Source organism: Rhizobium sp. SVR5-9E, from assembly GCF_056755095.1.
The window spans coordinates 1-56,926 of sequence record NZ_JBNDHS010000018.1 but is presented as its reverse complement, the minus strand read 5'-3'; the positions used below and the strand labels follow the sequence as shown (position 1 = coordinate 56,926).

Below are 56,926 nucleotides of genomic sequence, written 5' to 3'. Positions count from 1 at the left end.
CCACTTCGCCCCGGCTGTCATTGTCCTTCCAGTCGAGCATCATACTGACCGGGCCTGCGGATGTTGCCACGGCTTGAAGTTGCGGCAAGCCGCCGATCATCGAGCGCAGCTTACGAAAAAGCAGCCAGCAGCCAAAGGCAATGACCATCACAAAGCTTGCGATCTCCATTGCGTGCGTCGCCTCTGTCAGCGTTATCCCGCTACCGCGCAATACCAGCCAGGCGCCGCCGACGAGCGCCACCGCCATCACGCCTTGAACGAAGGCAGAGATGAAGGAAATCACCACGCCGCGCTTCAGTTCGAGCTCGTTGGCGATCATGTAGGAGGAGATGACCGCCTTGCCGTGTCCGGGACCGGCCGCATGGAAGACACCGTAGGCAAAGGAAAGTCCGATGAGCGACGTCAACTGCCATGGGTCTTCGCGCATTGCTTTCAGCGCGCCTGTCAGCGCACGGTAAAAAGCTTGCTGCTCGTAATTCACATAGAGGAATAGCGGCGCCAGCGGCCCGCCTGTTGGCTGGAAACTCGGCTCTGCGGTTCCAATGCCGAGCGGCGACTGCGCATGCGCCACACTCGTCATGGCAAGAAGCACGAGCGCGGCCGCGGAAAGGGCCAGCGAGGCGTTCGGTTTCAGCATGAGACCTCCAGCCTGGTGGCAAAGAGCTTGGACATGTTCGTGCCGGTCGGGTCGTTGAAGAAAGCGTCCGTCAGCGACTGCTTGTTCTCCGCAATCACCTGGTCCGCGTCAGGCCGCAGCACGTCATGCTTGCAGCTCTTGAACCCGTCGCCGACGAGCGCCAGTTCGTTGTCCGTTGGAAAGTCTATCGAGGTATAGAGCGTCGGGTCGTAGACACCGAAGGTCAGCTTGCCCTTCAGAGGCATCTTCTCCGCGGGCTTCACCGCGAAGAACATCAGAAGCTGGCCTTCCTTGTAGTCGACGTGGATGATGTCCGGCTTCTGCACGGTCACGTTTTTGCCGTCGATCGTCAGGTTCATATAGTAGTCGTAGTCGGCCAGTGAATCCCGGACCGTCTTGCCGACCTCCGCGAGTTCGTTGGGTTCCAGCTTTAGATCGGTGTTCTTGTCAAAATCCATGACGACGGAGGAGGAGAAGATCTCGTCGAAGCGCCAGACGTTCCGCAGCTCCTGAACACTGCCGTCGGGTGCCGCAACGACTTCGAGCCGAGCTTCGACGAATATATGCGGATGTGCCATAGCCGCGGCCGGCGCAAGCGAGATCAGAGCGGCTACCGGGAGTATCGATTTTTTCATCTTGTCGGGTTACCGCTCTGCCCAAATCGGATGGTGTCTTCTTGCCGGAGAATGGGACGGAATTGGGACCTGGTCTCAAGGCGGCAAAGTGCCTCAGGCGATCCTCAAGGGTGCTTCTTGAACCAGGCCTGGAGGTAGTCCACGAAGATGCGGACTTTTGCCGGCAGGTAGCGCCGATGCGGGTAGACGGCGTAAATCCCGCGATCCGTGGGCAAGTAGTCATTGAACAGCGTCACGAGGCGGCCGTCCTCGATAGGCTTGCGAGCGATGAAGTCCGGAATGACCGCAATGCCGATACCGGTGAGTGCCGCGCGCAATGTCGCATGCGGACTGTTCACTTCGATCGGTCCCGAAACAGCCACCGCAAACGAGGTGCTGTCCGGGTTGTAGAAACGGACGCTCGCCTGCGTGCGCGAGTTGGTGTCGACGATGAAGGGAACGTTGGAAATGTCCGTCGGGTGCTCGATATTCGGATAGCGCTCGAGGAACTCAGGCGTCGCGCAGACATGCACGCGGAAATCCGAGATCTTGCGCGCGATCATTCCTGAATCTTCCAGCTTCGTGACGCGAATTGCCAGGTCGAAGCTCTCTTCGATCAGGTCGACGAACCGGTCGTCGGCAGCGATTTCCAGCTGCAGATCGGGGTTCTCCTTGGCAAAGTCGATCAGCGACTGCCCGACATCCGCATCAACGAAGGTGCGCGGTACGGAAATCCTTAGCCGGCCTTTGAGCAGCGCGTTGTTCTCGCGGACCAGATCGGCGAGATTGTCGATCTCCTTCAGAATGTCCGAGGCGGTGCGGTAATAGGTGTGACCGGCCTCGGTCATGGAGAACTGGCGGGTCGTGCGGTTGAGCAGCAGGGCGCCGAGCTCATCCTCCAGCTCCCGCACATATTTGGAGAGCAGCGCCTTGGAGCGGCCGGTGCGCCTTGCGGCCGCGGAAAAGCCTTCTGCTTCAACAACATCGATGAAGGCACGTATGCGGGTCAAGGTGTCCATGGCGATCCTCTATATCTGTTGAAGAACGTTGAACAAATTGTCCTTTCGCGTTCAATTATTTTTTTGAGTTGGAGCATAAAATTTCTCTTGATTATGACGGCGAATATTCCTATTTCCGGGTCAGCCCAAAGTCGCACGTGCCCATGGGTGTCCGCCGAACCCTCGAATTGGTGAGGAAATCGGTAAGGTACCTGGAATTAACCCCTCCAGTCGCTATTCCGGCCAACCGGAGAATGCGAGGACGCCTGAAGCAACGACGGTGCGGGCCTTTTTGTTCTCTCCCTGCTTTCCATCAGCGGGGGTTACTGAAGAGGCACACCTTCATTGCCGGAAGTGCGGTTGGGAATCTCCCTCCAATCCATGGCAGACAAAGCCGGATCCATGTCGCTTATGCGGCGTTGATTCATCATTTGCGCTATCAAGCGCTTGCTAAGGTTCCGGGGTCTCCACCGGCTGGTTCCTATGCGAGCGATTGATCGCCCTTTGTCCTCCGGTGTTTTGCCGGAGCTCTGGAATTGGAAAAGGGATTGATATGACCACTCAGCGCATCCGCGACTTTCTCGCAACCCGACGTCCCGACGGTCCCTGCCTGGTGGTCGACCTCGACGTCGTGCGCGACAACTTCTCCGCTTTCCGTCATGCGATGCCGGACAGCGCGATCTACTATGCCGTCAAGGCAAACCCGGCTCCTGAGGTCCTGAAGCTGCTCGCCGACATGGGCTCCAACTTCGATTGCGCGTCCGTCGCTGAAATCGAAATGGCGCTCAACGCCGGTGCGACCGCTGCCCGCATTTCCTACGGCAACACGATCAAGAAGGAACGCGACGTTGCCCGCGCACATGCGCTCGGTGTCAGCCTTTTTGCTGTCGATAGCCATGAGGAAGTCGAGAAGATCTCGCGCGCCGCTCCCGGCGCCCGCGTCTTCTGTCGCGTTCTGACGGACGGCGAAGGTGCTGAATGGCCGCTGTCGCGCAAGTTCGGCTGCGTGCCGCAGATGGCTGTCGACGTTCTTGTCTATGCTCATCAGCTGGGCCTCGAGTCCTACGGCGTCTCGTTCCACGTCGGTTCGCAGATGACCAAGGTCGATGCCTGGGATTCGGCCCTCGCCGATGCCAAGCGCGTCTTCGTCCAGCTCGCCAAGCAGGGTATCCACCTGCAGATGGTCAATATGGGCGGCGGCTTCCCGACCAAGTACCTGCGTGACGTTCCGTCGGCAGAAGCCTACGGTCGCGCGATCAACCAGAGCCTTCGTGATCACTTCGGCAACCAGATCCCGAAGACGATCATCGAGCCGGGCCGCGGCATGGTCGGCAATGCCGGCGTCATCAAGACTGAAGTGGTGCTGATCTCGAAGAAGTCGGACAACGACGCTGCTCGCTGGGTGTTTCTCGACATCGGCAAGTTCGGCGGTCTCGCCGAAACCATGGACGAAGCCATCCGCTACCCGATCCGCACCGAGCGTGACGGCGACGAGATGGAGCCCTGCGTCATTGCTGGCCCGACCTGCGATTCGGCCGACGTGCTGTATGAGAAGAATCTTTATCCGCTGCCGATCTCCCTTTCGATCGGTGACGAGATCCTGATCGAAGGCACCGGCGCCTATACGACGACCTATTCGGCCGTCGCGTTCAACGGCTTCGAGCCGCTGAGGGCCTACGTCATCTGATATCGCCAGCCCCGTAGCCAGCCGGGGCGGCACCTTCACAATAGTCTGTCGATACCGTCTGAAACGGTTTTGAGTGCGGGAGGCCAAGATGGCCGCTGTTCTTGATTCTGTCCGCGCATTCTTTGCGCCTCATGTCTTCACCATCGACTCCGAGAAGCCGTCGGATGTCGTCGCCCGTGAAAACCTGCTCGATCGTGCCATGGGGCCGCATCGCCGCAAGAAGTCGTCGGAGAAGATACGCCGCGGGCGCATTCCGGCAGAAGGACTGGCACTTGTGGCACGTGATCGCGACGGTCATGTCATCGGTACCGTGCGCCTCTGGAACATCGAAGCGGGCGTCAACACCGAAGGCACGCCGATCAACGCGCTGCTGCTTGGGCCGCTGGCCGTCGATTCCAGCTTCGAAGGCAAAGGTGTTGGCTCGGCGCTGATGCGTGCGGCGCTTCTCGAAGCCAAGAACCGTGGACATGGTGCGATCCTGCTCGTCGGCGATGCGCCCTATTACGAGCGCTTCGGCTTCTTCGGAGACAAGGCTCGCCATCTCGTCATGCCCGGTCCCTTCGAGCGCGCGCGTTTCCTTGCGCTTGAGCTGACGGACGGCTGGCTTGAGGGTGCAGCGGGCATGATCGTTCCCTCGGGGCGGAAGCTGCACAGGATGCCGGCACGGAAGGCTGCCTGACGAACCGAATCCTCTCCTGAAAGGAGGGGCTTTTCTGTTTTCAGCTGCCGAGCCGGCCGGTCTCGATCAGCCAGCCGACTGCGTCCTGCACCGCGTCGAGCGAGCTGTAGCGCGGCCGGAAATCCAGGAGATTACGGGTCTTCTCCATGCTGCAGTTCGGGCTGCGGGCAATATGTTCCAAGGTCGCCGTCGCATCCTCCAGCGTCTGATCCTTCTTCCATTCGTCATAGGGCTTGAAAGCCAGATTGGGTTCATGGCCGAACCAGCGGTACATGGCCTCGGCATAGCCGCGCAGCGTCAGCGCCTGGTCCGAAACGGCGTGGAAGCTTTCACCGGTTGAAGCGCGCCAGTTGCCGATCGCTGCCATGAAGAGGGCGGCGATGTCGTCGGCATGGACATGGTGCACCGTTTCCAGCCCAAAATTGGGAAGCGTGAGCTGACCGCCGCGAGCGATGGTCTCAAAGGCTGCGAGGTTGAAATGCCCCGCCGGGTTGAGCGGTGCCCATCCGCGACCGACAATGTGGCCGGGATGGATCAGCGTAACGGGCAGGCCGCGCAGCTTTGCCTCCCGCAGGAAATAGTCTTCGATCGCCTTTTTCTGAATGCCGTATTCGCCGAAGGGGGTCTTCGGCGCGTCCTCCCGGGTCGGCACGGCAAGAGAATGGCCGTGGGTCCAGATCGTGCCGGTATGCAAGAGATGGCCGACATGGCCGTTCAAGGCTTCCCCAAGCTGCTGCGCACTCTCGAGCGTGAAGCAGATCTTGTCGATGACGATATCGGCCTTCGATGCGCGGATTGCCTGCCCGAAGCTGCCGTCCTTTTCCATGGCAGCACGATCCATCTGCTTCTTCTCGACGCTCTTCCACGCGGCATGCCGCGTATAGGGCTCGGCGTTTCCGCGGCTGATCGCGACCACGTCGTGCCCCGCCTCTACAAGCCGTGGGACCAGATAGGTACCGACGTGACCCGTTGCTCCGATAACGACGACGCGTGCCATAGGTTCTTCCTCCATTCATCCGGCCCGGACTATGTCGTGCCGTAGGTGACACCTGCAAGGGGGCCGATAAAGTTTCACGTCTGCGTGAGAGGGTTCGTCCCACCCGTGATCTATCGACTGGGCGGCACTAGGTGATGGGCATGCTCAGGACTTTTGTTGTCTTCGCCGTTATCTTTTTCCTGCCGCTCGCCGCTATTGCGCAGGAGGAGCGTCTGGGCGAACTGCTCGACAATCTCCAGACGCGGCAGGCGTTGACACCGCTGAAGGCGGTCATCGTTGCAAAGGACGGGCGGGTTGTCGCCGAACGCGGTTATCGTGGCCATACGGCGTCCGAATCGACCAATATCAAGTCCGCGTCGAAGGCGATAATTTCGGCGCTTGTCGGCATTGCCATCAGCAAAGGCCTGCTTGAGGGGCCGGATCAGAAGATCGCGCCGATCCTTAAGGCGGACCTGCCGCAGTCACCGGATCCGCGGCTGAACGAAATCACCATCGGCAACCTGCTCTCCATGCAGGCGGGCCTTGGCCGCATGTCGGGACCGAACTACGGACGCTGGGTTTCAAGCCGGAACTGGGTGCGCTTCGCACTCTCTCAGCCTTTCGATGACGAGCCTGGCGGGCGGATGCTTTATTCGACGGCTTCGACGCATCTCCTGTCTGCAATCCTCACAAAGGTGAGCGGCAAGCCAACGCTTGCCCTGGCAAGGGAATGGCTTGGACCGGTGACGGATTTCCGCATCGGAGCCTGGGAGCGCGATCCGCAGGGCATCTATCTTGGCGGAAACCAGATGGCCATGAGCGCCCGCTCGCTGCTTGCCTTTGGCGAGCTCTACCGCAACGGCGGCAAGACAGCGGAGGGAAGGCAAGTCGTTCCGGCCGATTGGGTGGCAGCATCCTGGCAGCCCCGCACGAATTCTCGCTTCTCCGGCGATGCCTATGGCTATGGTTGGTTCGAGCGGAGCCTTGGCGGCGAGAACGTGCATTTCGCCTGGGGCTACGGCGGCCAGATGCTCTACATCGTGCCTTCGCTCAAACTGACTGTGGTGATGACCTCGCAGGAGAGCGGACCATCGGCGCGAAACGGCTATCGGGATGCACTGCACGGCGTGCTGGCGGAGATCATAAGTGCGATGCGGGCTGCCTGAGCCCGGCGGCAAATTCATCGGCTGCTAAAGTTTTACCGAAGCTTCCAATAAAACTGCAAATCGGAGGCGGTAGAGTGCGCGACAGAATCGGGAGTGAGCTGTGCTTCTGGACCTGCGCACGATCTATTTCATTATCGCCGTGAGCTGCCTTGTTCTGGGCGTTCTCCAGTTTGCCGCCTATGCGACTGGCCGCTTCGAACGCTGGCCGCTCTGGTGGGGCGGGAGTAACCTGCTTGTCGGCATCGGCTCCCTCCTCGTGGCGTTGCGTGAGTTTGCTCCACCCTATGTCTCCATCGACGGTGGAAATGTGATAACCATTGCTGGCTACATGCTGATGTTCTTCGCTGTGCGCATCTTCGCAGGACGGCCCATCGCATGGCGATCCTGCTGGCTGGTCATTCCTGCGGCCTGCCTGCCGGTCGTGTTCTTCATGAGCAAGCCGGAAGCGGTCTCCGCGCGGCTCCTTTATGTCTCAATCATCTGCGGCCTCTGCGATCTTGCCGTCGCGCGGGAGGCACTCGGCATGGCAAGGCGCGAGAGGCTTTATTCGGCTGGTCTTCTTGTCGGGTTATATGCATCCACGACGATGATCTTTGCTGTGCGAAGTTTTCTCGCGGCGACAGGCAGGATCGGCGGGCCGGATCCCTTCGGCAGCAGTCCGATCCATAGCTGGATGGCCGTATCGGCCGTGGTCTTCGTCATGCTCCGCAACATGGTGATGGTGCTGATCGCCGCCGAGCGCAGCGGCAACAAGCTGATTGCGCTCGCCCGGCGGGATCCCCTGACCGGCACGCTGAACCGGAGCGGGCTTGCCGGCTATTTTTCCAGCCTCAAGGCCCAGAGTGTTTCGCTGCTCGTCATCGACATCGATCACTTCAAGACGCTCAACGATACCCATGGACACGCCGTCGGCGACGACATTCTGCGGATTTTCGCCGCCGCCGCGCAGGGTCTGCTCCGCAAGGAGGATGTTCTCGCGCGCCAGGGCGGCGACGAGTTCGTGGCGGTGCTGCGCGGCCAGCCGCTCGATGCGGCGGTCGCGGTCGCCGAGCGCATCCGCGACGCGCTGACGGAAGCCGTCGCCGTGCGTCCCGATCTTGCAGCCTCGCCGACGCTCAGCATCGGCGTCGCCGAAGGAAAGGCGGGACTGGAAAGCCTCGATGCCATCCTGCAGAGGGCCGACGAAGCGCTCTATCGCGGCAAGCGGCAGGGCCGCGACCGCGTGGAAGCCTACCGGCCGGAGCACCAAGCGGCATGAAGCACGCCGCCTGCCTTTAATTCCCAGCCTTCCGTGCCTCCATATCGTAGCCGTCGGTCAGTGTTTTCAAGAATGCGACGACATCGGCGATTTCCGCATCATCGAGGGCCGGCTGCTGACCCGGCTTGCGGTCGAGTGGCGCGTCGATCACGTCGACATTGGTGCGATACTGCTCCGGCAGATCGTCATATTTCAGCACGCTTCCGTCGGCAGCCTTTGGATAGATAGTCTCCGGATTGGTGTCGCGCTTGACGTAGAAGCGGACCACATCGTCCAGTGTGTGGAAGACGCCGTTGTGGAAAAAGACATGACGCGCGGCGGCGTTGCGGAGAGTCGGGGTCTTGAAGAGGCCGCAATTGGCCGCTTGCGCGGAATAATCGTCGTGGCGCAGCGGCCCGCAGATGCCGAGATCGAAATAATGCGGATCGGCATTAGCCGGAATGGCTCCATTTCGCGGCGCGCCGAGCGCTTCGAATTCATAGTCCGTGAAATCGGGGAAGCGGCCGTCGGCCGTCACCTTGTCGAGATGGCATGACGCGCAGTTGCCCTTCTTCGGATCGTCGAAAAGCTTGAGCCCGCGCATCTCGGCCGCCGAAAGCGTGGCTCTGCCGCGCAGGTAGGCGTCGTACTTGCTCGAATAGGAATGGAAGGATGGCTCCTCGATCTGATAGCGCGCGAGTGCGAAGCCGGCTTCGGCGACCGCCATGTCCTGATCGGCGAGAATTCCGGCCCCGAAAAGCGCAGACAGTTCGTCGCCGTAGCGTTTCTTGATCTTGCGGTAGAGGGCAGCCTTGTCCGCATTGGCCATCTCGAAGGGCGACATCAGCGGGCCTGTAGCCTGCTCTTGGAGCGAGTCGGCTCTGCCATCCCAGAACATGCCACCCTGTGGCACCAGGTCCGGGGCGGTCGAATCCGCCTTGATGCCAGCCTGCGCAGTCATGGGTCCGACAGGTGCGGTGGGCGCATTGGCAAGCGATACGCCAGATGCCTCGGTCATCGGCGCCGCCTCCGCCGCTTCGTCGGCAGCGCTCTCTGCCCCGACGGCGAAAAGGGGTGTCGCCGCCTTGTAGGTCAGGCTAGGCACCGCGCGAAGTCCCGGCTGGTCGAGATGAGGGCCGCCGAGCTGCACCACGCGATCGTTTGCCGGCGCGTAGTGATTGTTCGGGTCGTGGCAGCTGGTGCAGGACATCTGTCCGCCTGCCGATAGCGCCGGATCGTAGAACATTTTCTGACCGAGCCGCGCAACCGCACTTAGCGGTGTCGCGCCGGCTTGCGCGGCCGGCTCCAGCTTTTGGCTCGCCATGCCGATGGCTGCACTCGCGAACGAAATGCCCGCGAGCGCCACCAGGGAAACGGCCTGTCTATAGGATATGCCGGACAATGCCGTTTTCCTCTTCTCTGTTTAGGCAGCCGGCTCGCCGGTCTTCGTGTCGAGGATCAGCTTGGCGGCGTTCCCGTTAGACCAATCGAACATATTGTCGAGCGATCCGGCAATGGCATCGAAGGAGCCGCCGCCAATGCGCTGGCCGCCCATCCAGTTATCTTCGATGAAGCGCAGAACGGAGGTCTGATCCGTCAGCGTGTGGTCGACATAGTTGGCCTTGGCGTAGGGCGAGATAACGAGCAGCGGCTGGCGCGTGCCGTAGCCGCAGCGGCCCTGCGCCGGCTTGCCGTCGACGCCCGGCAGCGGCGTGCCTGTGCCGCAGGTGCCGTCGTTCAGGACGTCATAGCCCTTCACCGGAATATTCGACGGATTGACCACGGCATGGGCGTGATCGTACCAGCCGTCGGAATCGTCATAGAGGATGATGATCGCCGTGTCTTTCCAGTCCGGAGAATTCTGGACCGCGTTGATGGCGGTCGTGACGAATTCCTGCTCGTCGAGCGGATCGGAATAGCCGGCATGGCCGTCCTGGTACGCCGGAGCCTTCAGGAAGCTGACGGCGGGCAGGTTGCCGTTCTTCAGCGCGGCGTAGAAATCGGTCATGTCGTACTGGTGGTTGGCGCCGCCGTCATTGCCGGTGCCGATCGCCCCGACGGAGGAAGGCCGTTTATGCTGCGGGTTGGCCGTCGAGGCATAGTACTGGAACGGCTGATGGTGAGGGATGTAGTCGGCACTGCTCGTCTTCGTCACGTCCGAGGTCGTGGCGCGTTTGCAGCCGGTCGTGCCGTCGCTGTTAGTCGCGGTCAGGTCGAAGCCGCCCTCGAAGAAGCCCCAGGTGATGCTGCGGGCATTCAGGAGGTCGCCGATGTTCTTGCCGTACATCAGGGCCGTCTGGCCGGCCGAGCAGCCGTCGCCCGTCGGATCGAAGTCGCTGATTGCCGTCCAGCCGCCGTTACCGTCCGGCACGATCCTACCCTTGGAATAGGTACCGTCCTTTTCAAGCGTGTAGCCCGGCGGGAGGATGACCCCGTTGGTCTGGCCGGAGATGAGGTTCAAGGCGCCCGGCGTCGAGGGGCCGAAGTTGGTCGAGAAGGAATTGTCATTCATGGCGTAGCGCTGAGCGTAATTCCACAGCGCTGTGACGGTGTTGCCGTCATAATAGCCCATGACCTGGCCCTTGGTGCCGAAGGAGCCGGCGCCGCCCTTTGTTCCGCGGCCGGTATTGGCAGGGAAGAGGTCCATGGCAAAATTGTCATAGGCTGCCTGTTCGGCGGTGTAGCCGTGATTTTGCGATTGCGTCGCGGCCTGGGTCCGATCGAGACGGAAGGGACCTGCAGCATCGGCGCCATTCGCGCTGTTGGTCTTGTTCGGATTGATGTCGAGCAGGTTGGCGGCGGCCAGCGTGTTGATGTCCGTCGGGGTATCGGCGGCGGCGGTGAACTTCGGCTCGCCCTCAACATTCGCAGCCTTCGGATAGGTCGCGAAATAGTGGTCGAACGATACGTTCTCCTGGAAAATGACGACCAGATGCTTGATGGGGGTCGCGGTATTCGGCGTCGCCGTGTCGGCGATCGCGGTGGAACAGAGCGAAACGAGAGCTATTGCGCTGCCGGCGGCCAGCGCGACCCGACGCGAGTATCGAACCATTATCGTATCCTCTTGCAGTGAAAGCGAAAGCCCGCGCGCGCAGTGGGGGTCCCGGAGGGCGCGGGCAGACAGTGGCTATCAATGCCATGTGTCGGCTGCGTAAAGCCTCGCGCTGTTCGCGGAGCAGCGTGCAAGTGATTTGAAATGGCTAACGGGTTGAAATAATTTTAATAATCATCGGTCCCGCACCCTTCGCAGGTGGCAGCGTGCTACACTATGCCACGCGGGATCGGTCAAGATGTCGCATAGAGGCCCCCGCGGAAAATCGTCCGCGGCCGGGCAAGCCGTCGCGGAGAGGACTCCGCGCCGGGTTGGTGTTTGTTACCGGGAAATCAGGCCGATATATCGACAACGCCGCAATCGCCGGCTTCGGAGGCGAAGGCGAGCAGCTTGCCGTTCTTGCTCCAGCTCATCGAGGTGATCGCGCCCTTGCCGGGGCGGCGGATCAACGCTTCCTTGCTGTCGGCAAGGCGGACGGCAAGGATCATGCCGTCGATGAAGCCGATTGCCAGGATATCTTCGGCCGGGTGGAACTTGACCGAAGTCGCCATGATGTTGGCGCGCGTGCCGAGTTCCAGTGGTGCCTTGCCCATCGGACCATCCTTGCCCTGGAACGGCCAGACGATCGCCGCCGGCGCTCCCGATGATGCAAGCCACTTGCCCTTGGGAGACCAGGAGAGCGACTTCACCTTGGCCGGATAGCCGGTCATGCGCATGTGGCGCGGCTCGTTGTTGGATTTGACCTCGAGCTTCCAGCCGTGCAGTGCATTTTCCTGCATCGTCGTCACCAGGAAGTTGCCCTCCGGCGAGAAGGTGACGCCGGTGTGAGCACCTTTCCATTCGAGGTCGACCGGCTTGGCGCTCGTCGCGACCCAGTGCAGCGAAACGCCATTATAGCGGGCTGCGGCAATGCGCAGGCCCTTCGGTGCGAAAGCGAGGCCCTCGACGGTGCGTTCTTCGGAGAATTCCTTCGTTTCGCCGTTGGAAAGACGGACGAATGTGCTCTTGCCATAGGAATAGGCGATGGCGCCCTGAGGACCTGCAGCGACCTGCGAAATCCACTTGCGCGGCGCGCTGGCAATTTCGCTGACGCTTGCATCGGCACCGATACGCAGCACCTTGCCGTCTTCGCCGCCGGAAATCAGGCTTTCGCTGTAGGGGTCGCGGATGCAGGTGAGCATGCCGCCCTGATGGGCTTCGGAAACCTTCTCGCCGCCATCCAGCCGGTGAAACGTGCCGTTGGCATTCGCGAAGAACGGAACATCACCTAAAAATTCGACGGCCAGGATGTGGCCGTCGAGATCAAGCGGTGCAACTGTCGGCATCAGGCGGCAGCCTCGCACGCCTTGAAGGATGCTTCGAGCTTTTCGCGGTCGAGTTCGCGGCCGATGAAGACGAGCCGCGTCTCGTGCTTCTCGCCGTCCTTCCACGGACGCTGATGGTCACCCTCGATGATCATGTGCACGCCCTGGACGACATAGCGCTCCGGATCGTCCTTGAAGGCGATGATGCCCTTGAGGCGCAGGATATTCGGGCCTTGCGTCTGGGTGATTTTCTGGATCCAGGGGAAGAAGCGCTCGGCATTCATCTCGCCGCCGCGCAGCGACACGGACTGAACCGTCACGTCATGGATGGCCGACATGGCGCCGTGATGATGGTGTTGGTCGTGATCATGACCATGATGGTGGTGATCATGGTCGTGATCGTGCGCATGGTGGTGATGGTCGTGATCGCAATCCGGACCGCACGCGTGGTCGTCGTGATCGTGTTCCAGGAAGTTCGGATCGTTTTCCAGCGCGCGTTCCAGATTGAAGGCACCTTGGTCGAGTACGCGGGCGAGATCGACGCCGGAGCGGCTCGTCTTGTAGACGCGGGCGCTCGGGTTGATGGCGCGCACGATGTCCTCGATCTGCGCCAGTTCCTCGGGCGTCACGAGGTCGGTCTTGTTGATGATGACGACGTCGGCAAAGGCGATCTGGTCTTCGGCCTCGCGGCTGTCCTTCAGGCGGAGCGGCAGGTGCTTGGCATCGACCAGGGCGACGACGGCATCGAGTTCCGTCTTGGCGCGCACGTCGTCATCCATGAAGAAGGTCTGGGCGACCGGCACCGGGTCGGCAAGGCCCGTGGTTTCGACGATGATGCCGTCGAAACGGCCCGGACGGCGCATGAGGCCTTCGACGACGCGGATCAGGTCGCCGCGCACCGTGCAGCAGACGCAGCCGTTGTTCATTTCATAGATTTCTTCGTCGGATTCGACGATGAGGTCATTGTCGATGCCGATCTCGCCGAATTCGTTGACGATGACCGCATATTTCTTGCCGTGGTTCTCCGACAGGATGCGGTTGAGCAACGTCGTCTTGCCGGCGCCGAGGTAGCCGGTGAGAACGGTAACGGGGATTGGCTTCTGCTGAGTCGGAATTGCGTCGGTCATGGGAACCTCGAAGAATGGGCTGGCCGCCGAAGGGGCTCGAAAATGGTCGGTCACATATAAGGAGTTGGAGGCGGCAGTTCAAAGGGTTTTATAATGTTATAAGATCACATTGCGGTTGACTGCTCTATCGGAGTTCGGACGCATCGAACGCATCCACGTCCTGCAGCAGTTCCACCAGCTCTTTTACAGAGTGCGCGATCAGCGCTTCACCCTTTTCGGCCGTGGCCGCGGCTGCGTTCCCTGCCGCGCCCCTATCGTTGAGATCGGACATTTTCCAGCCGAAGGCGTGCGGCCCGTATGCTCGCAGATGCGTGAAGCGCGCTGCGAATTCCGCCTGCCGCGAAGGAAAGTTCTCCGCCTTCGACATGGCGACCTGACGCGGATGCAGCGCCAACATCACCGAGGTTTCGATGTCGCCGCCATGGATGTCGATTGCCTTATCCTCAGCGGAAATCACCGCTTCCGGTACGCCGAAGCGGGTCCAGCTGGTTGCAACGGCAAGCATGTTGAATTTCACCCGGGCCTCGGTTGCGACGATCGTCATCAGCGGCGAATTTCCGCCGTGGGCGTTCAGCAACACCAGTTTCCGGAAGCCAAGGCCGTGCAGCATTCCGGCAATTCCGAGCCAGCGGTGGATCGCTTCGCTGTAAGTCAGCGTCTTTGTGCCATCGACCTCCATGTGCTCGATAGAATAGCCGATCGGCTCCGCCGGCAGGAAGGTCACAGGCAAAGCGGAAGGAAGGGCGTCCTTCAACCGCTCGACTATCCCTTCGGCGATCAGTGTGTCAGTTTCGAACGGCAGGTGCGGCCCATGCTGCTCATGCGCGCCAAGCGGCAATACGGCGATCCAATTCCGGCGGTCTTCAGCCGGAGTTGAAGGATCGTTGTCGGCGAAGTTCCGGGCAGGTGCTGTCATACAGTTTCGATGCCCCTTGTTTATGACGTGAACCTGCGCAATGTCATAACGCAGCGTTGTCACGTCTTAAAGATCCAAGGGATGGCGATGGGGAAGAAGAACAAGGACGGCAAGAAGCAGAAATCCAAGAAAAAGGATCATACCGAATATACGGTCACCGATCTTTCGCCGGCTTTGACGCAGGCCGCGCGGTCCATGCGCACGGTGCTCTCTCGCAATCTCTTCCAGAGCGGGCTCTATGCCGGCCAGGATGGGGTCATTCTCTCGCTTGCCGAAGCCGACGGCATGACGGCAGGCGGGCTTGCGCAGAAACTCGGCGTCAAAGCACCGACCATGACCCGCACGATCGGCCGCATGGAAGCCCAGGGCTTCCTGGAACGCAAGCCGGACGCCGACGACGCGCGGCTGACGAAGGTCTTTCTCACTGAGCAGGGCCGTGGCAGCGTGAAAGCAATCGAGCAGGCAGCATCTGCCTGCGACCACCTGGCCACGCTCGACTTTTCCGACAAGGAAATCCGCAACCTCGTGCGCCTGCTGAAGGCAATCGATAATAACCTTCAGGCCGAGGCTGCACATTTCGAAGAGCCTGAGGAAATTTGACAATCAAATGAATTTCGGTTTGCCTCTCCGCGTTTAATCTTTTAATTAAATATTTTAAGGGGCGTTTTCGCACGCCCTACATCTCGCGCGGCGCAAGGCGGAGGATGCGTGGCTCAAAAGATCAAACTTTCAACGATTGCTGAAACGCTTGGTATTTCAACGGCAACTGTATCGCTTGCCTTACGCGATAGTCCGTTGGTGGCTGGCAATACAAGGGAAAAGATCAAGGAACAGGCGCGCACGCTGGGTTACATCTATAACCGTCGTGCTGCCAGTCTGCGAACATCTCGCTCGGGTATCGTCGGCGTCGTCGTGCACGACATCATGAACCCGTTCTACGGCGAAATCCTGAAGGCGATCGAAAGCGAGCTCGATCGCAGCCGCCATACCTTCATTCTGTCCAACCACTACGACTCAGTGGAGAAGCAACGCACCTTCATCGAGACGCTGCTGCAGCTCGGCGGTGACGGCGTCATCATGTCGCCGGCGATCGGGACACCGCTCGAAGATATGCAGCTTGCCGAAGACAACGGCATGCCCGCGATCCTCGTCGCCCGCTCGATGGAAGGGTCCGCCCTGCCGACCTATCGCGGTGACGACAGCTATGGCATTTCGCTCGCGACTAATCACCTGATCGGCCTCGGCCACCGGACGATTGCCATGATCGGCGGGACGGATCAGACCTCGACTGGCCGTGACCGTTACCAGGGTTACGTCAACGCATTGCGCAAGGCGGAGATCGAAGTCGATCCTAACCTGCGCATTCCCGGTCCGCGCTCGATGCAGGGCGGATTCGAGGCGGCGGTCCACTTTCTGTCGCTGCCGCAGAAGCCGACTGCCGCCGTCTGCTGGAACGACCTTGTTGCCATCGGTCTCATGAACGGTATTGCCCGCGCCGGTCTTGTGCCGGGTAAGGACATATCGGTCACAGGCTATGACGACCTTGAGGAAGCCTCCCTTTCGACGCCGGCGCTGACGACGGTGTGGAACGGGCAGGCGGAAGTCGGCCGGCTTGCCGCCCGAGCCCTTCTCGATCGCTTAGCCGGAAGCCACGAACCGGATGGCATTCATCTCATCAAGCCGGAAATGCGCATCCGCCAGTCGACCAGCCCTTACAGAGCCCGCCAGTAAGACAGAGGAAAAGCTATGCCCCGCATTGCCATTCTCGTTCCCGGGAAGATACACGAGCGTGTGCTTTCGGCCTTGAGGGACCGTTTCGAGGTCATCGCCGTCGAAGGCGAGGAGACGCTCAAGCTCGATGCGGAAACCGCAAGCCGTGTTCGCGGGGCAGCCGTCAGCGGGGCGTTCCCTGGTAAATGGATGGATCAACTGCCCAAGCTCGAAGTGATCGCAAGCTTCGGGGTCGGTTATGACGCGGTGGACGTCAAGCACGCCGCGGAAAAAGGCATCATCGTCACCAACACGCCGGATGTGCTGAACGACGAGGTCGCCGATACCGCGGTCGGTCTGCTGCTCAACACGATCCGCGAGCTGCCGCGGGCGGAAAACTGGCTGCGCGAGGGCCACTGGAAGCCGGGTGCTGCCTACCCGCTGTCCCGCTTTTCCTTGAAAGGCCGGCATGTCGGTCTCTACGGCCTCGGTCGCATCGGCCAGGAGATCGCCAAGCGGCTTGAGCCCTTCAAGGTGAAGATCAGCTATCACACGCGCAACAGAAATCCGGACATCGCTTACGATTACCATCCGACGCTGAAAGGCCTCGCTCACGCCGTCGATACATTGATCGCGATCGTTCCGAAGACGCCGCATACTCACAAGACGATCGATGCGGAGATACTTTCGGCGCTCGGTGCTGGCGGCGTTCTCATCAATATCGGCCGTGGCTGGACGGTGGACGAGGCAGCCCTCGTTTCGGCGTTGAAAAGCGGTGCGCTGGGTGCGGCGGGCCTCGATGTCTTTTACGACGAGCCGGTGGTTCCAGCCGAGCTGCTGAGCATGCCGAATGTTGTGCTGCTGCCGCACGTCGCCTCGGCCTCGATCCCGACGCGTAATGCCATGGCCGCTCTCGTTGCAGACAACCTCATCGCGTGGTTCGAGAAAGGCGCGGCGCTGACGCCGGTGCCGGAGACGCCGTCAAAGCGCTGATTGCTTGGTTGCGGCCGGTTGCTGCTGCCTGCCGGCCGCATATTCCCGCACCGCCTCTCCGAACGCTGCGAAAATCTGGTTCGAGGCCTTGTCGGTCTCGGCCCAGTATTCTGGATGCCACTGCACGCCGACGGCGAAAGCCTTGGCATCGATCACGGACACAGCCTCGATCGTTCCGTCCTCAGCGATTGCCTCCACCTGCAGCCGTGGCGCGGTCTTGGCGATCGCCTGGCGGTGCAGCGAGTTCACCTGGATTTCACCGGGACCAATGATGCCTGCGATACAGGACCCCTCCTTGACGAAAACGCTCTGGCGGATCGCATACATGCCGTCCCGATCGACATCCGCCGGCTTGCGATGATCCCAAATGCCGTCCTGCTCGTGGATTTCGCTGGCAAGTGAACCGCCGAGTGCAACGTTCAGCTCCTGTATGCCGCGGCAGATTGCCAGCATCGGCACGGCGCGGTCGATCGCGCGGCGGATGAGGGGCAGGGCGGTTGCGTCACGCGCGGGATCGAAGGGCCCATCGCTTTCGCGCGCTTCGGCACCATAGAGCGACGGATGAACATTGCTTGCGGAGCCGGAGACGAGCAGGCCGTCGACGCGATCGAGGATCGCATCCGCGTCATATCCCGCCTCGAAGGCAGGGATGATGAAGGCCATGACGCCCGCCGCGTTCAGCGCCGCACGCACATATTGATGCTGGACGGCATGCCAATCGGTGCCGTCAAAGGTTCGGATATCAGCGGGAACGGCGACAATCGGCTTGGTCATTTTTAGTCCGTTGAACAATCCATTTTGTCTATTGTGAGAGCCGAAGTCCGCACCAAAGTCAACTTCCCAGCGCAACAACAGGCCCATTTACGGCAAGTGGGAGCACTCGAAGGCGGAATCCCGCTAAACCGCTGATTTTGGAAGCAAACACCGCGCCTGCCAAATTGCTGCCGTGATGCCAAAGTCTCATAGACTAAAGCTTGAAACGCAGGCGGTCACATGCTTAGCTCGCGCCCATTGCCGCGGGGGTAGGGAAGAATGACCGCAGCACCATCTATACGGGAGGTTTTGATGGATCGTCGATCGTTTATCAAGAAAGCTGGAACTGCGGGCGCAGGTGTCGTTGCGGCAAGCGCACTGGCCGCACCGGCTATCGCGCAGGAAAATCCGAAAATTTCGTGGCGCATGACCTCTTCATTCCCGAAGAGCCTGGACACGATCTATGGCGGCGCGGAAGACATCGCCAAGCATGTTTCTGCTTCCACCGGCGGCAATTTCACGATTCAGCCTTTCGCGGCTGGAGAGATCGTCCCGGCACTGCAGGCAGTCGATGCGGTGACCTCCGGTACGGTAGAGGCAGCCCACACCACCTCCTATTATTTCGTTGGCAAGGATCCGACCTATGCCATCGGTACGGCCATTCCGTTCGGCCTCAACAGCCGCCTGACGAATGCCTGGTATTATCAGGGCAACGGCAACACGTTGATGAACGAATTCTTTGCCACGCAGGGGATATACGGCCTTCCGGCCGGTAATACCGGCGCGCAGATGGGTGGCTGGTTCCGTAAGGAAATCAATACGCTGGACGATCTCAAGGGCGTCAAGATGCGCATCGCGGGCATTGCCGGGCAGGTCATGTCCAAGCTCGGCGTCATCCCGCAGCAGATCGGTGGCGGCGATATCTATCCGGCGCTTGAAAAGGGCACGATCGATGCCGCGGAGTTCGTCGGCCCCTACGACGACCTGAAGCTCGGCTTCCACAAGGTCGCGAAGTACTACTACTATCCGGGCTGGTGGGAAGGCGGCCCGACGGTCCATGGTATGTTCAATCTCGAAAAGTGGAGCAGCCTGCCGAAGCACTATCAGGCCGCCCTGAACGATGCCTGCGCCTTCGCCAACACCAACATGCTGGCGAAATACGATATGAAGAACCCGGGAGCGCTGAAGCAGCTGGTGGCCGAGGGAGCGACGCTGCGTCCTTTCAGCCAGGAGATCCTGGAAGCCTGCTTCCAGTCCGCGATGGATCTCTACAAGGAGATCTCCGCTTCGAACCCGTATTTCAAGAAGATCTACGACGATCAGACCGCGTTCAAGCGCGACGCTTACCTGTGGATGCAGCTCTCGGAATACACTTTCGACACCTTCATGATGATCCAGCAGCGGTCGGGCAAACTCTAAGGCTCTACTCCAACGGGCCTTCGTCAGACGTTTCATCGCATTACCAGGCAAGGAACTCCGGATTTTCATCCGGGGTTTTTCTTTTTGCCTCTACTTGATCGTCGGCGGCTGGCTGAGGTCGGGCGGCGGAGCCGGTTGCGCCGGGTTGGCCGGCGGAGCTGTTGCAGGTGCCGGTTGCTGACCGGGCAGGCCCCCCAGCGGCGGCAGGGTAAGGCCGGGAAGCTGCGGCGAGCCGTTGCCGCCGCCAGGCGCGCCGATCGGCGGCAGCGAAAGCTGGTTATCCCCGAAACCGGGTACTTCGATCTTGATCGTGTTGAGATCGACGGCCGGACCCTTGTTCAGCCAGTAGGTAACGGATTGCGGCCAGAATATAATGATCGCGACGAGGATGAGCTGCATGACCACCCACGGAATCGCGCCCATGTAGATATCTCGCGTCTTTACATCGCGGCTGGCAATGGAGCGCAGATAGAAGAGCGCGAAGCCGAAGGGCGGATGCATGAAGCTCGTCTGCATGTTCACACAGATCAGCACACCGAACCAGATGAGATCAATGCCGAGAGCCGAGGCGACGGGCGCCAGCATCGGGATGACAATAAAGGCGATCTCGAAGAAATCGAGGAAGAAGGCGAGGATGAAGATGAAGATGTTGACGAAGATCAGGAAGCCGACCGGGCCGCCGGGGATGCCGGAGAGCATGTGCTCGATCCAGCGAGAGCCATCCATCCCCTGGAAGACGAGGCTGAAGCACGTGGAGCCGATCAGGATCATCACCACCATCGTCGTGATGTGCATCGTCGATGTCATTGCCTGGCGAATCAACGGCCAGGTCAGACGACGATGCAAAGCGGCAAGCGCCATCGCGCCGACGACGCCCAGAGCGCCGGCTTCCGTTGGCGTCGCAAGACCCATGAAGATCGTGCCGAGGACGAGGAAGATGAGGACGATCGATGGCACCATGCCGGCGAGCACTCTCATCAAGAGCGACCAGTTGAGGTCGCCTCGGACCTCCTTCGGCAGCGGCGGCACCGTTTCTGGCCGGAAGATCGACAGGAGCAGGATAAAGCCTAGGAAGATTGCGATCTGGAGGATCGAAGGACCGATAGCACCGAGATACATGTCGCCGACCGACTTGCCGAGCTGGTCCGCCAGAACGACGAGGACGAGCGAGGGCGGAATGACCTGGGTGATCGTGCCCGACGCGGCGATGACACCGGTTGCCACCCGCGGGCTGTAGCCGTAACGCAGCATGATTGGCAAGGAGATGACACCCATTGTGATGACCGATGCAGCGACCGTGCCGGTGATGGCGCCGAGAATGGCGCCGACGACGATGACAGCATAAGCAAGACCGCCAGGAACGGCGCCGAACAGCTTGCCGGTTCCTTCAAGAAGGTCCTCTGCCAATCCGCATCGCTCCAGAATTGCTCCCATGAACGTGAAGAAGGGGATGGCGAGCAGTAGATCGTTTGAGACGATGCCGAAGATGCGAAGCGGCAAAGCCTGCAGAAATGCCTCGCTGAAATGGCCTGTTGCTATGCCGATGATGCCGAAGAAAAGACCCACCGCGGCAAGCGAAAAGGCGACCGGAAAGCCATACAGCATGAAAATGATCATGCCCAAGAACATCGCCGGCGGAATGATACCGAAGTCGAACACGTCCGTTCCTCCCGGAGAGTCTTATTGCAGGGGCTTTTCGTATTTTGTGTCGAGTTGGATCAAGCCGTTCAACGCGGCGATCCTCTTGATCAGTTCGGAAATGCCCTGAAGCACCAGGAGCGCGAAGCCCGCGAAAAGCATAAGCTTGACCGGCCACCGGATGAGCCCGCCTGCATTGGACGACACCTCACCCTGCTGGTAGGCGATGACGAAAAAGGGCCAGCACAAGAAGGCCAGGAAAAAGCATGCCGGGATCAGAAAAACGGCCAGGCCGATGATGTCGATCCAGATTCTGGCTCTCTCGGAAACCGATCCATAGATAACGTCGACCCGTACATGCTCGTTGTTGCGGAGAGCATGGGCGGCGCCGAGCACGACGATATAGGCAAACAGATACCACTGGATCTCCAGCCACCCATTTGAGCTATAGTTGAAGAGGTAACGGACGATGGCGTTTCCTGCGCTGATTAAGCAGCAGAGGAGTACCATATAGTCGGCAATCTTGCCTATGAATTGGCTGACGCTGTCGATCAGCCGGCTGACGCCCAGAAACGCCGGCATGCCTTCATTCCCCTTATATTGCCTTTGCGGCAAGTTCTCGTCTTTGGAAATTTGTGTAAACCACGGTCCCGGAAATTGAAAGAATAAAAGCCCTTCTAGGATTTTAGTCGTAGAGGGGTGCAATCCTGTGCCAAATTTTTCCAAAACTTTGACAGACGGCCATATGTGGTTGTGATGTGATACAATTCACGTTTAGATTTTAGAAAAAACGACCAAATTGGGAGTGTAAGGGCAAGCAATTCTTAAAGGGTTTTCCGTATAATCCGAACGCACAGGGAAAGTATGGATGAAGCCACATAACCCGAACCGGGTTCCTACGGATGTGTATCTGTCGTTTGTGAGTTCCCTTTTCGGGAACCGACTGACGCTGCTTGCCGGCGTCTTTGTGCATGTCATTGCCTTTATGGCAGTCGCTGCCAAAACAGGTGCTGTGCTCTACGTCCTCTTATCCCTGGCCTTTGTGGTGACCTTCGCCGGACGGATGCTCACTTTCCGCATCTTCGACAAGATTGACAAAGAGGAACTGACACGCGCGAAAATCGAATGGTGGGAAACGGTCTATGTCGCTGGTGCGACCTCGACGGCCGCCATACTCGGTATCGGCAGCGGCTATGCGCTCTTCATTCTAGGGGATCCTTTTGCCGAACTCGCCTGCATTGCGGTGACGATGGCCTCGATGGTTTCGGTCGTCGGCCGCAACTACGGCTCGCAGAAGGCGATTGATTTGCAGACGCTTGCCTGTTGTCTGCCGATGATCGTCTGCAGTCTGATGGCGCTCGATTTCTATCGCGCCATTCTCTCAGCTTTTCTCATTCCTTTCGGCCTGACGACACGCGCAATGGCAAACGGGGTGCGCGAATTCCTTTATGAAAACGTCATCGCCCACCGGCAGATTTCGCAGATCGCCGACCGCTTCGATACTGCGCTCAATAATATGCCTCATGGCCTGGTCATGGTCGATGCGTCGAACCGCATCCAGGTGATCAACCGCAAGGCCCACGAGCTGTTGAAGATCGGGGATCCGGACCGGTTGAAAGATCGCGACCTTGGCGCCGTTCTACGCTACGGCGCCCGCTACAGCTTCATGGATGCCTCCCAGCCGGAATTGATTCTGCGGCAGCTGACGCAGGTTGCCGAAGGCAGTCTGTCGCGCACGCTGATCCATTTTCCTGAGAGCCTTTCGCTGGAATTCTCAGCGAAACGCCGTGCCGATGGCGGCGCCGTGTTGATCTTCGAGGACGTATCGAGCCGCGTTAAGGCGGAGCAAAAGATTCTGCATATGGTGCGTTTCGATGCGCTGACCGGCCTGCCGAACCGCGAATATTTCGGCCAGCTGGTGCAGGACTATCTCGCGAAGCATTCCAAGAAGACCGGCCCTCTCGGCTTCATGATCCTCGACATCGACGAGTTCAAGCATGTCAACGACATGCGCGGCCACGTCACCGGGGACCACCTGCTCTGCACCATTGCCGCGCGGATCAAGGAGATGGCCGGCAACGCAATTGTCGGTCGTCTGATGGGCGATCAGTTCATCCTCTTCTTCCCGCATGCGAATGACGAGGAGGCCCTGGATATCGAGATCCGCAAGCTGCATTCGGCGATCCAGGGGCAGTATGAGGCCGACGAGGTCACTTTCCTCGTGTCGCTCAGCGCCGGCTATGCAATTCTGGAAAGCAACGCCTTTGCCATGGACGAATGGAGTGTCAAGGCCGACCTTGCGCTGTCCGAAAGCAAGTCGCGGCTCAATGGCGGCATTACCGGGTTCGAGCGCGAGATGGATGGCCGCTACATCGAGCAGCAGAAGCTCAAGGCCGACCTGCGCGAGGCCGTGGCTGCCGATGCGTTGCACCTTGTCTTCCAGCCGATGTTCAAGGCAGATGGCACGCGCATTGAATCTGCCGAGGCCCTGGCCCGCTGGGTGCATCCGGAAAAGGGTTCCATCCCGCCCGATGCCTTTATCCGCCTTGCCGAAGAAATGGGGATCATTTCCGCGATTACCCGCTTTGTGCTCTTCAAAGCCTGCAGTGAATGCATGACGTGGCCGGAGCATATCGCGGTGTCAGTAAACCTCTCCGCCCGCGATCTGCGCGATTCGGACATTCTGACCGTCGTTTCGGAAGCGCTCGCGCATTCGGGGCTGGCCGCGTCACGGCTGCATTTGGAAATCACCGAGAGCTGCCTGATCGACGAGCCGGCGGCCGTGCGGGCGATCCTGGCGGAGCTGCGGGCGCACGGCATCACCATTGCGATCGACGATTTCGGAACCGGCTTCTCCAGCCTCAGCTATCTCGACACGCTACCGCTCGATATCGTGAAAATCGATCGCTCATTCGTGCGCAACATTGGCGAGGACACGCGCCGGTTGAAGCTTCTGCGTGGAACTGTCAATCTAGCCCGTGAACTCGGCCTCAAGATCGTCATCGAAGGCGTCGAAACGCAGGAGCAGCTTGCGCTTCTCAATAAGCATCGCAGCGCGGATCTCGTGCAGGGCTATGTCTTCTCTCCGCCGGTGCCTTCGCAGGATATCGTCATCCTGTCCCAGAATCTCACGAGCCGTCGCAGCAGCATGCAGCGCCGCCGCGCAAAAGTTGCCTGACGCAATCAGCCGGTTGGCGCGCCTGCCTTCCGTCGGTCCGGCGCCGTTAACCTTAATGGCTCAAATTTAACGCGAGTTGTCTCTTTCTCTTGTGCATGTACCCGCTTCATATGATTAATAACCCGTTAACAGGGAATTAATCATTATGGGTGACAGCCTCAAGGTCAGTGATTTTTCACAAAAGCTTTTGGAAATCCTGGATCATGTCGAATACCGGCGTGTCGAAAACACTGAGGACATGGAAGCCGTCGAACGCCTGCGCTATAAGGCTTACAAAGCCCGCGAAGTACTTCCGGTAGCGGCGAAAAGCATGATCGATGACGTGGATTTCGATAGCCACGCCTACGTCTTCGGATTGTATTATTATGAAGAGCTGGTGAGTACGATCCGGATTCACTATGTGACGCCGGATCATCGCATTTCGCAGTCGAGCGGCGTCTTTCCAGCCGAAATCGACGCCTTCCTCGATGCAGGCATGACTCTCATCGACCCCGCACGGTTTGCAGCCGATCCGGAAGTCGCAGCCGATATGCCTTGGATTCCGTATCTGACCCTTCGACCAAACATCGTAGCGGCGGCACATTTTCGCGCCAGTCGCGTGCTGCAGCATGTGCGCCCCGCCCACGCCGCCTTTTACAAGCGCGTTTTCTATGCGGATACCGTAGTGGAAAGCCGCATGACGGAGACGTACGGCTTCGAACTGACTCTTATGGCGACCAACGTCATCGAGGTTGGCCGCAAACTTCTGACACGCTATCCCTTCTTCATGTCGAGCGCCAGCGAACAGCGAATGATGTTCTCCCGCAATCCCGCGGCCACGCTGCCGCCGCTCAACATCATTCCCACGGCGCGTTACGTGCCGGAAGGCGAGCTCGGCACCGATCTGCCGCTTTGAGAGTTGTCTCATGCGCTCCTCTCCGCTGGGGAAAGGCAAAAAGTCGGGATTCTGCGATACTCCGATCCATTGCGCTTCTCCCAAGCTTTGTGTAAGGCCTGAATGGGATTAGCCCGCTCGCAATGGCCAGGGGATCATGGCATTCAGCTGGCACGCATCACGCATGCGAGGGGCATTGGAGGGAGATGAGATAGATGGCCGAAGAGCACACGGGACCCGCCGAAGTTGGCGCACCGATGGACTACAAAGAACACGAGGCAACCTACAACCTGTTCCTTGCGGCCGCGAAGTTCGGCTCCCTGGCTATCATTGCCCTGCTGCTTGGCATGACGGTCGGCTTTTTCACCGGCGGCGGCCTTCTGGGCGGGCTCCTGGTATTCCTCATCATTCTTATTGCCGGCGTCTTCCTGCTGCGCTGACCGCGCGGCAGAAGCGGCATTTCCAAATTCTTGATAGGTGCTTGGCCTAAGCGTGAGACAGCGCGGCGGTCTGGCTGACCCGGAGGAGGGCAGTTGGGCAATATTGTTTTCATTGCAAGAGAATCGACCGGTTCCGAGGCGCGTGTTGCGGCCTCTGTCGAAACTGTCAGGAAAATAAAAAATCTCGGCTTCGACGTTGTCGTCGAGGCAGGCGCTGGAGATCTATCGCGCATACCGGATAGCGAATTCGAAGCTGCCGGCGCGCGGATCGGATTGGCAAGCGATGCGGCCTCTGCCGATGTGGTGCTGAAAGTTCGCCGTCCCACCGCGGCAGAAATCACAGGCTACAAGAGCGGTGCAGTCGTTATCGCCATCATGGACCCCTATGGAAACGACGAAGCGATCGCCGGCATGGCGAAAGCCGGCCTTTCCGCCTTCGCCATGGAGCTGATGCCGCGCATCACCCGCGCGCAGTCGATGGACGTCCTTTCCTCGCAGGCCAACCTGGCAGGCTATCAGGCCGTCATCGAAGCGGCAGCGGCATATGACCGTGCCATGCCGATGATGATGACGGCGGCAGGGACTGTCCCGGCAGCCAAGGTCTTCGTCATGGGTGCTGGCGTCGCTGGCCTTCAGGCGATCGCGACCGCGCGACGTCTCGGTGCTTCTGTCTCCGCCACCGACGTTCGCCCCGCTGCCAAGGAGCAGGTGGCCTCGCTCGGCGCCAAGTTCATCGCCGTGGAGGACGACGAGTTCAAGGCGGCCGAAACCGCCGGGGGCTATGCCAAGGAAATGTCCAAGGACTATCAGGCGAAGCAGGCGGCACTCGTTGCCGATCACATCGCCAAGCAGGACATCGTCATCACGACTGCGCTTATCCCCGGGCGGCCAGCGCCCAGGCTCGTTTCGAGCGAGATGCTAAAGTCGATGAAGCCCGGCGCGGTTGTCGTCGACCTGGCGGTCGAGTTCGGCGGCAATATCGAGGGTGCGGTTGCAGACGAAATTACCGATGTCGGAGGCGTCAAGGTGATCGGCTTTGCCAATATGCCGGGCCGAGTGGCGTCAAGCGCTTCGGCGCTTTATGCCAGAAACCTCGTCACCTTCCTCGAGACCATGGTCAACAAGGAAACGAAAAGCGTTGTCCTGAACCTCGACGATGAACTCATCAAGGCGACAATGCTGACCTATGCGGGCGACGTGGTGCATCCGGCATTCGGCGGTGCGAAGAAGGAGGATAGCTGATGGCCAGTGAAGCAATGGACAAAGCGCTGGAGCAGCTCGATCAGGCGGTCACCGCGGTCGTCACTGCCGCCGCGCAAGCCCCGGAGGCCGCAAGTGCCGCAACGGGGGGCGCGATTGATCCCTTCGTTTTCCAGTTGGCGATCTTCGTGCTGGCGATCTTCGTCGGCTATTACGTCGTCTGGTCTGTGACGCCGGCGTTGCACACGCCGCTGATGGCGGTGACCAACGCCATCTCCTCGGTCATCGTCGTCGGCGCGCTGCTTGCGGTCGGTATTTCGGCAAGCGGGCTTGCGACCGGCTTCGGATTCGTCGCGTTGGTTCTTGTCTCGGTCAACATCTTCGGTGGCTTCCTCGTCACGCAGCGCATGCTGGCGATGTACCGCAAGAAGGACAAGTGAGGCCGGACGAATGACCAATATCGCAGCTTTCCTTTACCTTGTCTCCGGCGTGCTTTTCATCCTGGCGCTCCGCGGCCTTTCTCACCCGGCGACGAGCCGCAAGGGCAATCTCTACGGCATGATCGGCATGGGGATCGCGATCCTCACGACGCTGGTGCTGGCGACGCCATCCTTCATCGGTTTCGTGCTGATCGTGCTCGGTCTGGCGATTGGCGGCGGCGCAGGCGCCTATATCGCCCGCGTCATCCCGATGACCTCGATGCCGCAACTGGTCGCCGGCTTCCATTCTCTCGTCGGCCTCGCCGCCGTCCTGGTAGCCGCTTCTGCGCTCTATACGCCGTCTTCCTTCGGGATCGGCAATATCGGAGAAATCCACACCGAAGCGCGCATAGAAATGGCGATCGGCGTTGCGATCGGTGCCCTTACCTTTACCGGGTCGATTATCGCCTTCCTGAAGCTTGACGGCCGCATGTCCGGCAAGCCGATCCTCCTGCCGTTCCGGCACATCATCAACATCGCACTGCTGGCGTTGATCGTGCTCTTTATTGTCGGGCTCGCTGCTACGGAAAGCCATTTCGATTTCTGGGCGGTCGTGGCGCTCTCGCTGGCACTCGGCGTGCTGCTGATCGTGCCGATCGGTGGCGCCGACATGCCGGTCGTCGTCTCAATGCTGAATTCCTATTCAGGCTGGGCCGCCGCCGGCATCGGCTTTACGCTCGGTAACCTCGCGCTGATCATTACCGGCGCGCTGGTGGGCTCTTCGGGCGCCATCCTGTCCTATATCATGTGCAAGGGTATGAACCGCTCGTTCATCTCCGTCATCCTCGGCGGCTTCGGCGGTGAGACGGCAGCGGGCGGTGCCGACAATTCCGACAAGACAGTCAAGCTCGGCTCGGCGGAAGATGCCGCTTATCTGATGGCGAATGCCTCCAAGGTCATCATCGTGCCGGGTTACGGCATGGCTGTCGCCCAGGCACAGCACGCGCTTCGCGAGCTCGCCGACAACCTGAAGAAGGCCGGTGTCGAGGTCAAATACGCAATTCATCCGGTCGCGGGCCGCATGCCCGGTCACATGAACGTGCTGCTGGCCGAAGCGAACGTGCCTTACGACGAGGTGTTTGAACTCGAAGACATCAACTCGGAGTTCGCGCAGGCCGATGTCGCCTATGTTATCGGCGCCAACGACGTGACCAATCCAGCTGCCCGCGACGACAAGACCTCGCCGATCTACGGCATGCCGATTCTCGACGTCGATAAGGCCAAGACCTGCCTCTTCGTCAAGCGTTCTCTGGGCTCCGGCTATGCCGGCATCGATAACACGCTGTTCTACAAGGACGGCACGATGATGCTGCTCGGCGACGCGAAAAAGGTCACCGAGGAGATCAACAAGGCGATCAATCACTGAGTACCACTCAGCTGCGAATGCTCGATCAGAATGAGGGCGCGGCTTACGCCGCGCCCTTTGTTTTCGCCTGTGCAGCCCTTTGCATCTCCGGGGACTTGCCAGATAGCTGCCGCTGGCTCCGCGCCGACGGCGTCATTTGCGCTCGAGCGTGCTGAGAAGAGCAGTGAGCGTCCAGATCAGGCCTTTCGGCAGGTAGTCCACCTCAACCGTGCCGCGAAAGGCGGCAGCGGCATGTATCTTGATCACGGTGGTACCGAATCCGGACTGAGACGGTGCAACGACTGCGGGGCCGTTCCGCTCTTCCCAAACGAAGCGCAGCATAAGCTCGGGCTGGTCCTCGACGGGAATCTTGGTCCAGGAAAAGGAGACCCGGCCGTGCGGAACGGAAAGCGCGCCATATTTCACAGAATTGGTTGCCAGTTCGTGGAGCGCCAAGCCGAGATTCTGGACTGCCTCAGGCTTGACGACAAAATCCTCGCCGCAAATCTCGATCTGTTCGGCCGCCTGCGGGAAGGCCTGCAGATGAATATCGATGACCCGACGGAGCGACGCCCCTGACCATTGCTCGCTCGTCAAAAGCTCTATCGAGCGGGCGAGCCCATCGAGACGATGGGAAACGGCAGTTTGGAAATTCTCGACACTGTCAGCCTGTTTGGCGAGCTGGCGCATCATTGCCTGCGCCAAAGACAGCAGGTTCTTTGTGCGATGGATCAGCTCGTGCATGATGAAATGCAGCCGGTCTTCCGTCTGGCTTCGATCGAAGGAGGCGTTGGATAGCGCGACGGCCACCTGGTTCGCCTCGATAACCGCAGTATCAATCGGCGCAACGATATCGCCCTGGCCCATCCGGTTTGCCATGTCGGCAATGTCGCGAATTGTGGTGCGCACCTGCCGCGCTACGGCATAGGCTGCAAGCACGGCGACCAAAAGGAGCGCGATGCCGCCGATGATCAGGAAGCGCCATGTCGTGAGTATCGATGCCTGCGCCGTAGAAACAGGTCCCCAGACCACCGTTTTCCAGGACCAACCAAAAATTTGTGCATAACCCAGGAGCTGATCAGGCAGAATGGTCTTGTCCTCGAAGACGCCGCTTGAGGCTGTAAGCGATGGCAGGATGCGTGGGTCGAAGGGCGTCCCAGGAGCGATGCTTGCAAGGCCGCTTGAGGCCACGACGTGACCGGCCTGATCGATGACCGCTGCGGACCAGCCGGATGCAAGCTCCTGGGTCGTGACAAGTTTGGCGAGATCCTTGGCATTTTGCGTGACGATCAGCGCCGCAACCTTACCAGCGTCGAGCGGCATCGTGACGTTGTAAACCCATTCACCGCTCGTCGCGCCCTTGAAGACATCGGACGCCTCGATGCGGCCCGATTTGAGGGCCGATTCCAGCGCAGGCATGTTTGCGATCTTGCTGAGCGGCATGCCGAAGTCGCGGCGCGTGTTCAGAAGTTGCTGACCGCTTCTATCAACGGCGATCACGTAGACCGTGTCGCCGCGCAGGGCTGTTTCGGTGCGTTGATGAAACGAAGCGAAGTCGTTGTTCTCGAGCTCAGGGGAGGTCGACAGCAGCCGAAGGGTCGTTGCCATATCCTGCAGCTGCCGGTCGATCACGCGGGAGAGGGTCAACGCGTCCTGCGCAGTTTCGCGTCTGAGCGTCGTGCGTTGATTGTCCTCGAGCTGCAGAAGCAAGAGGGCGACAAACGCGAAGATAGGCACGGCGATCGAGACCGCCATTGCGATGAGGTAGGTGCCGATCGACGCCTTGGGAAACAACCGCCCGCGCAGATTCATCGGCGCAATCTTTGCAAGCTTTCGAAAGCGAGTTGCTCGTTACGCTTTTCGCAAACAGGTACGATAGCAAAAAACTGCATCGCCGCCCCCGGTGCCCTAAACATGGTCGCATTTTCCGATAGCCTACTATCGGAGCACGGCCATGTTAGGGGGAGCGAGCGCTGGTTGCAACACACTAAAGCTGCCGAGCTAGGCAATTGTAATCTATCGTACAAATGCTCCGTCAGGCGAACCGGGAGAGCCGGAACGGGGCAAGGCTGGCGTCGATCTGGCCTGACAGAATCTCGTTTGCTGTAAGCATGCCAACCAGCGGCGCGAGCGTTACGCCAGAATGCATGACCGCGACATAGAGGCCGCCAAAGCCGCAGCTGCCGATAATCGGGAAACCGTCTTCTGGGATAGGGCGATAGCCTATTGCCGCGTACTCCATTTTCAGGCCCTCGGCGCCGGCGAGCATGCCTTTTAGGCGCGAGAAAATATCCTCGGCCTGTTCGCCCGGCTCCTGGTCCTGTTGATGGCTGCTGCAGCCAACGAGCCGCCCCTCGTCCGTCTGGCGCATCTCCAAGCCGGGTATGATGACCAGACCGTTCAGTCGTCGCTCGAAGGGACGTGAATGGACGATGAAACTGGGCACGGACTTGACCGGCACCCTGATGCCGGCGCTGGCTGCCAGCGCCACAGTGCCGCTACCGCCGGCCAATACAACGTGATCCGCTTCGATCATCCCTGCCGAAGTGACGACGCCGGTGATGCGCTCGCCGCTGCGGATCAGGCCGCTGACGGCGGCAGTCACGAATTTCGCGCCACCGGCCTCCGCGTCGGCGAGCATCATCCGCGCTGCTGCGAGGGGTTCGACGACCCCTTCCTCCGCCACGGCAACGGCAAAATCGGGCGGATTGCGAAGATAGGGCTCGCGGGCGGAGATCTCTCTGCTGCCGAGCCGCTCGATTCCGTAACCCCAGCCACTATGTTCCTTCGCGTAAGCCTCCAATCGATCGGCGGGCAGGTCCCAACAAATGCTGCCGCACCAGGAGAGCGGCAGGCCGGGAAGCTCGGCGGCGAGCCGCTTCCATTCACCCATCGATCGACGCCGGAAATGGAAATAGAACTCCGGATTGCCCCAGCTTGCATTGATCCAGGCGAAGGAATTGGGGGTCGCGACGCCGCCGGTTTCCTCTGCGACGACCGTCGCACTGGCACCGGCTTTCGTGAGATGCCAGGCGATTGACGCACCAATGATACCAGCGCCGACGACGATCACATGCTGTTTCGTCCCCATCGCCGTGTTCTCCATCAACCGCCGATATTAGCCGCTGGTGGCTGCCCCGACACGGGCAAGGCCGTCGCGGGCCGGCTGGTATTTAGGATCGAGAGCGACTGCGTGACGATAAGAGCGAGCGGCCTTGGCTTTGTCGCCGCGGCGCTCATAGACGAGCGCCTGGTTGGCCCAGGACTCGGCAATGTTGCCGTTAAGCTCGATCGCGTGATTGAAATCGGCGAAGGCGTTGTCGTCGTCATTCAGCGCGATATAGGAGATGCCGCGGCCATTGTAGGGCTCGGGTGAATTCGGAGCGAGCGAGATCGCCTTCGAGAAGTCGTCGATCGCCTTGTCCTGTTCATTGCGCTTCTGGTAAATCAGGCCGCGATTGTGATAGGCGCGGCCATCGGTCGTGCCGAGCTGGATGGCGCGGCCGAAATCGTTGAATGCGGCATCATCCTGGCCGGCCTGGCGGTAAACATTGCCCCGGCCGATATAGGCGACGTCGTAGCTCGGGTTGATCTGAAGCGCCGTGTTGTAGTCGGCGATCGCCTGCTGCTGCTGCCCCATGTTGCGATAGACGAGCGCGCGGTTGGCATAGGCCTGAAAGAAGCGTGGATTGATCTGCAGAGCCGTATTGAAATCGTTCAGTGCGGCCTTGAACTGGCCGGCGCGACCATAGGCTGAACCTCGAACATTGTAGCCTTCAGGATCCTTGGGATTGGCGTTGATCACCGAGGTCAGCGAGGCGATGTTCTCTTGGGAGCCCTGAGCCTTGTCGATGCGGATCACGGCATCGGAAGCGTTATCGGTCTGGCAGCCGGCAAGTGCGATTGCGGCGAAAACCGCGAACACTGGTAGCAACGCCGCCTTCGGTGCAGTCAAGGACCGAGGCGAGGTGAGCAAGGAATCAATCATTTGTGCGCTTTCCCCATGCGTCATATCCGGGGGCAATCGGATATGCGATCTCTCAGCGGCAAATTAAAAAGGCGGCGGCGACACGTAATCGCCCCCGCCAACATGCATCTGAAAACGTCGAAATAACGACGGTACCGCTTAGCGTGCGACCAGACCTTCGCGCTGCGCCCGCTTGCGAGCCAGCTTGCGAACGCGGCGAACGGCTTCGGCCTTCTCGCGAGCGCGCTTCTGCGACGGCTTTTCGTAGTAATCGCGCATCTTCATTTCGCGGAAAATGCCTTCGCGCTGCATCTTCTTCTTGAGAGCGCGGAGAGCCTGATCGACATTGTTATCGCGGACGAGTACCTGCACGAGAATCACGTTCCTTTGGTTTTGGTTGACGCCAGCGGCGGCGCAGCGCCAGAGGCAAAAAAATATTGTTCGCGCGGCCGGAGCCTTGCGATTGGTGATGCGGGATAACAGAACGATGGCAGGAAGTCCAGACAGATATGGTTTTCTACCGCGAAAAAAGGCCGGTTGCGGCTCACGCCATCCCGCCTGGCGTGGAGGGCGGCGACTGCATGGGCTATTGCCCTATCCGAAAATGCACCTATATGTAGCACGTCGAATATTGCTTGTGACCTTTGTCCACGCGCTGAAGCGCTCCGTCAGATTTCCTCTCAACATCGATAAGAACCGGGGGAATGTCTCTCCGGGCAAAGCAACGATTGAAAGGAGATCGTTCATGAATTCAGGCACAGTCAAGTGGTTCAATAGCGCCAAGGGTTTTGGTTTTATTCAGCCGGATGATGGTTCGACGGACGTCTTCGTTCACATTTCCGCCGTGGAGCGCGCCGGCATGAGCACGCTGTCCGACGGTCAGAAGATCCGCTACGATCTCGTCCGGGACAAAAAATCAGGCAAGAACGCCGCGGACAACCTTCAGGCCGCATGATTTGTCATTTGCCTCAGCTGACCACGGATGTACTGGCAGCAGGCTGAATGACGGGAAGAGGTCGGGTGAAACGCCCGGCCTTTTTGTTTAGGCAATCCGGCCATCTGAAGTTAGAAGGGGTGACGTGATGCCAAAGCCGAACTATAAAGTCGGTGATTTTGTGGTGCTAAAGTCCGGCCTTACCCGAACTGCGGCTGCCGACCGGCGATGTGAGGTCGTCGGAATTTTGCCAAACGACCATGGCCAGGCGCAGTACCGCGTCCGGTTTGAAGCCGAAAACTTCGAGCGCAGAATAACCGCGCTTGATATCGATGCCTCCGAATCTCCGCCGGGTGTTGCCGACGCTCAGCCAATTCAAACGTCCGAAACGGGGCCTTGGCTGAAGACTTTCAGCACTAAGATGCGAAAGTAACGTCTCCAGCCATTCACAGTGCGGCGTCATTGCCAACGAAAGGATAAGATTTTGCAAGTTCTCGTCAGGGATAACAACGTTGATCAGGCTCTTCGCGTTCTCAAGAAGAAGATGCAACGTGAAGGTCTGTTTCGTGAAATGAAGGCGCGCAGCGCCTATGAAAAGCCGTCCGAGAAGCGCGCCCGCGAAAAGAGCGAGGCTATTCGCCGCCAGCGGAAGCTCGCGCGCAAGCAAATGCAGCGGGAAGGCTTGCTGCCGATGCCGAAAAAGGCCGTCCACAAGCGTTGAGGCCCGCTTGGGGCGCAGCCCAATTGCTCAAAACCATTCAAGGGAGGAGCGAATGACAGCAAGCAAGGACCAATTCTTCAACGCTACGAAGATGTCGGCCCGCGACAAGGCCGAAGCGACGGACCATACGGCGCGGGCCATTATTGCAGACGAAGCAAAGCTGCGTGAAAAAAAGACGGAGAAGCTGAAAGCACTTCGGCTGCAGCGGGAGGCGGAAGCCGAGCCCGAGCCGCCAGCACCCAAACGGAAGCGCAAGGCTTCCGCCAGATCTTCCACGCAATAAGGTTCCGATGCGGTAGCGCTGATCCTGTTGTCTGCCCGCACCGTTTACCCAGCCGTATTTCCACGTCCCTGATCAACGACTATCTCGCTCTAATGATGCGCACCAGCCTCATCATTAGATGGCTTTCGCTTCGAAAGCGGGGTAGCGTTCTTCCTTGCTGAATGGCTTGCAGCATCGGGGGACGTCATCTAGGCATGACACGCACGCAGCAAATCGGCGTCATCATCGGTTTGGCGATCGTCGCGCTGCTCACGTTCCTCCGCGCCGGCGATCCGCAGTTCCTGCGTTCGATCCGCGATGTGAGCTTCGATGAATATCAGCGCATATCACCGCGCCCGTTCGAAAACCTCCCGGTTCGCGTGATCGATATCGATGAGGCATCGCTGCGCGAATTCGGTCAATGGCCGTGGCCGAGGGACAGACTGGCTCTGCTCGTCAACAGACTGTCTGAAATGGGCGCGGCGGCGATCGCTTTTGACATCCTCTTTGCCGAGCCTGACCGGCTTTCGCCACGCGCCGTCGTCGGTACGGTAAGCGGCGTTGATCCCGAGCTGCTGGCACAACTGCCGGATAACGACGAGATTTTCGCTGATGCGATGGCCGGCAAGCCTGTCGTGCTCGGCTTCGGCTTGTCCAATGAGGGAACATATCGTCCACCCGTCAAGGCGGGCTTTGCCTTTACCGGCGAAAGCCCTATTACGGCGCCTCCATATCTCAAGGCCGCAACGCCGTTGCGGCCACGTTTTGAAGCGAATGCTACCGGACTTGGCCATATCAGCCTCAATCCCGGCAATCCTTCCCCGGTCGTGCGTGCGATTCCCCTCTTTCTGACAGACGGCGAGCAGTTTTATCCGAACCTGGCCCTCGAAGCGCTGCGCGTCGCACAAGGCGCGTCGACGTATGTCGTGGCGGGCGCACCGGATGTGCCCGGAATCATAACATCGGCCAAGATCGGCGACCTTGTCGTTCCCGTGACTGCTGCGGGCGAACTTTGGCTCTACGTCAGCCCCGATCGGGCGGAGAGATATATCTCAGCGCGGGATGTGCTTGCCGCAAACGGCGTCTCTCCGGAGGTCAGCGCCGCGATCAATGGCAGTATCGTCTTTGTCGGCACGTCGGCTGCCGGGTTGCAGGATATCCGTGTCACCGCGCTTGGAGAGAACGTGCCGGGCGTTTCACTGCACGCGCAGACCGTCGAGCAGATCTTGAACGGCCGCTATCTGTCGCGGCCGGATTGGGCGGATGGCCTGGAGATATTTGCCGTCGCGGCGCTGGGTAGCCTTCTGGTCGTATTGACGACCTTCGTCAGCCCTGCGGTGGCGCTGGCCTGCGGGCTGACGATTACGGCGCTTGCTTTCGTCGCCTCATGGCTTTGCTTCTCCTACGCCGGACTTCTTTTCGATCCGCTGGCGCCAATTGTGAGTGGCTCGATCGCGCATTTCGCAGCGACCTCGTTTCGCATCCTTGTGATCGACCGGGAGCGGCGCGAGGTGCGCCGCGCCTTCGGGCAATATCTCTCACCGTCACTCCTTTATCGTATCGAGCACACACCGGGTGCGCTGCGGCTCGGCGGCGATGACCGGGAACTGACGGTCATGTTTGTCGATGTGCGCCATTTTACGGAAATCAGCGAGCGCCTGCCCCCGACGGCCGTCGTCGGATTCCTGAACACGCTGCTCGATGCACTGAGCCGCCATGTCGTTGCCAATGAGGGTACGCTCGACAAATTCATCGGCGACTCGATCATGGCTTTCTGGAATGCTCCGGTCGATGTTGCCGATCACGAGACGAAGGCGGTGCGCGCCGCACTTGCGATGCGCGAGACCCTTGCCGCGCTGAATGCCGCCGATGCCTTCGGCTTTGGAAAGGATCAGCCGGTTGGGATCGGCATCGGCATCCATACCGGGCTTGCTTGCGTCGGGAACATGGGCGCTGAAACGCGCTTCAACTATTCGGCCGTGGGCGATGCTGTAAACGTCGCTGCGCGCATCGAATCGTCCTGCAAGGAAGTCGGCTTCGATATTCTGATCTCGGAGAATACGGCGAAGCAATTGGGCTCAGCCTTACTTGATGCGGGCACCATCGGCCTGAAGGGGAAAAGCGGCCGTACGCGGCTATTCGCCGTGGTCGGGGATGAGCGCTTGGCGAAATCGCCGGACTTTGCCGAACTAGAGCAGTTCCACAGGCAACTCGTTGAGGCATTGCGATTGCACTCACCGCAGCAGACTCGCAGGATCATCGGTGCCATCAGGCACAAGTTCGTAACGATGGCCCCTGCTCTTGCGGAATTCTACCGGCGGATTTCCCGCCGGGCGGATCATTTCCGTGATGAGCCGATTTCTGAGGAAGCGCGTCCGGCCGAATGAGGTTTCAACGATGGCGGTTCCGTTCGCCGCGATCCCTGTCACCATCCTTGCCATCGGATCGATCGGCTTTATCGCGACCTTTGTCGTGATGATCTCGACCTTTGTCGTGATGATCCCGATGATGATCATTTGACTTTTTAGGCTCGTCGGGATCATGCGGTCTGTCGGCATGGTCATGCGGCTTATCCACATGGTCACGCGGTTTCTCCCCCGGTTTTTCGGGTTGAGGCGTCGGCTTCTCGGGCGGGGGCGGTTCCGGGGCGCGGATCCTGGGTGCCTGCTGCTGACGGGTGTCGGGGCGACGCTGCAAGGCGGCGGTCATTCCGCAGCCCCCGCCCATCATCCCTGAAAGGGCCTGAATGCCCGAAAGGAAGGGAAGCGCTCGCTCCGTTCCGAGCGACTGGAGGACGGCCTGGTTGACGGGCCGCACATCCGTCATGGAACCTCTGGGCGTGGCAATGACACAGTCGCAGCGCCGTGTGAGCTGCCGGCAGCCGCCGGGGCCGCAAAGCTGTGCGGCGCCATTCAGCATCACGATGGCCGTCGTGCCGTTGGGTCCTACATAGAAATCGAAAGCCGTGCCGCGCACGCCGATCGTGCCTGCGGGCGTAAGAATCGAGTAGGCGGACGATTTCGAGCTGCCGCTGATCCAGCGGAACGTCCCCTTCGCCGCCTTGATGCTCAGTTGTTTGACTGTTTGCGAATCGTCGAAGATGTATTTGTCGATGACGACTGACGAGCCCCAGCCGACGGCAAGCTTCGAACCGTCGCGGAAAACAAACTGCCCGAGGCCGGATGGCGACGTTCGGATGCGCTCGTCGCGGTGGACAGCAGAATTGACGACCAGCGGTCCCGATTGACCGGTCACTTCAGTCTTGATCTTAACCGCCTGGCCGACCGGCTCGGCCGCTGTAGCCGGCATGGGGCTTATAAGCGCCGCGCAGAGGAGCGTGGCTGTGGCAGAACGCAGATACGACATGGAACACCCCCGAAACTTAGGAATATTAGCATGTGCTTCTGTTGGTCGTCTGCTTACCCGCATGGGTTAGAGGGACTAATCCCCGGCCAGACCGGAGGCGGGACCAGCTGGCAAGCCACTTGTTTCACGCATGTCAAACAAAAGCCCGTTCGCGTCGCAAAAGAAACGTTGTGCCGCATTTCGATTTGCGATTTGTATGGCCACGGAAGAAATGCCTTTCCCTGAAGGAGATGAAGGCGGATGCGGAAATACTCGGTTTTTGCGGTGGCACGGGAAGCGCTCAGAGCCCACAAGGGCTGGGAGAAGCAGTGGACTTCGCCGGAGCCGCGCGCGGAATACGATGTCGTCATCATCGGCGGTGGCGGGCATGGCCTGGGAGCCGCCTATTACCTTGCCAAGGAGCACGGCATCACCAATGTGGTGGTGCTGGAAAAAGGTTGGCTCGGCGGCGGCAACACCGGCCGCAACACGACCATCATCCGCTCGAATTATCTCTATGAAGAGAGCATGCACATCTACGAGCATTCAATGAAGCTCTGGGAGAACCTGTCGCAGGATCTCAACTACAATGTGATGTATTCACCACGCGGCGTGATGATGCTCTCGCACAACATTCACGATCAGCAGTCGTTCAAGCGGCATATCCATGCCAACCGTCTCTACGGCATCGACAACGAATGGCTGACGCCGGAGCAGGCCAAGGCTTATTGCCCGCCGCTCGATATCTCGGCAACGGCGCGTTACCCGATCAACGGTGCAGCGCTCCAGCGTCGCGGCGGTACGGCGCGTCACGATGCGGTTGCCTGGGGCTACGCGCGTGCGGCCTCGGATCGCGGCGTGCACATCATCCAGAATTGCGAAGTCACCGGCATCCGCCGCGGTCCGGATGGGCGCGTCGTGGGGGTAGAAACGACACGCGGTTATATCGGCGCGAAGAAGATCGGCGTTTCGGCCGCCGGCCACACGACGACGGTCATGAAGATGGCGGACGTGCGCGTGCCGTTGCAATCGAGCCCGCTGCAGGCCCTGGTCTCCGAACCCCTGAAGCCGATCTTTCCCTGTGTGGTCATGTCCAACACGGTGCACGCCTATATCTCGCAGTCCGACAAGGGTGAACTCGTCATCGGCGCGGGCACGGACCAGTACAATTCCTACTCCCAGACCGGAGGCCTGCAGATCATCACGCATACGCTCGATGCCATCTGCGAGCTCTTCCCGATGTTCCGCCGCGTGAAGATGATGCGCTCCTGGGGCGGCATCGTCGATAACACGCCGGACCGCTCGGCGATCCAGTCGAAGACGCCGGTTCCGGGACTCTACGTCAACTGCGGCTGGGGTACGGGCGGCTTCAAGGCGACGCCGGGGTCGGCCAATCTGTTTGCGCATCTGATCGCCCGCGATGAGCCGCACAAGTTCAATGCCGGGCTGACACTGGAACGCTTCCGCACCGGTCGCCTGATCGACGAAGCCGCCGCTGCTGCCGTCGCGCACTGACACGAGGACATCCATGCTACTCATCTACTGCCCATACTGTCAGGAAGAGCGCTCCGAGCTCGAATTCCGTGGCGCCGGCGACGCGCACATAGCGCGACCCCAGAATATCGCCTCGATTTCCGACGAGGAGTTCGAAGAGTATTTCTTCCTGCGCGACAATCCGAAGGGACTCATCTTCGAGCGCTGGCGGCACATGCACGGCTGTGGCCGCTTCTTCAATGCAGCGCGCGACACCGTCAGCGACAAGTTCATCACGACGTACAAGGCCGGCGAGCCGAAACCTCAAATAGGAGCAGCCAGCGTTCCGCACATTCCCGTCGAAACCTACGAAGCGCTGGAAGGAGAGGCGAAATGAGCGGCGCGAACCGAATTTTGGGCAAGGGGCGCCTGACGCCCGCCAGAACCGCCCGCTTCACCTTCGACGGCAAGAGCTACACGGCGCTCGAAGGCGATACCGTCGCCTCGGCACTGATTGCGAACGGCGTGCATCTTGTCGGCCGTTCCTTCAAGTATCACCGGCCGCGCGGCATCCTTTCGGCGGGCGCAGAAGAGCCGAACGCTCTGATCGACGTTGCGCGCGACAGCGCCCGCAAGCAGCCGAACGTGCGCGCCACGGTTCAGGAAGTCTTCGACGGCATGACCGTCAAATCGCAGAACCGTTTCCCGTCGCTCGCCTTCGATATCGGCGGCATCAACGATGCGTTCTCGCCGTTCTTCGCGGCCGGCTTCTACTACAAGACCTTCATGTGGCCGAAGGGCGCCTGGATGCGTCTTTACGAGCCGATGATCCGCCGGGCAGCCGGCCTTGGCGTCGCACCAACGGAAGACGATCCGGATCATTATGCAAGCCGGTTTGCGCATTGCGACGTGCTTGTGGCCGGTGCGGGCGTTGCCGGTCTTTCCGCAGCCCTCGCTGCGGCTGAGGCGGGTGCCAAGGTCATTATCTGCGAAGAGCAGGCAGAGGTCGGTGGAGCGCTGCGATTCGACAGCGGTGTGAAGATCGACGGCATAGATGGTTATGCCTGGGCGCAGCGGACAGCGGCGAAGCTGAAGGCGATGAAGAATGTGCAGCTTCTGACCCGCACGACCGCTTTCGGCTACTACAACCACAATTTCATCGGTCTTGCCGAGCGCGTGACCGACCATATCGCCCGGCCTGCCCGCGATCTCCCGCGCGAGCGTCTGTGGCAGGTCCGCGCCAAGAGGGTGATCCTCGCAGGCGGCGCAATCGAGCGGCACATGGTGTTCCCGAACAATGACCGTCCGGGTATCATGCTTGCTTCGGCAGCACGCATGTATCTGAACCATTACGGCGTTGCCGTTGGGACCAAGGTCGGTGTCTATACCGCTCATGACTCGGCCTACGAGGCTGCCTTCGATCTGAAGCGTGCCGGCGTGGCGATTGCCGCGATCGTCGATTGCCGCCAGACTCCGGGCGCTACGGTTCTTGCCGAAGCGCGGTCACTCGGCATCGACGTGCTGACCGGACAATCCGTCATCAACACCTCGGGCAAACTGCGCGTCTCCTCGATGACTGTCGCGCGCAATGGCGGCGGTTCGCCGCGCAAGATCGCAATCGACGCGCTGCTGGTTTCGGCCGGCTGGACGCCGTCGGTGCATCTGTTCTCACAGTCGCGCGGCAAGGTGAAATTCGAGCCGGAAACGCAGCGCTTCCTGCCCGGAACCTACGCGCAGGATTGCCTCTCCGTGGGTGCCTGCAATGGCACGGACGATCTGCAGCAGACCATTGAAGAGTCCCTGGCAGCCGGTGAACTGATGGCGCAGGCCGTCGGCAAATCGGGCGGCGGCAAGATCAGCATCTCGGCCGAGCAGACCTACGACTGGACGGGCGGCATGATCGGTGCCGCCGAAGGCGCCGGACCGGAAACAAGCGCCAAGGCATTCATCGACTTCCAGCACGATGTCTGCGCTAAGGATATCCGTCTCGCGGTGCGCGAAGGCATGCATTCGATCGAGCACATCAAGCGCTTCACGACCAACGGCATGGCCTCCGACCAGGGCAAGCTTTCCAACATGCACGGTCTGGCGATCGCTGCGGAGATGCTTGGCAAGGAAATCCCGCAGGTTGGCCTCACGACCTTCCGTGCGCCCTATACCCCCGTCACCTACGGTACGCTGATCAGCCATTCGCGCGGCGAGCTCTTTGATCCTACCCGCAAGACACCGATGCACCAGTGGGAAGAAGAGCACGGCGCCGTGTTCGAGGATGTCGGCAACTGGAAGCGCGCATGGTTCTATCCGCGCGCTGGCGAGACCATGCATCAGGCCGTCGCCCGCGAATGCAAGACGGCTCGCGACGTCGCGGGTGTCTTCGATGCCTCGACGCTTGGCAAGATCGAGGTCGTCGGTCCGGATGCGGCCGAGTTCATGAACCTGATGTACACCAATGCCTGGGACACGCTGAAGCCGGGCAAGTGCCGCTATGGCATCATGACGCGCGAAGATGGTTTCATCTATGACGACGGCGTCGTCGGGCGGCTGGCTGACGATCGGTTCCATGTGACGACGACAACAGGCGGCGCGCCGCGCGTTCTCAACCACATGGAAGACTATCTGCAGACGGAATTCCCGCATCTCAAGGTATGGCTGACATCGGCTACCGAGCAATGGGCCGTCATCGCTGTCCAGGGCCCGAAGGCGCGTGAGATCGTCGCGCCGCTCGTCGAAGGGCTCGATATTTCGAATGAGGCGTTCCCGCATATGAGCGTTGCCGAGTGCAAGGTCATGGGCGTGCCGGCCCGTCTCTTCCGCGTGTCGTTCACCGGTGAAGTCGGCTTCGAAATCAACGTTCCGGCGGACTACGGCCAGTCGGTCCTGGAAGCCGTCTGGGCGAATGCAGAGCCACTCGGCGCCTGCGCCTACGGCACGGAGACGATGCACGTGCTTCGCGCCGAGAAGGGCTATATCATCGTCGGACAGGATTCGGACGGCACGGTGACGCCGGATGATGCCGGTCTTTCCTGGGCCGTTTCTAAGAAGAAGACGGATTTCGTCGGCATTCGCGGGCTGAAACGGCCGGACCTCGTGAAGGATGGCCGCAAGCAGCTCGTCGGCCTCGTCACCAAGGATCCGAAGCTGGTCCTGGAAGAAGGCGCGCAGATCGTCGCCAATCCGAACGCGCCGAAGCCGATGACGATGCTCGGCCATGTGACCTCGTCCTATTGGTCGGAAAACCTCGGCAAGTCGATCGCGTTTGCGCTGGTCGCCGGCGGCCGCGCGCGCATGGGCGAGACCCTTTATGTGCCAATGCCGGACAAGACAATCGCCGTCGAGGTGACCGACATGGTGTTCTTTGACAAGGAAGGAGGCCGGATCAATGGTTGATATGGCAATTCGCAAATCCGCTCTTTCCGGTCGTCAGGGCGGTTCGGCAACCGTTCGCCTGAGACCAGCGGCCACGGCGACGCGCGTTGCGCTTCGTGCACCGCAGGAGTCGCTTGCCGGACTTTCCGCCGCACTCGGCGTCACCATTCCCAATGCGCCGAAGACATCCGGCCGCAAGGAGTGGCGCTCGGCACTCTGGCTTGGTCCGGATGAATGGCTGGTGATCGACGAAAGCGGTGCAGACCTGATGGCGAGCCTTGCCAACGCAGGCGTGCTGCATTCTGCCACGGATGTCTCGCATCGCAACGTCGCCATCAATGTTTCTGGCCCGGGCGCCGAGGCAACGCTTTCTGCCGGCTGCCCTCAGGACCTGTCGATAAACGCCTTTCCAGTCGGCGCATGCTCGCGCACGCTGTTCGGCAAGGCGGAAGTCGTGATCTTCCGTACTGATGACGATCTGTTCCGGGTCGAATGCTGGCGATCGTTTTCCGACTACGTCTTCGGCCTGCTGGCCGAGGCGGCGGAAGACGCGGCGCACTAAAGTGTTATTGCCGCCGGCTTGCTCCGGCGGCTAAGCTCTTCCAGTAGGCTTTGGGAGGAGCGAATGAAGATACGTGCGGCAGTGCTGCGGCAATCACCGGTTTCGGCACCATTTGCCGCCAGCCGACCGCTTTCTATAGAAGAACTCGATCTGCAGCCGCCGGGACGCGAGGAGATTCTCGTCCGCATCGGCGCCGCGGGGCTCTGCCATTCCGATCTCTCCGTCATCAATGGCGACCGGCCGCGGCCCGTGCCGATGGCGCTCGGACATGAGGCTGCCGGTACCGTCGAGGCCGTCGGTGACGGTGTCGCTGATCTTGTTCCGGGTGACCGGGTGGTCATGAGTTTCATGCCGAGCTGCGGCCACTGCCTTCCGTGTGCGGAGGGTCGTCCGGCGCTTTGTGTTCCGGGCGCGGCGGCCAACGGCAGCGGAACGCTTCTTTCCGGCGCGCGGCGGCTCGCATGCGAGGAGGTGCCGGTCAATCATCATCTCGGCGTCTCCGGCTTCGCCACGCACGCGGTCGTTTCCCGCCATTCGGCGATCAAGATCGACGCTGGCCTGCCGCTGACCGAGGCTGCACTTTTTGGATGTGCCGTGCTGACCGGAGTGGGCGCTGTCGTTAATACCTGCAAGGTGCAAGCGGGACAGACCGTTGCCGTTGTCGGGCTCGGTGGCGTCGGGCTTGCCGCCGTGCTCGGTGCACTGGCGGCCGGTGCCGGGCGCGTTGTCGCCGTCGATCTCGCGCCGGGCAAGCTGCAGACGGCACTCGCGCTTGGCGCGACGGATGCATTCCTTGCTGGCGATGCGGATATCGCGGAGCAGATCCGCGAGGCAACCGGTGGCGGCGTCGACCATGCGCTGGAGATGGCAGGCTCCGTCAAGGCGTTCGAGCTTGCCTACCGGATCACACGGCGGGGTGGGACCACGGCAACGGCCGGTCTCGCCAATCCGTCCAGCCAGATTTCCATACCGGCGGTCAGCCTGGTCGCCGAAGAGCGCCGCGTGCTCGGAAGCTATCTCGGCGGATGTGTGCCGAGCCGCGACATCCCGCGATACATAGGACTATACCGGCGCGGCCGGCTGCCGGTGGACAGACTGCTTTCCTCGACAGGGCCTCTGGAAGAGATCAACGAGGCCTTCGACTTGCTGCATGAAGGCAAGGTCATCCGGCATGTCATCGATTTCGGCTGAGGTTCAGACGTCCGGCCGGTCTTTGGGATCGAACTGCGCGATCGTGATCCAGTTCGCGGTGAGGGCGGGCTTCTTCTCGTTCTCGATTTCGATCGACACCTCGTAGGTGGTCATCAGCATGTTGGCGCCACGGAAGCGGGCGTCGGCGAGTACGAAATGGCCACGGACGCGGGTGCCGGATCTGACCGGCGTCATGAAGCGGACCTTATCGAACCCGTAATTGATGCCCATCGTCTGCTCGCGAATTTTGGGAAGGGCATTGTAATTCATCGCCGAAAGCAGCGAGAGCGTCAGGAATCCATGGGCGATCGTACCGCCGAAGGAGCTTTCGGCAGCGGCGCGGACGGGGTCGGTATGGATGAACTGGTGGTCGTTGGTGGCATGAGCAAAGGCGTCGATCATTGCCTGGTCGACAAGAATCCATTCCGAAAGTCCCGTCTTCGTGCCAATGAACCCACGGATTTCCGCGAGTGAAAGTTCCCTGACCATTGATTCCTCATGAGAAAGCGGCTGCGCAAGCCTTACAATGGGATTGTGACGATTGCGACAAGGAATTGCGGGCTGGAGCCCGGCGAATCAACTTTCGAGATAGAAAGCGACCGAGCGGCGCGGTACGATGGCCGAGCTCGCGGACTTCTTGGGCACATCGGGGGCGAGAAGCCGCCATGAGGACGGACCGGGCAACGCAAAGATTTCCTCGCCACCCGAGCGATTGAAAAGAACGGCCAGCCGTGCGGCATTGCCGCTTTGACGGTCGCGTGTCGAAAGCACCATTCCGAGCGTGGAAAAGTTCGGCGTCTCCCACTCCTGCACGCTCATCGGCTGGCCGGAGGGCGATATCCATTCGACATCGCCGTTGCCGGAGAGGAAGTCCAACTCGGTGAAGACGGAGAAGCGCTTGCGGAGGCCGGAGATGAATGCGGTGTGGGCGATGAGTTCGTCGTCGAGCGCCGCCCAGTCGACCCAGGTAATCTCATTGTCCTGGCAGTAAGCGTTGTTGTTGCCTCGCTGGGTGCGGGCGGCTTCGTCGCCCGCCGTCAGCATGATGCTGCCTCGGCTGGCAAAGAGTGTAGAAAGCAGCGCCTTCAAGTCGTCGCGGCGCCTGCGGATGATATCGGGGTAGCGGGTTTCACCCTCGACGCCGTTGTTCCACGAGTGGTTTTCGTTGTGGCCGTCCCGGTTTTCCTCGCCATTCGCCTCGTTGTGTTTGCCGCTGTATGAGACGAGGTCGTTTAGAGTGAAACCGTCGTGAGCGGCGAGGAAGTTGACGCTGCGGGTCGCCGCTCCGCCGTTGCGGGAGAAGATGTCGGAAGAGCCGGCAAGCGCGGTGGCAAGCGGGCCGGTCTTCCAATCGTCACCGCGCCAATAGCAGCGCACATCGTCGCGCACACGGTCATTCCATTCCAGGAAGGGTACGGGAAAGTTGCCGAGCTGATAGCCGCCCGGGCCTATATCCCAGGGTTCCGCGATCATGACACGGTCGGCGAGCACGTCATCTTTCAGCATCGCGGCAAGCATCTCGCCATGGGACTCGAAGCCATTTCCCGTGCGGCCGAGAACCGTCGCCAGATCAAAGCGGAAGCCGTCCACTCCGGCCCCCAGCACAAAATGGCGCAGGCTGTCGATGATGAGCTGGCGGATATAGGGATGATCGCAGGCGACCGTGTTACCCGTCCCGGTGTCGTTGACGAGTTCGCCCGAGCGGCCGGGGAGGTGGCGGTAGAATGAGAGATTGTCGAGGCCGCGCAGCGAGAGCGTCGCGCCGTAACGATCGCTCTCGCCGGTATGGTTGAAGACGAGGTCGAGGATGACGCCGATGCCTTCGGCACGAAGCGCAGCCACCGTGTCGCGCAGTTCGGCCATGCCGCCCGGGACGATGCGCGGATCGAGCGCCATGAAGGCAACGGGATTGTAGCCCCAACCGTTCGTGAGCCCGAGCTGCGGCAGGTGGCGCTCGTCGATCCAGGCGACGATCGGCATCAGTTCGACGGCGTCGACGCCGATGCGCTTGAGGTGAGCGATGACCGAAGGATGGGCAAGCGCGGCGACCGTGCCACGCTGTGCCTCGGGCACGTCCGGATGGAGGATCGTGAACGGCCTGACGCCGACTTCATAGATAAATCCGCCCGGCTTCAAGAGCGGCGCCCCTGGCGTCACTGTCTTGTCGCGGGTGACGATCGCCTTGGGCACCAGGCTCTGCGTATCTTCGCCGAAGGCGCCGAGACGCGGATCGTGGCCGAAAGGGCGGTCCAGCTCCTTGGCGTATGGGTCCACCAGGAGCTTGGACCGATCGAACCAGAGGCCATTGTCCGGATCATAGATACCATCGGCCCGAAGGCCGTAACGGGCACCTTCTTTCAAACCGTCGACAAAGAGCCGGTGTACAGGACCGTCTTCACGCGCCATCGGCAGCCGCGCGAGTTCCTTGTCACCGCTTTCATCGAAGAGGCAGAGCTGGATCTCGGCGGCGTTCCGCGACCAAACGGTGAATTCGACACCGCTTTCGAAGGTGATTGCGCCGCCCTGGATCCCGGTAACTGCCCGCATGCGTTTCAGGTGATCACGGAAGGCGCATCGCGGCCGGTGCGCCGGCGGATGTCTGCGATGCTTTCCGCAGCGGCGATCAGGTCAGCGAGCGCCTCTTGCGTCTCGATATTGTGCTGCGCCGAATCCGGCTCGTAGCGCTCGAGATAAACGCGCAACGTCGCGCCTGACGTTCCAGTGCCGGAGAGGCGGAACACAACGCGCGAGCCGCCACCGAAGAGGATGCGGATGCCTTGATGTTCGCTGACCGACCCGTCGACCGGATCGTGATAGGCGAAATCGTCAGCCTTTTCGATGGTCAGGCCGCCGAACGTCTTTCCGGGGAGCGAGGCGAGCTGGTCGCGCAGGTTCTGGATCAAGCCGTTTGCTGCGTCGGTGTCGAGGCCTTCGTAGTCATGGCGCGAATAGTAGTTGCGGCCGTAGGTCTGCCAATGCTGCGTAACGACGTCCTGGACGCTTTCGCCACGCACGGCAAGGATGTTCAGCCAGAGGAGCACGGCCCAGAGGCCGTCCTTCTCGCGGACATGATTGGAGCCGGTACCGGCGCTTTCCTCACCGCAGATCGTTGCCATGCCGGCATCGAGCAGGTTGCCGAAGAATTTCCAGCCGGTCGGCGTTTCGTACATCCCGATGCCACGTTTTTCCGCAACACGATCCGCAGCGCCACTCGTCGGCATCGAACGTGCGATGCCTGCAAGGCCGCCGGAATATCCGGGCGCGAGATTGGCGTTGGCCGCGAGGATCGCGAGGCTGTCGGATGGGGTGACGAAGATGCCGCGGCCAATGATGAGGTTGCGGTCGCCGTCACCGTCCGATGCGGCGCCGAAATCGGGCGCATCGTCGCCCATCATCTCATCATAGAGTTCCTTGCAGTGGACGGGATTCGGATCGGGGTGATGGCCCCCGAAATCCGGCAGCGGCATGAAGTTGCGCACCGAGCCGAGCGGCGCGCCGAGGCGGTTTTCAAAGATCTCCTTGGCATAGGGGCCGGTCACGGCACTCATCGCATCGAAGGCGATGCGGAAGCCGAGGCTGATCATGTTGCGGATGGCGCCGAAATCGAAGAGCTCGTCCATCAGAGCCGTGTAATCTTCGACCGAATCGATGACCGAAAGCATCATGCCACCCGGCAACTCTTCCTTGCCAATGCGATCGAGGTTCACGTCCGGGAAATCAGCGATCTTGTAGCTCTTGATCGTCTTGGTGCGGGCATAGATCGCGTCGGTGATCTTTTCCGGTGCGGGACCGCCGTTGTTGACGTTGTATTTGATGCCGAAATCTTCCGTCGGGCCGCCGGGATTGTGGCTGGCCGAGAGGATGATGCCGCCGAAGGCCTTGTATTTGCGGATGATGTGCGAGGCTGCCGGAGTAGACAGGATGCCGCCCTTGCCGACCATGACCTTTCCGAAGCCATTGGCGGCGGCCATCTTGATGGCCTTCTGGATGACTTCGCGGTTGTAATAGCGTCCATCGCCGCCGATGACGAGGCACTTGCCCTGGTAGCCTTCCAGCGAGTCGAAGATCGACTGAATGAAGTTCTCAGCATAGTTCGGCTGCTGGAAGACGGGGACCTTCTTCCTGAGACCGGATGTGCCGGGTTTCTGGTCCTGATAGGGCGTGGTGGATACAGATTTGATCATTTCTGTCACTTGCCTTTCGAGGCGAGACTTGAATAGAGGGCAGCGTAGCGCTCGGCGCTCTTCTCCCACGAGACATCCGATTTCATGCCCTGCTTTTGCAGCTGGGTCCAGACTTTTTGGTCCGCGAAAAGATGCAGCGCACGCCGGATTGCCTGCACCATACCCTCTGCGGTGACTGGAGAAAACTGAATTCCCGTTGCGACTTTCGCCGCAAGTGCGGCGTGATTGGCATCGATTACGGTATCATTGAGACCGCCAGTACGGGCCACGATGGGCACGCAACCGTAGCGCAGACCGTAAAGCTGGGTGAGTCCGCAAGGCTCGAAACGCGAAGGAATGACGATGGCGTCGCAACCGGCCTGCATCAGGTGCGACATCGGTTCGTTGTAACCGATCGAGACGCCGATACGGCCGGGGTGGCGGCTGGCCGCGGCAAGAAGCGAGCCCTCCAACGCAGGATCGCCGGACCCCAAAACCGCGAGCTTGCCGCCGAGGGCGACGATCTCATCGGCTGTGGCGGCGACCATGTCCATGCCCTTTTGCCAGGTGAGGCGGCTGATGATGCAGAAGATCGGTGCCCCATCATCATGCAGGTGAAAGAATTCGGCGACCGATTTGCGGTTCTCGCTGCGATTCTTCAGCGTCGTGCTGCCGTAGTGCGTGTGGACAACGGGATCGGTCGCCGGGTTCCACACATCGGCATCGATGCCGTTGACGATCCCGTGCAGAACGTCGCGGCGGCCGGAGATGACCCCTTCAAGACCCATGCCGAACTGATTTGTCAGGATCTCTTCCGCATAGGTGGGACTGACGGTGGTGATCGCATGCGCGGTCTGAAGCCCACCCTTCAGGAAGCTGAGATGGCCGTAATATTCGATAGTGTCGGTCGAAAAGGCATGCGGCGGCAAGCGCAGGCTCGGGAAGATCTCAGCGGCGAACTGGCCTTGGAAGGCCATGTTGTGGACCGTGAGAACGCTCGGCAGCTCCGGCGTCGGATAGTAACGCATGTAGAGCGGCGTCATGGCGGCTTGCCAATCATGGGCATGGACGAGGTCCGGGCGCCAGTCCGGCATCAGACCGGCGGCGATTTCGGCCGCCGCCAGCGACAGCGCTGCGAAGCGACGCCAGTTGTCAGGGTAATCCTTGCCCGTGTGGTCGAGATAGGGACCTCCCGGACGGTCGTAATAGGCAGGGGCGTCGAGCACGAGGATGTTGAGGCCCTCGTAATAGAATTCCAGCACCCTCGCAGGTTCGCCGAGCAGGTCAGTGAACTGCAGGCGAACGACGGGATCTTGAACAGCTTTCATGACGGCCGGGTAGCCGGGCATGAGGGTTTTCGATTCAATGCCGAACTGCTTGAGTGCGATTGGCAGGGCGCCGGCCACATCGGCAAGGCCCCCTGTCTTGATCAAAGGGAAGACTTCGGACGAAACCGAAAGAACTTTCATATGTCTAGAGATCCAATTTATCGATCATAGGCTGCGTTATCAGGCAAATACCGCTTTCAGTCCGGCGGAAGCGCTTGGCATCGAGTTTCGGGTCCTCGCCCACGACAAGACCCTCCGGAATGACGACTCCATGGTCGATCACGACGTTTTTCAGCTGGGCGCGCCGACCGATCTTTACGCTCGGCAGGACGACGGCTCCCTCCAGTTTGGAATAGGAGTTAGCGCGAACGCCGGTGAAAAGAAGGCTCTTGTGAAGCGTGGCGCCGGAGATGATGCAATCGCCAGCGATGACCGACGAGGTCGCCGAGCCGCGGCGATCTTCATCGTCATGCACGAACTTTGCCGGCGGCGAGATTTCCGCATAAGTCCAGATCGGCCAGGACTTGTCGTAGATATCGAGCTCTGGAACGATCGCGGTCAGATCGATATTCGCCTGCCAGTACGCTTCGATCGTCCCGACGTCACGCCAATAGGGCTCGCGTTCGAAATCGGAGCGAACGCAGGACTGCCCGAAGCGGTGGGCGACCGCCTTACCGTTCTTGACGATATAGGGAATGATGTCCTTGCCGAAATCCTTGCTGGAGTTGGGATCGGCGGCATCGCGCTGAAGCGCGTCGATCAGGAACTTCGTGTGGAAGACGTAAATCCCCATCGAGGCGAGCGCAAAGTCCGGTTTGTCCGGAATGCCGGGCGGGTCTGCAGGCTTTTCGACGAAATCGATGATCCGGTCCGTCTGGTCGACATGCATGACGCCGAAGCCCACGGCTTCCATGCGCGGCACTTCCAGGCAGCCGATCGTCACGTCCGCGCCGGAATCGACGTGCTGCTGCAGCATCCACTCGTAATCCATCTTATAGACGTGGTCGCCGGCCAGGATGACCATGTACTCGACGCCGTAGTCCTGGATGATATCGATATTCTGGTAAACCGCGTCGGCTGTGCCTTCGTACCATTGCGTCTCCGAGACGCGCTGGCTGGCCGGAAGGATGTCGAAGCTCTCGTTCCGCTCAGGGCGGAAGAAGTTCCAGCCGCGCTGCATGTGGCGGATCAGAGAGTGCGCCTTGTATTGCGTGGCGACACCGATACGGCGAATGCCGGAGTTCAGCGCGTTCGACAACGCGAAGTCGATGATGCGTGTCTTGCCGCCGAAATAAACGGCCGGTTTCGCACGCCGATCGGTGAGTTCCTTCAGGCGGCTCCCCCTGCCACCGGCCAGAACATAGGCCATTGCGTCGCGGGCAAGTGGCTGAACGCGTTTTTCTACCATTGTCTCTCCTCCCACCAGTTCTCAAGTCTCAGGTTCAAGCATGATCGTTGCCAGCGGCGGCAAGGTGATCGTAGCCCTTACGTCGCCGCCGGCATTGACGGCCTGCACGCGCCCCCCATTGCCCTTGCCGCTGCCGCCGTAGATATCGGCGTCGGTGTTCAGGATTTCCCGCCAGCGGCCTTCGAAGGGCAGGCGGATGGAATAGTTCTCGCGGTAGATCGGCGTGAAATTGGTGATGACGGCAACCGGCTTCTGGCCCGGCGCCTTGCGCAGCCATGCAAAGACGGAGTTCTCGTGATCGTCGGCAACCAGCCATTCGAAGCCGTCGCCCTCGCAGTCGCGGGCGTGCAGCGCTGGTTTGGAGCGGTAGGTGAGGTTGAGATCGCGCACCAGGCGGCGCATGCCTTCATGCATGCGGTATTGCAGCAGGTTCCAATCGAGCGACGTTGCCTCGCTCCATTCGCTCCATTGGGCGAATTCCTGGCCCATGAAGAGCAGCTTCTTACCCGGATAGCCCCACATGAAGGCATAGTAGGCGCGCAGGTTTGCGAATTTCTGCCAGTCGTCGCCGGGCATTTTGGCGATCAGCGAGCCTTTGCCGTGCACGACTTCATCGTGCGACAGCGGCAGAACAAAGTTTTCCGAATAGGCGTAGAGAAGGCCGAAGGTCAGTTCGTTGTGATGATGCCTGCGGTGCACCGGATCGCGCTTCATGTAGCTCAGCGTATCGTGCATGAAGCCCATGTTCCATTTGAAGCCGAAGCCGAGGCCCCCTTCATGTACCGGCTGCGAGACTTTCGGCCAGGAGGTTGATTCTTCAGCAATGGTCATGACACCCGGATGCTCCGCGTAGATGCGGGTATTCATGTCCTGAAGGAAGCGGACGGCCTCGAGATTCTCGTTGCCGCCATACTCGTTCGGGATCCACTCGCCATGGTTTCGCGAATAGTCGAGGTAGAGCATCGAGGCGACGGCATCGACGCGCAGGCCGTCGAGATGAAATTTCTCGGCCCAGTAAAGCGCATTGTTGACGAGATAGGATTGAACCTCGGTGCGACCGAAATTGTAGATCGCGGTGTTCCAGTCCGGATGGAAACCCTTGCGCGGGTCCTCATGCTCGTAAAGCGCAGTACCGTCGAACCAGCCAAGTCCGTGCTCATCGGTCGGAAAGTGTGCCGGCACCCAGTCGAGGATGACGCCGATACCGACTTTGTGGCAGCCATTGACGAAGCGGGCAAAACCTTCGGGCTCACCAAAACGGGCGGTCGGCGCATAGAGGCCGGTGGTCTGGTATCCCCAGGACGGATCGTAGGGATGTTCGGTGATCGGAAGGAACTCGATATGGGTGAAGCCCATGTCGACGCAATAGGGGATGAGGCTGTTGGCGAGCTCATCCCAGGAGAGGAACGAGCCATCCTGCCGGCGCTGCCATGAGCCGGCATGCACCTCATAGATCGAGATCGGCTGACGGCGCTTGTCGGTCTCGCTCCAATGCTTGAGGTGGGCCTCGTCCTGCCATTCCTGCAGCAGTTCGGGAGCTGCGACGGAGGCCGTCTTCGGGCGCAATTCGCTGCGCCGGGCAAATGGATCGGCCTTCAGTGGCAGGAGAACGCCATCGTGACCGCGTATCTCGAACTTGTAAGCAACGCCTGTCGGTACGTCGGGCGCGAAAATTTCCCAAATTCCGGCGCCGGCCCGGAAGCGCATCACATGGCGGCGGCCGTCCCAATTGTTGAAATCGCCGACGACGGATACGCGTTGGGCATTCGGCGCCCAGACGGCGAAATGAATGCCCTGCGCCCCTTCATGCTTGATCCAGTGCGCCCCCAACTTGTCGAAAAGCCGAAGATGGGAGCCCTCGCGAACGTAGTAGTCGTCCATCGGACCGAGGACAGGGCCGAAGCCGTAGGGGTCGGTTACAGCCCATTCCGCATCGCCGCGCCTGGCGCGGTAGCGCACCGGTTGTAGTTTCGTCAGCGATACCGGACCCGCAAAAAAGCCTTCGGGGTGGAGTTGTGTCAGTTCGCCGATGATGCTGCCGTCGAGTGTCAAGGCGGTGACTTCTTCGGCACCGGGAATGAAGCAGCGCGCGGCATAGCTCTCGCCTGCCTCGTGGATGCCCAGCACGGCAAACGGGTTTGCGTGCGAGCCTGCAAGGATTGCCGCTATCTCGTCTGCCGAAATTTCCCAGGGACGCTTTGCCTCACGGGCGGATTTCGGCGTCTTCATCCAGCTCTCCAGATTTCCTTGGCATACTGCCGGATCGCGCGGTCGGAGGAGAACCAGCCCATGCGCGCGGTATTGTTGATGGTCTTGGCATACCAGGAGGACGGCTCGGTCCAGAGCTGATCCACCTCTCGCTGGGCGGCGGCATAGGCATCGAAGTCGGCTGCGACCATGAACCAGTCGTGCGAATAAATACCATCGATCAGCTGGGCGTAGCGGTTGCGGTCATCCGGCGAGAAGACGCCTCCCGCGATCGCGGCCAGCGCCTGCGACAGCTCACGCGAGCTGTCAATGATCGCACGCGGATTGTGTCCGTCGCTGCGGATCTTGGCGACTTCATCGGCACGCAGGCCAAAGATGATGATGTTCTCCGCGCCGACATGGTCGCGCATTTCGACGTTCGCGCCGTCCAGGGTGCCGATCGTCAGCGCCCCGTTCAGAGCAAACTTCATGTTGCCGGTGCCCGAAGCTTCCATGCCGGCCGTCGAAATCTGTTCCGACAGATCAGCTGCAGGAACCATGACCTCGGCAAGCGAGACGTTGTAGTTGGGCACGAAGACCACCTTCAGGAGGCCGCGGACCGCCGGGTCGTTGTTGATTGTACGGGCTACGTCGTTGATGAGTTTGATGATGAGCTTGGCGTTGTGATAGCTCGGTGCCGCCTTGCCGGCGAAAAGCTTTACCCGTGGCACCCAGTCCAGTTCAGGATGCGAGCGGATCTGATCGTAGAGGGCCACCGCCTCGACAACGTTCAGCAGCTGGCGCTTGTACTCGTGAATGCGCTTGATCTGAATGTCGAACATTGCAGAAGGGTCGAGCTTCACGCCCATGCGGCTTGCGACAAGATTGGAGAGCGCCACCTTGTTCGCGCGTTTTACGGCAGCGAACTTCTCCTGGAAGCTTGGATCCGTGGCGAATTTTTCGAGAGGCTTGAGCTTCTCGGCATCGTCCAGGAATTCGTCGCCGATCGTTTCGCGGATAAGGCTGGTCAGGCCGGGGTTGCATTGCTGCAGCCAGCGGCGCGGCGTAATGCCGTTCGTCTTGTTGTTGATGCGGTCGGGATAAAGCTTGTGCAGGTCGGCAAAGACCGTGACCTTCATGAGTTCGGTATGCAAAGCGGAAACGCCATTGACCGAATGGGATCCGACAAAGGCGAGATTGCCCATGCGCACGCGGCGCTCGCCGCTTTCGTCGACCAGTGAGATCGCGCGGATTTCGGTATCGGAAAATTTCCTCTCCTTGCGGGCTTCCAGAAGAATCTTGGCATTGATCGCGTAGATCAGCTGCATATGACGCGGCAGCAGCCGCTCGAAGAGCGGAATGGGCCACGTCTCGAGAGCTTCCGGCAGCAGCGTGTGGTTGGTGTAAGAGATCGTGCGGCGGACGATGTCAAAGGCCTGCTCGAAGTCCATGCCATGGACATCGCAGAGCAGACGCGTCAGCTCGGCGACCGAGACGGCGGGATGCGTGTCGTTGAGCTGGATCGCCACCTTGTCCGGCAGCGAGGTGAAATCGTCATACTGCTGCAGGTGGCGGCGCAGGATGTCCTGAAGCGAAGCGGAGGAGAAGAAAAATTCCTGGCGAAGGCGCAGTTCCTGACCGGCCGGCGTGGCGTCTGCCGGATAGAGCACGCGGGTCAGGCTTTCCGCCTTGTTGCTCTCGCGCAGAGCGCCGATGTGGTCGCCGGCATTGAAGGCGTCCAGCAGGATCGGGTCGATCGGCTGCGCCGACCAGAGACGCAGCGTATTGACGCGCTTGCCGCGCCAGCCGACGGCCGGCGTATCGAAGGCGGCGGCGATGACGCGCTCTGCCGGCTTCCACACATAGCGCGGCTCGCCTTCTGTGCTGGTGGCCACGTCGACGGTGCCGCCGAAGCCTATCTCATAAGAGCTTTCGCGGCGTTCGAACTCCCAGGGATTGCCGTGGGCAAGCCAGTTTTCCGGCAGTTCCACCTGCCAACCATCGGCAAGCTGCTGGCGGAAGAGACCGTGGACATAGCGGATGCCGTAGCCATAGGCTGGCACGTCAACCGTCGCCATGCTTTCCATGAAACAGGCAGCGAGACGGCCGAGACCGCCGTTGCCAAGCGCGGCATCCGGCTCAAGCCCGGCGATGACGTTGATATCGACGCCCAACGAGGCAAGCGCATCGCGAACCTCCTCCATTAAGCCCATATTCGTGACGGCATCGCGCATCAGGCGGCCGATCAAGAATTCGAGCGACAAATAGTAAACGCGCTTAGCACCTGTCGCGTAGACGTTGCGGGTCGATTCCATCCATTTGTCGATGATGCGGTCGCGAACGACGAGAATAGTGGCCGTCAGCCAATCGTGCGGCTTGGCGACTTTTGCATCCTTGCCGATGCGGTACGTCAGGCGTTCGATGATCTCTTCGGCGAGGATTTCCGGCCGTGAACTGCGTGGAGCGGGGGAGGGGATGGTCGGCTTGGTAACGGTGTTCATCGTCATATCTCGCCAATTTGTCATTTCAATTCAGGACGTTACGCCCGATACTATCGATTTATCTACGCACGCCGGTCAGGGCAGTTTATGCACCGTTACGACGCACTTGCAACAAAGAGATTTAGACGGCGGAAAAATTTGCAGAACCTTCACATTTGCTGGCGTGAGGGAGTTGATTTCAATTGGTTTTCCCGCTCGGATGCGGGATCAGCGCTAAACGAAAAGCCGCTCCGGTTGGTTCCCGGAGCGGCTTATTTGTTTGATCGACAATTGCTTGGCGTCAGTGCGTCAAAAGCGTCATGGCCTTGGTCGCGGTCTGAGCAATGCTATCGAAGTCGTCAATCAGCTTTTGCATCGTCTCGGCCTCAAAATAATTGCTGGGTGACGAAGCGCAGTATTCGAGCAGGCTCTTGCCCTTTGCAGGCGCCATGAAGGCGACCGCAAAGATCGTTATTTTATTTTTTTCCTCTTTGGCAGCGTCGCAGGCATCACGGACGTTTTGGTCCTTTTCACTGTTCCACGTGCTGCTGTCGCCGGTCATTTCACCGTCGGTCATGAGCACGATGTAGCGGTCAACGTTTGCGTTGCCGTTCGCGGCGTGCGCTGTGCTTTCGGTGTCGCTACCGTCGTCGTTCTTCTTAATAGCTGCTGTCGATTGCTGCATCGGCTCTGTAGCGTCAGTGCCGCCATTTGCCGTCAGCGTGCTGACAAACTTCCGGCCGGTGGACGTGCCCCAGTTCATTGGGCTGATGCCGATGATTTTTTTATTTTTGTCGCGCGTGAGACCGTTATTATAGGACATGACGCCGGTGCGGACGAGAACGTGGGTGGGGTCGGCAGTGTCTAGCGCATCGAAGAGCTTACCTGCGGCTGTCTTCAAGGCTTGGATCTTGGTGACAGTTGAATACGTTTTGCAAATCTTGTTGCCTTCGCTGTCCAGCTTGTAGTTGCCGCTACCGTCCAGCTTGTAGACCGAGCAAGTGTAGTCTTTCATCGAACCCGACTGATCGAGATCGAGTTCCATGGAGAGCGCGCTCTTGGTGTTGGTTGTGCCGCTTGTCGTTGCGCTGTTGCTGGCGAGTGATACGGTCTTCTT

At 60.3% G+C, this 56,926-nt stretch carries 49 protein-coding genes (1 of these 49 cut by a window edge); 24 read left to right on the top strand and 25 right to left on the bottom strand.

Annotated features, from left to right (window positions below; all coding sequences use genetic code 11):
* From ACPYOJ_RS11520 to ACPYOJ_RS11510, 3 genes are all read right to left on the bottom strand, one after another.
* Positions 1-637, bottom strand: partial view of a nickel/cobalt transporter gene (locus ACPYOJ_RS11520; RefSeq protein ID WP_481416375.1) — the 5' portion only. It extends 443 nt beyond the left edge of the window; only the first 637 of its 1,080 coding nucleotides appear in the window; the start codon lies at positions 635-637; its stop codon lies beyond the left edge, outside the window.
* Complete coding sequence (locus ACPYOJ_RS11515; protein WP_481416374.1) at positions 631-1,272, bottom strand: DUF1007 family protein; 642 nt, start codon at positions 1,270-1,272, stop codon at positions 631-633. The genes ACPYOJ_RS11520 and ACPYOJ_RS11515 overlap by 7 nt, the downstream gene beginning before the upstream one ends.
* Positions 1,273-1,376: 104 nt before the next feature.
* Positions 1,377-2,270, bottom strand: a complete 894-nt coding sequence (locus tag ACPYOJ_RS11510; RefSeq protein WP_481416373.1) for a LysR family transcriptional regulator — start codon at positions 2,268-2,270, stop codon at positions 1,377-1,379.
* Positions 2,271-2,802: 532 nt separating this feature from the next.
* Here ACPYOJ_RS11510 and odc2 point away from each other — a divergent pair.
* Together odc2 and ACPYOJ_RS11500 are read left to right on the top strand one after the other, a co-directional pair.
* On the top strand, positions 2,803-3,936 hold the full coding sequence (gene odc2 / locus ACPYOJ_RS11505; protein WP_481416372.1) for an ornithine/lysine decarboxylase: 1,134 nt from the start codon (positions 2,803-2,805) through the stop codon (positions 3,934-3,936).
* A gap of 88 nt (positions 3,937-4,024) precedes the next feature.
* A complete protein-coding gene (locus ACPYOJ_RS11500; protein WP_481416371.1) occupies positions 4,025-4,615 on the top strand; it encodes a GNAT family N-acetyltransferase in 591 nt (196 codons plus the stop codon).
* Between the two features lie 40 nt (positions 4,616-4,655).
* On the opposite strand, the gene ACPYOJ_RS11495 is transcribed toward ACPYOJ_RS11500, so the two are convergent.
* Positions 4,656-5,612, bottom strand: coding sequence for an NAD-dependent epimerase/dehydratase family protein (locus ACPYOJ_RS11495; protein WP_481416370.1), 957 nt, complete (start codon positions 5,610-5,612; stop codon positions 4,656-4,658).
* Between the two features lie 140 nt (positions 5,613-5,752).
* Between ACPYOJ_RS11495 and ACPYOJ_RS11490 the strand changes: the two genes are divergently transcribed.
* Together ACPYOJ_RS11490 and ACPYOJ_RS11485 are read left to right on the top strand one after the other, a co-directional pair.
* Positions 5,753-6,757: a serine hydrolase domain-containing protein gene (locus tag ACPYOJ_RS11490; RefSeq protein ID WP_481416369.1), complete on the top strand. Its 1,005-nt coding sequence runs from the start codon at positions 5,753-5,755 to the stop codon at positions 6,755-6,757.
* Between the two features lie 100 nt (positions 6,758-6,857).
* Entirely contained in the window at positions 6,858-8,015 is a 1,158-nt protein-coding gene (locus tag ACPYOJ_RS11485; protein WP_481416368.1) for a GGDEF domain-containing protein, read from the top strand.
* Positions 8,016-8,031: 16 nt separating this feature from the next.
* On the opposite strand, the gene ACPYOJ_RS11480 is transcribed toward ACPYOJ_RS11485, so the two are convergent.
* The 5 genes from ACPYOJ_RS11480 to ACPYOJ_RS11460 form a co-directional block, all read right to left on the bottom strand.
* Positions 8,032-9,396 carry a cytochrome-c peroxidase gene (locus ACPYOJ_RS11480; protein WP_481416367.1) on the bottom strand — a complete coding sequence of 455 codons (1,365 nt, stop codon included), beginning with the start codon at positions 9,394-9,396 and terminating at the stop codon, positions 8,032-8,034.
* A gap of 21 nt (positions 9,397-9,417) precedes the next feature.
* A complete protein-coding gene (locus ACPYOJ_RS11475) occupies positions 9,418-11,046 on the bottom strand; it encodes a phospholipase C (RefSeq protein WP_481416366.1) in 1,629 nt (542 codons plus the stop codon).
* 332 nt (positions 11,047-11,378) lie between these two features.
* Complete coding sequence (locus tag ACPYOJ_RS11470; RefSeq protein ID WP_481416365.1) at positions 11,379-12,371, bottom strand: WD40 repeat domain-containing protein; 993 nt, start codon at positions 12,369-12,371, stop codon at positions 11,379-11,381.
* Positions 12,371-13,477, bottom strand: a complete 1,107-nt coding sequence (locus tag ACPYOJ_RS11465; RefSeq protein WP_481416364.1) for a CobW family GTP-binding protein — start codon at positions 13,475-13,477, stop codon at positions 12,371-12,373. The genes ACPYOJ_RS11470 and ACPYOJ_RS11465 overlap by 1 nt, the downstream gene beginning before the upstream one ends.
* A gap of 124 nt (positions 13,478-13,601) precedes the next feature.
* Positions 13,602-14,393 carry a creatininase family protein gene (locus ACPYOJ_RS11460; RefSeq protein ID WP_481416363.1) on the bottom strand — a complete coding sequence of 264 codons (792 nt, stop codon included), beginning with the start codon at positions 14,391-14,393 and terminating at the stop codon, positions 13,602-13,604.
* 9 nt (positions 14,394-14,402) lie between these two features.
* On the opposite strand from ACPYOJ_RS11460, the gene ACPYOJ_RS11455 reads away from it, so the two are divergent.
* The 3 genes from ACPYOJ_RS11455 (at position 14,403) to ACPYOJ_RS11445 (ending at position 17,096) form a co-directional block, all read left to right on the top strand.
* Complete coding sequence (locus tag ACPYOJ_RS11455) at positions 14,403-14,993, top strand: MarR family winged helix-turn-helix transcriptional regulator (protein ID WP_168831417.1); 591 nt, start codon at positions 14,403-14,405, stop codon at positions 14,991-14,993.
* 108 nt (positions 14,994-15,101) lie between these two features.
* Positions 15,102-16,124: a LacI family DNA-binding transcriptional regulator gene (locus ACPYOJ_RS11450; protein ID WP_168831418.1), complete on the top strand. Its 1,023-nt coding sequence runs from the start codon at positions 15,102-15,104 to the stop codon at positions 16,122-16,124.
* 15 nt (positions 16,125-16,139) lie between these two features.
* Entirely contained in the window at positions 16,140-17,096 is a 957-nt protein-coding gene (locus tag ACPYOJ_RS11445) for a 2-hydroxyacid dehydrogenase (protein WP_481416362.1), read from the top strand.
* On the opposite strand, the gene ACPYOJ_RS11440 is transcribed toward ACPYOJ_RS11445, so the two are convergent.
* Entirely contained in the window at positions 17,085-17,870 is a 786-nt protein-coding gene (locus ACPYOJ_RS11440) for a gamma-glutamyl-gamma-aminobutyrate hydrolase family protein (RefSeq protein ID WP_481416361.1), read from the bottom strand. The two genes, ACPYOJ_RS11445 and ACPYOJ_RS11440, sit on opposite strands and share 12 nt — an antisense overlap.
* 291 nt (positions 17,871-18,161) lie before the next feature.
* Between ACPYOJ_RS11440 and ACPYOJ_RS11435 the strand changes: the two genes are divergently transcribed.
* Positions 18,162-19,268: a TRAP transporter substrate-binding protein gene (locus tag ACPYOJ_RS11435; RefSeq protein WP_481416360.1), complete on the top strand. Its 1,107-nt coding sequence runs from the start codon at positions 18,162-18,164 to the stop codon at positions 19,266-19,268.
* A gap of 90 nt (positions 19,269-19,358) precedes the next feature.
* Here ACPYOJ_RS11435 and ACPYOJ_RS11430 read toward each other — a convergent pair whose 3' ends face one another.
* Both ACPYOJ_RS11430 and ACPYOJ_RS11425 read right to left on the bottom strand, forming a co-directional pair.
* Positions 19,359-20,927: a TRAP transporter large permease gene (locus ACPYOJ_RS11430; protein WP_481416359.1), complete on the bottom strand. Its 1,569-nt coding sequence runs from the start codon at positions 20,925-20,927 to the stop codon at positions 19,359-19,361.
* 21 nt (positions 20,928-20,948) lie between these two features.
* On the bottom strand, positions 20,949-21,488 hold the full coding sequence (locus ACPYOJ_RS11425; RefSeq protein ID WP_481416358.1) for a TRAP transporter small permease subunit: 540 nt from the start codon (positions 21,486-21,488) through the stop codon (positions 20,949-20,951).
* A 286-nt stretch (positions 21,489-21,774) separates the two neighbouring features.
* On the opposite strand from ACPYOJ_RS11425, the gene ACPYOJ_RS11420 reads away from it, so the two are divergent.
* The 6 genes from ACPYOJ_RS11420 to ACPYOJ_RS11395 all read left to right on the top strand — a co-directional run bounded on the left by ACPYOJ_RS11420 (position 21,775) and on the right by ACPYOJ_RS11395 (position 28,443).
* Complete coding sequence (locus ACPYOJ_RS11420) at positions 21,775-24,084, top strand: putative bifunctional diguanylate cyclase/phosphodiesterase (RefSeq protein WP_481416357.1); 2,310 nt, start codon at positions 21,775-21,777, stop codon at positions 24,082-24,084.
* A gap of 145 nt (positions 24,085-24,229) precedes the next feature.
* Positions 24,230-24,979 carry an N-acyl amino acid synthase FeeM domain-containing protein gene (locus ACPYOJ_RS11415; RefSeq protein ID WP_168831424.1) on the top strand — a complete coding sequence of 250 codons (750 nt, stop codon included), beginning with the start codon at positions 24,230-24,232 and terminating at the stop codon, positions 24,977-24,979.
* Positions 24,980-25,173: 194 nt separating this feature from the next.
* Positions 25,174-25,398 carry an aa3-type cytochrome c oxidase subunit IV gene (locus tag ACPYOJ_RS11410; protein ID WP_481416356.1) on the top strand — a complete coding sequence of 75 codons (225 nt, stop codon included), beginning with the start codon at positions 25,174-25,176 and terminating at the stop codon, positions 25,396-25,398.
* 93 nt (positions 25,399-25,491) lie between these two features.
* Positions 25,492-26,640, top strand: coding sequence for a Re/Si-specific NAD(P)(+) transhydrogenase subunit alpha (locus ACPYOJ_RS11405; protein WP_481416355.1), 1,149 nt, complete (start codon positions 25,492-25,494; stop codon positions 26,638-26,640).
* Positions 26,640-27,038 carry a proton-translocating transhydrogenase family protein gene (locus tag ACPYOJ_RS11400; RefSeq protein ID WP_168831427.1) on the top strand — a complete coding sequence of 133 codons (399 nt, stop codon included), beginning with the start codon at positions 26,640-26,642 and terminating at the stop codon, positions 27,036-27,038. Before ACPYOJ_RS11405 ends, ACPYOJ_RS11400 begins: the two co-directional genes overlap by 1 nt.
* A 10-nt stretch (positions 27,039-27,048) precedes the next feature.
* Complete coding sequence (locus tag ACPYOJ_RS11395) at positions 27,049-28,443, top strand: NAD(P)(+) transhydrogenase (Re/Si-specific) subunit beta (RefSeq protein ID WP_168831428.1); 1,395 nt, start codon at positions 27,049-27,051, stop codon at positions 28,441-28,443.
* 132 nt (positions 28,444-28,575) lie between these two features.
* Here the strand turns inward: ACPYOJ_RS11395 and ACPYOJ_RS11390 are convergent, their stop codons facing one another.
* The 4 genes from ACPYOJ_RS11390 to rpsU (ACPYOJ_RS11375) form a co-directional block, all read right to left on the bottom strand.
* A complete protein-coding gene (locus ACPYOJ_RS11390) occupies positions 28,576-30,234 on the bottom strand; it encodes a sensor histidine kinase (protein WP_481416354.1) in 1,659 nt (552 codons plus the stop codon).
* Positions 30,235-30,457: 223 nt separating this feature from the next.
* Positions 30,458-31,513, bottom strand: a complete 1,056-nt coding sequence (locus ACPYOJ_RS11385; RefSeq protein ID WP_481416353.1) for an NAD(P)/FAD-dependent oxidoreductase — start codon at positions 31,511-31,513, stop codon at positions 30,458-30,460.
* Positions 31,514-31,540: 27 nt separating this feature from the next.
* Positions 31,541-32,410: a tetratricopeptide repeat protein gene (locus tag ACPYOJ_RS11380; RefSeq protein ID WP_481416352.1), complete on the bottom strand. Its 870-nt coding sequence runs from the start codon at positions 32,408-32,410 to the stop codon at positions 31,541-31,543.
* Positions 32,411-32,548: 138 nt separating this feature from the next.
* Positions 32,549-32,761, bottom strand: coding sequence for a 30S ribosomal protein S21 (gene rpsU / locus ACPYOJ_RS11375; protein ID WP_003585885.1), 213 nt, complete (start codon positions 32,759-32,761; stop codon positions 32,549-32,551).
* Between the two features lie 373 nt (positions 32,762-33,134).
* Between rpsU (ACPYOJ_RS11375) and ACPYOJ_RS11370 the strand changes: the two genes are divergently transcribed.
* The 5 genes from ACPYOJ_RS11370 to ACPYOJ_RS11350 all read left to right on the top strand — a co-directional run bounded on the left by ACPYOJ_RS11370 (position 33,135) and on the right by ACPYOJ_RS11350 (position 36,693).
* Positions 33,135-33,344: a cold-shock protein gene (locus ACPYOJ_RS11370; protein ID WP_168831432.1), complete on the top strand. Its 210-nt coding sequence runs from the start codon at positions 33,135-33,137 to the stop codon at positions 33,342-33,344.
* A 127-nt stretch (positions 33,345-33,471) separates the two neighbouring features.
* Positions 33,472-33,756: a cold-shock protein gene (locus ACPYOJ_RS11365; RefSeq protein WP_481416351.1), complete on the top strand. Its 285-nt coding sequence runs from the start codon at positions 33,472-33,474 to the stop codon at positions 33,754-33,756.
* Between the two features lie 51 nt (positions 33,757-33,807).
* Positions 33,808-34,044, top strand: coding sequence for a 30S ribosomal protein S21 (gene rpsU, locus ACPYOJ_RS11360; RefSeq protein ID WP_481416350.1), 237 nt, complete (start codon positions 33,808-33,810; stop codon positions 34,042-34,044).
* Between the two features lie 52 nt (positions 34,045-34,096).
* A complete protein-coding gene (locus ACPYOJ_RS11355) occupies positions 34,097-34,327 on the top strand; it encodes a hypothetical protein (RefSeq protein ID WP_481416349.1) in 231 nt (76 codons plus the stop codon).
* A 194-nt stretch (positions 34,328-34,521) separates the two neighbouring features.
* Complete coding sequence (locus ACPYOJ_RS11350) at positions 34,522-36,693, top strand: CHASE2 domain-containing protein (protein ID WP_481416348.1); 2,172 nt, start codon at positions 34,522-34,524, stop codon at positions 36,691-36,693.
* Positions 36,694-36,697: 4 nt separating this feature from the next.
* On the opposite strand, the gene ACPYOJ_RS11345 is transcribed toward ACPYOJ_RS11350, so the two are convergent.
* A complete protein-coding gene (locus ACPYOJ_RS11345) occupies positions 36,698-37,672 on the bottom strand; it encodes a FecR family protein (protein WP_481416347.1) in 975 nt (324 codons plus the stop codon).
* Between the two features lie 240 nt (positions 37,673-37,912).
* Here ACPYOJ_RS11345 and ACPYOJ_RS11340 point away from each other — a divergent pair, with 240 nt between their 5' ends.
* From ACPYOJ_RS11340 to ACPYOJ_RS11320, 5 genes are all read left to right on the top strand, one after another.
* A complete protein-coding gene (locus ACPYOJ_RS11340) occupies positions 37,913-39,166 on the top strand; it encodes a sarcosine oxidase subunit beta family protein (RefSeq protein ID WP_481416346.1) in 1,254 nt (417 codons plus the stop codon).
* Positions 39,167-39,179: 13 nt separating this feature from the next.
* On the top strand, positions 39,180-39,521 hold the full coding sequence (locus tag ACPYOJ_RS11335) for a sarcosine oxidase subunit delta (protein ID WP_481416345.1): 342 nt from the start codon (positions 39,180-39,182) through the stop codon (positions 39,519-39,521).
* Positions 39,518-42,511: a sarcosine oxidase subunit alpha gene (locus ACPYOJ_RS11330; protein ID WP_481416344.1), complete on the top strand. Its 2,994-nt coding sequence runs from the start codon at positions 39,518-39,520 to the stop codon at positions 42,509-42,511. Before ACPYOJ_RS11335 ends, ACPYOJ_RS11330 begins: the two co-directional genes overlap by 4 nt.
* Positions 42,504-43,052, top strand: coding sequence for a sarcosine oxidase subunit gamma (locus ACPYOJ_RS11325; RefSeq protein ID WP_481416343.1), 549 nt, complete (start codon positions 42,504-42,506; stop codon positions 43,050-43,052). The genes ACPYOJ_RS11330 and ACPYOJ_RS11325 overlap by 8 nt, the downstream gene beginning before the upstream one ends.
* 63 nt (positions 43,053-43,115) lie before the next feature.
* Positions 43,116-44,243: a zinc-dependent alcohol dehydrogenase family protein gene (locus ACPYOJ_RS11320; RefSeq protein WP_481416342.1), complete on the top strand. Its 1,128-nt coding sequence runs from the start codon at positions 43,116-43,118 to the stop codon at positions 44,241-44,243.
* Positions 44,244-44,246: 3 nt separating this feature from the next.
* Here ACPYOJ_RS11320 and ACPYOJ_RS11315 read toward each other — a convergent pair whose 3' ends face one another.
* From ACPYOJ_RS11315 to ACPYOJ_RS11280, 8 genes are all read right to left on the bottom strand, one after another.
* Positions 44,247-44,732 (bottom strand): MaoC family dehydratase, encoded by a 486-nt coding sequence (locus ACPYOJ_RS11315; RefSeq protein ID WP_481416341.1) that lies wholly within the window; start codon positions 44,730-44,732, stop codon positions 44,247-44,249.
* An 87-nt stretch (positions 44,733-44,819) separates the two neighbouring features.
* Positions 44,820-46,790 (bottom strand): glycogen debranching protein GlgX, encoded by a 1,971-nt coding sequence (gene glgX / locus ACPYOJ_RS11310; RefSeq protein ID WP_481416340.1) that lies wholly within the window; start codon positions 46,788-46,790, stop codon positions 44,820-44,822.
* A 5-nt stretch (positions 46,791-46,795) separates the two neighbouring features.
* On the bottom strand, positions 46,796-48,427 hold the full coding sequence (locus ACPYOJ_RS11305) for an alpha-D-glucose phosphate-specific phosphoglucomutase (protein ID WP_481416339.1): 1,632 nt from the start codon (positions 48,425-48,427) through the stop codon (positions 46,796-46,798).
* Between the two features lie 5 nt (positions 48,428-48,432).
* Complete coding sequence (gene glgA / locus ACPYOJ_RS11300) at positions 48,433-49,875, bottom strand: glycogen synthase GlgA (RefSeq protein WP_481416338.1); 1,443 nt, start codon at positions 49,873-49,875, stop codon at positions 48,433-48,435.
* A 4-nt stretch (positions 49,876-49,879) separates the two neighbouring features.
* Positions 49,880-51,142 (bottom strand): glucose-1-phosphate adenylyltransferase, encoded by a 1,263-nt coding sequence (gene glgC, locus ACPYOJ_RS11295; RefSeq protein WP_168831446.1) that lies wholly within the window; start codon positions 51,140-51,142, stop codon positions 49,880-49,882.
* A 21-nt stretch (positions 51,143-51,163) separates the two neighbouring features.
* Complete coding sequence (glgB, locus tag ACPYOJ_RS11290) at positions 51,164-53,371, bottom strand: 1,4-alpha-glucan branching protein GlgB (RefSeq protein ID WP_481416337.1); 2,208 nt, start codon at positions 53,369-53,371, stop codon at positions 51,164-51,166.
* A complete protein-coding gene (locus ACPYOJ_RS11285) occupies positions 53,368-55,830 on the bottom strand; it encodes a glycogen/starch/alpha-glucan phosphorylase (RefSeq protein WP_168831448.1) in 2,463 nt (820 codons plus the stop codon). Before ACPYOJ_RS11285 ends, glgB begins: the two co-directional genes overlap by 4 nt.
* A gap of 280 nt (positions 55,831-56,110) precedes the next feature.
* The coding region (locus ACPYOJ_RS11280; protein WP_481416336.1) for a VWA domain-containing protein at positions 56,111-56,926 on the bottom strand (816 nt) is incomplete at its 5' end.

Excerpts from the sequence above, each read along its gene's own strand:
- ACPYOJ_RS11325 (WP_481416343.1), top strand. The coding sequence starts at position 42,504 with ATGGTTGATATGGCAATTCGCAAATCCGCTCTTTCCGGTCGTCAGGGC.
- ACPYOJ_RS11355 (WP_481416349.1), top strand. The coding sequence starts at position 34,097 with ATGACAGCAAGCAAGGACCAATTCTTCAACGCTACGAAGATGTCGGCC.
- ACPYOJ_RS11370 (WP_168831432.1), top strand. The coding sequence starts at position 33,135 with ATGAATTCAGGCACAGTCAAGTGGTTCAATAGCGCCAAGGGTTTTGGT.
- ACPYOJ_RS11420 (WP_481416357.1), top strand. The coding sequence starts at position 21,775 with ATGAAGCCACATAACCCGAACCGGGTTCCTACGGATGTGTATCTGTCG.
- ACPYOJ_RS11285 (WP_168831448.1), bottom strand. The coding sequence starts at position 55,830 with ATGAACACCGTTACCAAGCCGACCATCCCCTCCCCCGCTCCACGCAGT.
- glgX (WP_481416340.1), bottom strand. The coding sequence starts at position 46,790 with ATGCGGGCAGTTACCGGGATCCAGGGCGGCGCAATCACCTTCGAAAGC.
- ACPYOJ_RS11515 (WP_481416374.1), bottom strand. The coding sequence starts at position 1,272 with ATGAAAAAATCGATACTCCCGGTAGCCGCTCTGATCTCGCTTGCGCCG.
- ACPYOJ_RS11380 (WP_481416352.1), bottom strand. The coding sequence starts at position 32,410 with ATGATTGATTCCTTGCTCACCTCGCCTCGGTCCTTGACTGCACCGAAG.
- ACPYOJ_RS11425 (WP_481416358.1), bottom strand. The coding sequence starts at position 21,488 with ATGCCGGCGTTTCTGGGCGTCAGCCGGCTGATCGACAGCGTCAGCCAA.
- odc2 (WP_481416372.1), top strand. The coding sequence starts at position 2,803 with ATGACCACTCAGCGCATCCGCGACTTTCTCGCAACCCGACGTCCCGAC.
- ACPYOJ_RS11440 (WP_481416361.1), bottom strand. The coding sequence starts at position 17,870 with ATGACCAAGCCGATTGTCGCCGTTCCCGCTGATATCCGAACCTTTGAC.
- ACPYOJ_RS11500 (WP_481416371.1), top strand. The coding sequence starts at position 4,025 with ATGGCCGCTGTTCTTGATTCTGTCCGCGCATTCTTTGCGCCTCATGTC.
- ACPYOJ_RS11365 (WP_481416351.1), top strand. The coding sequence starts at position 33,472 with ATGCCAAAGCCGAACTATAAAGTCGGTGATTTTGTGGTGCTAAAGTCC.
- ACPYOJ_RS11490 (WP_481416369.1), top strand. The coding sequence starts at position 5,753 with ATGCTCAGGACTTTTGTTGTCTTCGCCGTTATCTTTTTCCTGCCGCTC.
- ACPYOJ_RS11320 (WP_481416342.1), top strand. The coding sequence starts at position 43,116 with ATGAAGATACGTGCGGCAGTGCTGCGGCAATCACCGGTTTCGGCACCA.
- ACPYOJ_RS11345 (WP_481416347.1), bottom strand. The coding sequence starts at position 37,672 with ATGTCGTATCTGCGTTCTGCCACAGCCACGCTCCTCTGCGCGGCGCTT.
- ACPYOJ_RS11445 (WP_481416362.1), top strand. The coding sequence starts at position 16,140 with ATGCCCCGCATTGCCATTCTCGTTCCCGGGAAGATACACGAGCGTGTG.
- ACPYOJ_RS11460 (WP_481416363.1), bottom strand. The coding sequence starts at position 14,393 with ATGACAGCACCTGCCCGGAACTTCGCCGACAACGATCCTTCAACTCCG.
- ACPYOJ_RS11455 (WP_168831417.1), top strand. The coding sequence starts at position 14,403 with ATGCCCCTTGTTTATGACGTGAACCTGCGCAATGTCATAACGCAGCGT.
- ACPYOJ_RS11315 (WP_481416341.1), bottom strand. The coding sequence starts at position 44,732 with ATGGTCAGGGAACTTTCACTCGCGGAAATCCGTGGGTTCATTGGCACG.
- ACPYOJ_RS11465 (WP_481416364.1), bottom strand. The coding sequence starts at position 13,477 with ATGACCGACGCAATTCCGACTCAGCAGAAGCCAATCCCCGTTACCGTT.
- ACPYOJ_RS11330 (WP_481416344.1), top strand. The coding sequence starts at position 39,518 with ATGAGCGGCGCGAACCGAATTTTGGGCAAGGGGCGCCTGACGCCCGCC.
- ACPYOJ_RS11340 (WP_481416346.1), top strand. The coding sequence starts at position 37,913 with ATGCGGAAATACTCGGTTTTTGCGGTGGCACGGGAAGCGCTCAGAGCC.
- ACPYOJ_RS11350 (WP_481416348.1), top strand. The coding sequence starts at position 34,522 with ATGACACGCACGCAGCAAATCGGCGTCATCATCGGTTTGGCGATCGTC.
- ACPYOJ_RS11415 (WP_168831424.1), top strand. The coding sequence starts at position 24,230 with ATGGGTGACAGCCTCAAGGTCAGTGATTTTTCACAAAAGCTTTTGGAA.
- ACPYOJ_RS11410 (WP_481416356.1), top strand. The coding sequence starts at position 25,174 with ATGGCCGAAGAGCACACGGGACCCGCCGAAGTTGGCGCACCGATGGAC.
- ACPYOJ_RS11400 (WP_168831427.1), top strand. The coding sequence starts at position 26,640 with ATGGCCAGTGAAGCAATGGACAAAGCGCTGGAGCAGCTCGATCAGGCG.
- ACPYOJ_RS11475 (WP_481416366.1), bottom strand. The coding sequence starts at position 11,046 with ATGGTTCGATACTCGCGTCGGGTCGCGCTGGCCGCCGGCAGCGCAATA.
- ACPYOJ_RS11510 (WP_481416373.1), bottom strand. The coding sequence starts at position 2,270 with ATGGACACCTTGACCCGCATACGTGCCTTCATCGATGTTGTTGAAGCA.
- ACPYOJ_RS11305 (WP_481416339.1), bottom strand. The coding sequence starts at position 48,427 with ATGATCAAATCTGTATCCACCACGCCCTATCAGGACCAGAAACCCGGC.
- ACPYOJ_RS11495 (WP_481416370.1), bottom strand. The coding sequence starts at position 5,612 with ATGGCACGCGTCGTCGTTATCGGAGCAACGGGTCACGTCGGTACCTAT.
- ACPYOJ_RS11470 (WP_481416365.1), bottom strand. The coding sequence starts at position 12,371 with ATGCCGACAGTTGCACCGCTTGATCTCGACGGCCACATCCTGGCCGTC.
- glgB (WP_481416337.1), bottom strand. The coding sequence starts at position 53,371 with ATGAAGACGCCGAAATCCGCCCGTGAGGCAAAGCGTCCCTGGGAAATT.
- ACPYOJ_RS11390 (WP_481416354.1), bottom strand. The coding sequence starts at position 30,234 with ATGAATCTGCGCGGGCGGTTGTTTCCCAAGGCGTCGATCGGCACCTAC.
- glgA (WP_481416338.1), bottom strand. The coding sequence starts at position 49,875 with ATGAAAGTTCTTTCGGTTTCGTCCGAAGTCTTCCCTTTGATCAAGACA.
- ACPYOJ_RS11335 (WP_481416345.1), top strand. The coding sequence starts at position 39,180 with ATGCTACTCATCTACTGCCCATACTGTCAGGAAGAGCGCTCCGAGCTC.
- ACPYOJ_RS11395 (WP_168831428.1), top strand. The coding sequence starts at position 27,049 with ATGACCAATATCGCAGCTTTCCTTTACCTTGTCTCCGGCGTGCTTTTC.
- glgC (WP_168831446.1), bottom strand. The coding sequence starts at position 51,142 with ATGGTAGAAAAACGCGTTCAGCCACTTGCCCGCGACGCAATGGCCTAT.
- ACPYOJ_RS11385 (WP_481416353.1), bottom strand. The coding sequence starts at position 31,513 with ATGGGGACGAAACAGCATGTGATCGTCGTCGGCGCTGGTATCATTGGT.
- ACPYOJ_RS11435 (WP_481416360.1), top strand. The coding sequence starts at position 18,162 with ATGGATCGTCGATCGTTTATCAAGAAAGCTGGAACTGCGGGCGCAGGT.